Here is a 56,619-nt window from a genome sequence, read left to right as displayed (position 1 = left end):
GGCGGCCAGCCCGGCGCCGCCCTGCGGAAACAGCACCCGCGCCAGCTCCGGCGCGATCCCGCAGTCGCGCGCCCCGGCCAGCAGCGCGCGTTCGTTCATTCCGTCGAAGGGCACATGGGTCAGCGCCGCGTCCAGCAGCCGGTTGCGCTCGTCCTGCATCATCTTGCCTCCGTCAGGGTGGACATCCGCGGGACGTTGCGCTAAAGGGGCGCGTCCTGCAATCAAGTTCAACTCTAGCCTAGGAAGGTGGTGACAACCACATGCAGGTAAGCGTTCGCGACAACAACGTCGAACAGGCGCTTCGTGCCCTGAAGAAGAAACTTCAGCGCGAAGGGGTCTTTCGCGAAATGAAGCTGAAGCAACATTTCGAGAAGCCGTCGGTCAAGAAGGCCCGTGAAAAGGCCGAGGCCGTGCGCCGCGCCCGGAAACTGGCCCGGAAAAAGGCCCAGCGTGAGGGCGCGCTGTAAGGCGTCAGCGAACCGGATGGTTCAAGAAAATCCCCGTGGCCGATGGCTGCGGGGGTTTTCGATTCGGGGGCACTTCGGGCGGATCAGACCGAGCGCATCAGCCCGCCGTCGACGCGGATGTTCTGGCCGGTGATATAGCCCGCGCCCTCGGACAGCAGGAACGCGACCGTCGCCGCGATCTCGTCGGCGCGACCATAGCGCCCCATCGGGACCGATTTGCGACGCTCGTCCGTTTCCGGCAGGCTGTCGATCCAGCCGGGCAGCACGTTGTTGATGCGGATGTTCTGCGCCGCATAGGCGTCGGCATAGATCTTGGCGAAACTGGCCAGCCCCGCCCGGAACACCGCCGAGGTCGGGAACATCGCCGAGGGCTCGAACGCCCAGGCGGTCGAGATGTTGACGACCGCGCCGCCGCCCTGCGCCTGCATGATCGGGGTCACCAGCCGCAGCGGCCGGACCACATTCAGGAAATAGACCTCCATCCCGCGATGCCAGTCCTCGTCGGAAATCTCGAGGATCTGCGCCCGCGGCCCGTGCCCGGCCGAGTTCACCAGCGCGTCGATGCGCCCCCAGCGCGCCATCGCCGCGTCGACCAGCCGGCGCAGGTCCTCCTCGGACTGGTTCGAGCCGGTGACGCCGACCCCGCCCAGCTCGCCCGCCAGCGCCTCGCCCTTGCCCGAGGACGACAGCACCCCGATGTGCCAGCCGTCCTGCGCCAGCTTGCGCGCCACCGCCGCCCCCTGCCCCGAACCGCCGGCCGTGACCAGCGCGACTTTCGCCGTGGACATCTGCGCCCCCCTTTTTCTTCATGGACGAGGCAGCGTCTCATGCCGTGGGCGGGGCGGCAAGGCGCCCTCAGACCGGCAGCGCCGTGGTCTGCATCACCGTGCGCAGCGCAAAGGAGGAATGCATCTGCGCCACCCCGGGCAGGCGCGACAGGTGCTGGCGGTGGATGCGGGCGAAATCGTCGGTATCCTCGGCCATGATCTTCAGCAGGTAATCCGCGGTCCCCGCCATCAGGTGGCATTCCAGCACATCGGGAATGGCGCGCACGGCCTTTTCGAACACGTCCAGCAGCTCGTCGGCCTGGCCCGACAGGGTGATTTCCACGAACACCGTGGTGGTCCGGCCCAGCCGCCGCGGGTCCAGCAGCGCCACGTAGCCGGCGATGAATCCCGCCTCTTCCAGCCGCTGCACGCGGCGGTGGCAGGCGCTGGCCGACAGGTTCACCCGCGCGGCCAGGTCGGCGTTGGAGATCCGCCCCTCGCGTTGCAGCACTGAAAGGATCCGGCGGTCGGTCGGGTCGAGTTGCTCTGTCACATGCGGCCTTGCGGTAGGGGTCGGCGCCGACGATAGCCCGGCCCGATGCCGCCCGCCAAGCCGCAACCGCGGGTGGGGGCATCGGAAAACCGACGCCCCGCAAGCGCCGCCCCGGCGGTCAGGCGCGGTTGCGCTGGTCCGCCAGCAGGTCGCGGATCTCGGCCAGCAGCGCCTCTTGCGAGGGGCCGGCGGCGGATTCCTCGGCCTTCTGGGTTTGGATCGCGGCCGCCTTGATCCGGTTCACCATCTTGACCAGCAGGAACACCACAAAAGCGATGATGAAGAAATTGATCACCGCCGACAGGAACGAGCCCCAGGCGAACACATTCGCCCCCGCGTCGCGCGCCGCGTTCAGCGAGGTGCCCGGCGCGACCTCGACCCCGTTCAGCACCAGGTAGTTGCCGGAAAAATCGGTGCCGCCGGTGATGATGCCGATGATCGGATTGATGATGTCGCCCACCATCGAGGTGACGATGGCGGTGAACGCCGCCCCGACGATGATGCCGACGGCCATGTCCATGACATTGCCCTTGGCGATGAAATCGCGAAACTCCTTGATCATGAACCTGTCCCCTTTGAGCGCCCGCAGGCCGATGCCTTCGGGCTAGCACGAGGACTGGAAACCACGCAATTGCGATGAAAGGACAAGCCACCATGGCCGACACGCTGGACGATTTCCCGATCACCCGCCGCTGGCGGCCCCGGCGCGCAGGCGTGATCCAGCTTTACACGCTGAACACGCCGAACGGGATCAAGGCCTCGATCATGCTGGAAGAGCTGGGGCTGGACTATGATGCGCACCGCATCAGCATCAACGACCCCCAGGACCAGATGACGCCCGAGTTCCTGTCCCTGAACCCCAACAACAAGATCCCGGCGATGATCGACCCCGACGGGCCGGACGGCAAGCCGATGGGGCTGTGGGAAACGGGCGCGATGCTGATCTATCTGGCCGACAAGACCGGGCGGCTGCTGCCCGCGGGCGGGGCCGCGCGCTATCAGACGCTGCAATGGCTGATGTTCCAGATGGGCGGCGTCGGGCCGATGTTCGGACAGCTGGGCTTCTTCCACCGCTACCGCGGCGCCGAGATCGAGGACAAGCGCCCGCGCGACCGCTATGTGGCCGAGGCGCGGCGCCTGCTGGGCGTGCTCGACCGCCAGCTGGACGGGCGCGACTGGATCACAGGCGACTATTCCATCGCCGACATCGCCACCGCGCCCTGGGTCGATAACCTGCTGCGCAACTATGACGCCGGCGAGCTGGTCGGCTATGCGGATTTCCCCGTGGTCGACGCCTGGGTGCGGCGGTTCATGGCCCGCCCGGCGGTGCAGCGGGGCATGGTGGTGGGCGCGGCCTGACCGCCCCCCTTCCTTTGCACAGGTTGCGGCCGGGGGCCGGCGCCGTTATGAACCGCCCTCAGCCGCTGCCATCCCGGAGCCCCCATGACGCCTGTCGAACTGGATACCGCCCGGAAATCGGCGGTGCTTGCGAATCTGCCGCAGCCCTTGCAGGAAAAGATGCTGGAAGGCTCGCAGATCCAGACCGTCGAGACCGGCCAGACGCTGTTTTTACAGGACGAACCGGCGGATGCGCTGTTCATCGTGCTGGAGGGCTGGATCAAGCTTTACCGGATCGCCGCCAGCGGGGCCGAGGCGGTGGTCAGCGTGGTGACCCGCGGCCGCAGCTTTGGCGAGGCGGTGGCGCTGCGCGGCCTGTCCTATCCGGTCGCGGCCGAGGCGATCACCCCCAGCCGCCTGCTGCGGCTGGACGCGGCCCGCATCCGCCACCACCTGCAAAGCGACCCGGTGATGGCGACCTCGATGCTGGCGGCGACCTTTGTGCATCTGCAACAGCTGGTCGAGCAGATCGAGGGGCTCAAGGCGCGCTCGGGCGTGCAGCGGGTGGCCGAGTTCCTGCTGGACCTTGCCCCCTGCGCCGAGGGCGAATGCTCGGTCGCCCTGCCCTACAACAAGGCGCTGATTGCCGGCCGTCTGGGAATGAAGCCGGAAACCCTGTCGCGCGCCTTTGCCCGGCTGCGCGAACACGGGGTGCGCATCGACGCCGCCCGCGCCCATATCGAGGACATGGACCGGCTGCGCCAGCTGACCGCCGAGGACCCGGCCAAGGCCTGGCTGCGCTAAGCCGCCTGCGCCCGGGCCAGAACGCCCTCAGCCCGCCTGCCCCAGCGCGTAAAGCACCAGCGCCGCCAGCGCGAATGCCCCCAGCCCGGCGCCAAAGCCGCGGCGCGCGCCCGGAACGTCGGCCAGCCCCAGATAGCGGTTCAGGATGATCCGCGCCTTGAGCCAGGCGAACCCCAGGATCACCGCCCCCGCCACCGTGCCCGCCCAGGCCGGCGATTGCGGCCGCAGGATCGCCACCGCCGTCGCCGCCAGCGACAGCGCCATCAGCGCCACCCAGGCCCGCACCAGCGGATCGGACCACGACAGACGTTTCACAGCAGATAGATCACGGGGAACAGGATCACCCATACCAGGTCCACCATATGCCAGAATTGCGCCGAGGCCTCGACCGCATCGGCATTGGCGCGGATCGAGACGATGGAAAGGATCACCATCCCCGCCAGCACATGCGCAGCGTGGAACAGGGTCAGCAGCCAGTAGAAGGTAAAGAAGACATGCGCCTCGAGCCCCAGCCCGCGGCGGGCAGCATCGGCGTATTCCACCCCCTTGAGCAGCAGGAACACGCCCCCCAGCAGGATCGCCACCGCCAGCAGCCGGCGCACCGCGCGCCGGGCGCCCGCGGTGCCGGTTTCCGCCGCCCGCGCGGCCAGCGCCGCGGCAAAGCCGGAACTGACCAGCACCATGGTGTTGATCCCGGCCGACAGCCGGTGCAGCTGCGCCTGCGAATCCGCGAACCCCTGCGGGTCGCCCAGCCGCAGCACCAGAAAGATCAGCAGCGCCGCGCCGAACACCGCCAGCTCGCTGACGATCAGCACCCACATGATCAGCTCGCCCGGCAGGCCGCCCGGGTTGCGGCGGATATCCGTGGCCTCGGTCATGCGCCGACCAGCTGCCGGTAGATCTGCGGCAGCGCCTCTGGCAGGCGGTCGGGATGCGGGATCAGCGCGTGCCCGCCCTGCCCGAAGATGCGCGGGAACCACGACTTGCCGTCGCGGTCGACGGTGATGCCAAAGACCGAATGCCCGGCCCGACGCGCCTCGCGCACGGCCATGGCGCTGTCCTCAATGCCGTGGCGGCCCTCGTAGTGGTCAAGGTCATTGGGCTTGCCGTCGGTGATAACCAGCAGCAGCCGGCGCCGCCGCGCCTGCGCGGCCAGCGTGGCGCTGGCGTGGCGGATGCCCGCCCCCAGCCGCGTGTAGAAGGCCGGGCGCAGCGCCGCGATCCGGGCCTCGACCGCGGTCCCCATCGGCTCGTCGAAACGCTTGCAGGTATGGACGAACACCCGGTCGCGGCGCAGCGAGCAGAACGCCTGGATCCCCACCTGATCGCCGCAGGCATCCAGCCCCCAGGCCAGCGCCGCCAGGGCCTCGCGCTCGATGTCGATGACCGCGCGGCCGGTGACGGCGCTTTCGGTCGACCGCGAGACGTCCAGCAGGATCGACACCGCCAGGTCGCGGTTCTGCGGACGCGACTGTTTCCAGATCCGGTCCGAGCCCTCGCCCGACACGATCAGCCCCACCCGCGACTGCACGGTGGCGTCCAGGTCCAGCTCTTCGCCGTCGCGGTGGCCGGTGGTGACGACCCGCCCGGGGCGCATCGCCTCGAACTGCCGGCGCACGGCGCGGATACGGCGGCGCGCGGCCTCGTCAAAGGGCGCGGGGGCGTCGGCGGGGGTCTCGGGTTCGCTGTCCAGCACCCGCGCGTGCGAGGGCAGATAGCGCCCCGACCGCGCCTCCCACTCGGGATAGGTGAAGACGCCGGAAATCGCCTCGCGGTCCACGTCCTCGGGGGCAAGGTCCAGATGCAGCTTCAGCCGCGTGGCGGGGGCCTTGCTGATCTGGCCTAGCCCCAGCTCGTCCTGGTCGTCCAGAGCCTTGCGGGCGCTGTCGTCGTCGTCATCCTCGACCCGGCGGTTGAGGTTGAGGAACTCGGCCCAGCTCAGGATCGCCTCGAACTTGTTGATGATCAGGCTGTCCTTGCGGTTGGCGTCGTCAGCCTTGCGTCGCCGGGCGCGGATGGTCTTTTCGCCGGCCTCGGTCGAGGGCTCCTCGCCCGCTTCGTCGGCCTCGCGCGTGGCCACCCGTTCGGACGAAACGCTGGCGTCGCCCGCGGCCACCCACAGCGTCACCGGCCGGATCGGCTGGTAAAGCCGCGTGGCGGTGAACCCCGACAGATCGCCCGCATCGATCGCGGCCAGCATCCCGGCCGCGCGTTCGTCCAGCGGCGCCGGATCGCCCAGCAGATGCCGGGCCACCGCCTCGACCGCGGCCTCGTCCGGGGGCAGCTTGGGCAACGGCCGCGCCGCCAGCAACAGCGCGCGCAGCTCGTCATAAAGCGGCATCAGCCCCGGCGCCGATTCGGCCACCCACGCCACGGTGGCGCGGGCCGAGCCCAGCCAGGCCAGGTCGCGCCGCAGCGGGTCGTCGCCCACATCCGCCGGCAGCACCAGATGCGCGGCATGCGCCGCCAGCCACAGATACAGCGCCCCGTTGGCCTCGGCCGCGGGCAGGATCGCCAGCGAGGCCGGCAGCCGCAGGATGCCGCCGTCGAACTCGGCCTGCGGCACCGCCTCGGCCTCGGTCCCCAGCCGGCGCAGCCAGCTCAGCCGGTGCCGGCTGACCCGGTCGGCGGTCGGGCGCATCTCGATCGAATGATCGCCGCCCAGGCCCCGGAACAGCACCGCCAGCCGCCCCGCCACCTCGGACAGCGCCACCCGCGCGTCCTCATGCTCGGGGATCGCCTCGAAACCGCTGGCCCAGCCGTGCCACAGCTTGCCGATGGTCTCTTCCGGCTCCCACGGCTCGATCTCGCGCCAGTCCACCCGCGCGGCCATGATGGCACCTTTCTTCATCATCCAAATATCCCGGGGGTCCGGGGGCTGGCCCCCGGTCCCAGGGGTTCAGCCCAGAACCGCCACCACCAGGTCGGCCAGCCCGCGCTTGATGTCGGCGTCGTCGGTCAGCGGCTCGATCATCGCCGCGGCGATGGCGCGGTCCAGGTCCATGCCGCCGGCGATCAGCGTCGCCGCATAGACCACCAGCCGGGTCGAGACGCCCTCTTCCAGGTCCTGCCCCTTCAGGGCCCGCAGCTTGCCGGCCAGCCGCACCAGCATCGCGGCGCGACGTTCGTCGATGCCGCTTTCCTCGATCACGATGGTCTTTTCCTGCTCGGGCGGCGGAAAATCGAACTCCATCGCCAAGAAGCGCTGGCGGGTCGAGGGTTTCAGCGTCTTGAGGATGTTCTGGTAGCCGGGGTTGTAGGACGCCACCAGCATGAAGCCGGGCGCGGCCTCCAGCTCTTCGCCGGTGCGGTCGATGGGCAGGATGCGGCGGTCATCGGTCAGCGGGTGCAGCACCACGGTGACGTCCTTGCGCGCCTCGACCACCTCGTCGAGATAGCAGATCGCGCCCTCGCGCACCGCCCGGGTCAGCGGCCCGTCCACCCAGACGGTCTCTCCGCCCTTGAGCAGATAGCGCCCGATCAGGTCCGAGGCCGACAGGTCGTCGTGGCAGGCCACGGTGTAGAGCTTGCGTCCCAGCCGCGCCGCCATATGGGTGACGAAGCGGGTCTTGCCGCAGCCGGTCGGGCCTTTCAGCAGCACCGGCAGGTCGTTGCGGGCCGCGGCCTCGAACACCTCGATCTCGTCGCGCTGCGGAAGATAGAAGGGGGCTGCCGCCCCCTCCTTCGTTGTCGTTGCATGAGCGTTCATCGTCTTACTCCGCCGGCTCGATATGGCCGTCCTTGTGGGCCTGAACCGGGCCGGGGGTAAAGACCTCGCGCCGCACCACCGCGATCGAGTAGATGAACAGCAGCGCCCCAAGCACCACGGCCACACCCGACCCGAAGCGCATCCAGTAGAAGATGGCCAGCTGGTCCTGCACGTCCATATAGGCCTCGCCGTTCACCCGCTGCAGGTGGGTCTGCACCGTTCCCGCGAACGTGAGCGTGAAGGTCATGAACAGCATCCCGCCCGACATCAGCCAGAAGGACGCCATGTTCAGCACCTGGTTATAGGGGTCGCGGTTGCGCATGATTGGCATCGCATAGGTGATGATCGCCAGCACCAGGCAGACATAGGCGCCGTAGAAGGCCAGGTGGCCGTGGGCGGCGGTGATCTGCGTGCCGTGGGTGTAGTAGTTCACCCCGTGCAGCGTGTGCAGGAAGCCCCAGATCCCGGCGCCGAAGAACGCCAGCACGGTGCAGCCCAGCGACCACAGCAGCGCGGCCTTGTTCGGGTGGTCGCGGCGGCCCTTCCAGACCATCACGAAGGCGAAGGCCATCATCGCGAAGAAGGGCACGATCTCGAAGCTCGAGAAGATCGAGCCGACCCACTGCCAGTACGCCGGCAGGCCGATCCAGTAGTAGTGGTGCCCGGTCCCCAGGATCCCCGAGAACAGCGCGGTGGCGACGATGACATACAGCCACTTTTCCACCACCTCGCGGTCGACGCCGGTCAGCTTCAGCATCAGGAAGGCCAGGATGGCGGCCATCACCAGTTCCCAGACGCCTTCCACCCACAGGTGGACGACCCACCACCAGTACTGCTTGTCCAGCACCAGGTTCGCGGGGTTGTAGAAGGCGAACAGGAACAGCAGCGCCAGACCCCAGAGCCCCAGCAGCAGCACGTTCGAGATCGCGGTCTTGCGCCCCTTCAGCACCGTCAGCGTGACGTTGTAGAGGAAGATCAGCGCCGCGACGACGATGCCCACCTTGACCCATTTGGGCTGTTCCAGGAACTCGCGCCCCTCCTTGCCCAGCAGCCAGTTGCCGTTGAACAGGTCGAACAGATAGGTCACGACCACCCCGGCCGTGCCCAGCACCAGGATCGCCAGCTGCAGATAGGCCAGCGTGGGCGAATGGATGTCACGCTCGGCTTCCTCGGGGACGAGGTAATAGGCCGAGCCGAAGAACCCCAGCAGCAGCCAGACGATCAGGCTGTTGCTGTGCAGCATCCGCACCACGCTGAACGGCAGCGAGTCGGACAGGAAATTGGGCTGCACATAGATATAGCCCATGATCAGGCCCATCGTGACCTGCACGGCAAACAGCGCCATCGCGACCGAAAAATACGCGAGGGCTATGTTCTGAGTACGATATTTCATGTTTTTCGTCCCTCGCTCAGCCCGCGTCGTTCGGCGGCCAGTCCTGGGTGTTGATCGTGCTGGTCCAGACCAGGAAATCGCTCAGCTGGCGAAACTCCTCGTCGGTCAGCGGGAAGTTCGGCATCTGGCGCCGTCCCTCGATGTCGGTGGGCATCGCCTGCATCCAGGTCTTGAGCGCATCTGCCGCGCCCTCGGGGTCGTCCTGCACGCCCCAGCGCACCATGACGTTGCCCAGTTCGGGCGCAAAATACGCCCCTTCGCCCAGCAGCGAATGGCAGTTGATGCAGGTATGCCGTTCCCAGATGTGTTTCCCGGCCGCCACGCTGTCGGTCAGCGTGGCTTTGTTGGTGGACACATTCACGGCATAGATGTGGCTGTGCACCGTCATTGCCACGAATATGGCAATAAAGAACAATGACCCGCCATAAAAGACGTTGCGGGCCATGCTCTTGGTCATGACGTCGCTCATGGCGGCGGTCCCTTCGAGCAATTTCGACTGTGTGTCACGATAACGATAACGTGGCCCCGGACCTTGCCCAAAGTCAACCGAAACGCGATTCCACATTTATTCTGTCGGAAATCCGGGTCCTGCGTGCCAAATCTGCATCCCGGCCGCGATTCCGCCCCCGCCCGGCACGGCGGCGTCAGCCCGCCAGTACCTCGAGCCGGGCGCCCGGGAAGCGCGCCAGCGCCCGGTCGATCGCCGGCCGGTCCAGCAGCACCGCGGCGGTGGACAGCGCATCGGCCAGCGCGGCGCTGTCGGCGCTGATCGAAACCAGCACCCAGTGCGGCGCCTCCCCTCCGGGGCCAAGGATATGCGGTCGCTGTGCCGGCCCGATTCGGGTACCGAGCGCCGCCGAGGTCGCCAATGCCCGCTCGCGCAGGGCCAACTCGCGCACCGGCTGGCCGCCGGGGGCCTCGATCCGCACCTGCCAGTCGCGCGCGCCCAGCGCCCGGATCTCGCCCGCGTCGATCAGCACCTCGCGCAGGCCGTGGCTGCGGGCGACCTCGGCCAGACGGTCGGCGGCGGCGCCCTGGGCGATGCCGTTCAGGGTCAGCGCCATGCCCGGGCGGGACAGGCGGATTTTCTGCGGGGTGATCTGCACGCCCCCCCACCCGACCAGCGCGCGGGCGGCGGTCTCGTCCTCGCCCCGCCGCCGGGCGTCCCACAGCGGCTGCACGGTGGGGTCAAAGGCGCCGCCGGTGGCGTCATGCACGCGCCCCGCCAGCTCCAGCAGCGCCACCATCCCGGGCGAGGGCTGCGCCAGCCGCCCGACGGCGTTCAGCCGCGTCAGCTCGGAACCGGTATAAAGCGAGAACTGCCGCTCGATACTGCGCAGCGCCCGCTCGGCTTCGGCAAAGAAGGCGCGGGCGGTGCGGGCATCGCCGCCCGCGACGGTCAGCTGCACATCCGCGCCCAGCGCCACGCCGCGCCAGACATGGCGGTCGGACGCCGCCCGGGCCGCGGCCCCCGGCAGCACCGCCGCCAGCGCGGCCAGCGCCAGAAACCGGCGCCGCGGCAGGCGGGGGGCGGTCATCGCGCCCCGCCTCGGGCGCGCGGCGTGGTCCAGACCGGCCACAGCGCCACCAGGAACAGCGCGAACGCCAGCACCCACAGCGCCCCCGCGCCCACGGTGCCGACAAAGTGGAACATCTCGGGCCAGGTCGAGGCCGCCCAGCGCAGGCCCGCCGCCACCGGCAGCAGCACATAGCCCCAGATCAGCGGCGCCGAGGCACGGATCGGGCGGCCAGAGTGGCCCAGGCTCGCCCGGCTCATGATCGACAGGGTCATGCCGCCGACGGCGCCGACGCCCAGCAGGTGCAGCCCGGCGATTTCCGAGCCCAGCCCCAGCAGCGACAGCCCCCAGCCCAGCAGGCCCAGCCCCAGGAACAGGTAGCTGGCGTGCATGGTCCAGACGATCGGGTCGCGCAGCGTGTCCAGCGGCCGCCAGCCCGACAGCCGCAGCAGCGCCGCCAGACCGGCGACCACCGCCACGGCGCCGGTCAGCGCCGCGGGGACATCGGCGGTGGCCAGCAGCGCGGTCAGCAGCGCCAGCACGATGCCCGCCATGTCGATGCGGGGCCGCGACACCGGCACCGCCGCGCCCGGGTTCACGCGCAGCAGCGCGTTGCGGGTGAAGGCGGGGGTGACGCGGCCGCCGAGGATGGCGATCATCGCGCAGACCGTCAGCAGCCCGCCGCGGATCCCCTGCGCTTCGGTCCCGGCCAGCCCCATCCAGTCCAGATGCACCAGCAGGTTGGCGACCCAGGCCAGCGTCAGCAGCCCCAGGAACATCAGGTTCTGCGGCTTGGGCCGGACCAGCAGCTGCGCCAGCATGGTGGCGGCCAGCACCGGCAGGAACGCCAGGTCGACCAGCGCCACCAGCCACCCCGGCAGCACCATCGCGAACCACACCGCCACGCGGCCCGCCAGCCACAGCCCGGCCAGCAGAGTGATCACCCGGGCCGAGGCCGGGCGGGCGCCGGTCCAGTTCGGCACCGCGGTCAGGAAGAACCCGGCGATCGCCGCAAAGGCAAAGCCGAACACCATCTCATGCGCGTGCCAGGCGATCGGGGCGGGGGCAAAGGGCAGATCGGCCAGCCCGCCGGCCCAGACCAGCCACACCCCCAGCGCCACCACGGCGTAGATCCCCGCCGCCATGAAGAACACGCGCCAGCCCTCTTGCAGGATGATCGAGCGGCCAGAGGTGGTTTTTTCGTTGAGCACGGCAGTCATGTCCTCTCCTGTTGCGAGCGGAACGAGGGGGGTTGCAGCGGCCCCGGCACCCCGGCCGCGGCAGCATGGGCCGAAGCCGGCACCTGTGTCGGCGTCAGCGGCGGCGGGGCGGGCGGGGATGCGGGCGCAGGCGGGATCGGCGGCGCGGTGAAGCCGCCGCCCATGCCGCCGCCCGGCCCCGCCCCGGCGCCGCGGGCGCGGCGCTTGAGCACGGGGCAGGTGTTTTCGTCGTTCATGATCACCTGGCAGCGCAGGCACAGCACGCATTCATTGGCGTTGATGCGGCCCAGCGGGTCGATGGCGCCGACGGTGCATTTCGTCTCGCACAGCCGGCACTCGCGGCCGCATTGCGGGCGGCGCTTGAGCCAGTCGAAGATCTTGAGCTTGGCCGGCAGCGCCAGCCCCGCCCCCAGCGGGCACAGATAGCGGCAGAAGAAGCGTTCAATGAACAGCCCGGCGCCCAGGAGCACCAGCACATACAGCACGAACGGCCAGGCCCGCATGAAGCGCATGGAGATGGCGGTCTTGAACGGCTCGACCTCGGCCAGGATCAGCGCCTGTTCCATCGAATAGAAGGACAGCGCCACCAGCCCGACGAACAGCGAATACTTGATGACCCACAGCCGTTCATGCAGCGCCTGCGGGACGGCGATCTGGCGCACGCCCAGCCGCTGCGCGGCCTGGTTGGTCAGTTCCTGAAGCGCGCCGAACGGGCACAGCCAGCCGCAGAACACCCCGCGACCCCAGAACAGCATCCCCAGCGCCACCGCCGACCACAGCACGAAGATCAGCGGCGCGACCAGGAAGGTTTCCCAGCGGAACCCCGACAGCACCGCGTGGATGAAGGCGATCACCTGCACCACCGACAGCTGCGCGCCCAGCCCCCAGCCCAGCACCACCAGCGTCGTGGCCAGATAGCCCAGCCGCAGCCACAGCCACAGCCGCTTGCGGCGCACGATCCATTCCTGCGCGAACAGGATCAGCCCCAGCACCGCCAGCATCACCCCGACGACCACGATCTGCGGCTGCTTGTCCTGCCACGCCTGCAGCCACAGCGGCTCTTCGGGCGGCGGCGGCGCGACGCGGAACGGCTCGGGCAGCGCGGCCTCGGTGCTGACGGGCAGGACCAGCAGCTCGCCCTCGCGCCCGGCGCGGGCGGTCAGCACGGTGACGCGGAACGGGCGGGTCAGGTCCAGCCCGCCCGCCTCGGGGTCCGCGTTGATGCGAAAGACGCTGGTTTCCTTGAGCTCGGGCGCGCCCTCGATCGAAAGCCCCGAAATCTGGGTGTAATCCTCGGCCATCGGCACCAGCGTCACCGGGCCTTGCGCGATCTCGATCCGCTCGAACCGGCCCGAGCGCCGCCATTCCGTGCCGCGATGCGATTGCAGCCCGCGCGACATCACCGCCAGCAGCGCCTGATCCGGGCCCAGCGCGCCGGCGAGTTCCGTCAGCCGCTGCGCGCCCAGCAGGTTCTGCCCCACGGTGGGGGTGTCGATGATCCCGGTCCACAGCTCCAGCCAGGGCGCGTCCGAGGGGGTGACGGGCTGGCGCGCGCCCGCCAGCGCCTTGGCGGCGTCGGCCATGCTCACCCGCACATGCGACAGCGCCCCCATGGATTCCAGCGCCGCCCAGTCGGCGGGGGCATAGGCCACGCGGTCGATCACCCCGCCGCCGGTCTGCGCCGCCGCCAGGATGCGGGCGCTGCGCAGGATGCCGTCGCGGATCACCCCGGTCGAGACGGTGGCCCGCGCGATCACATCGGGCAGCCCCTCGGCGCGGGTGGCGGCCTGCGCGGTGTCGTAGCCGGCGAAACCGTCGACATAGGCGGCGATGTCGGCGTCCGAGATGCCCAGCGTCAGCACCGGCTCGTTATGGCGCATCAGCTGCGCGCCGGCGATGGTCCCGTCGGGGGCGACGGCGACCAGCACCTCGAGCGGCAGCCCGGAATAGCCGGTCGAGCTCGCCAGCTCCCAGGTCGAGCCGATCAACCCCAGCGTGCGCCCCTCGGCCTCGACCCGCCACGAGGGCGCGGGGGTATCCTGCCGGGTGACGATGACCTGGCCGTCCTGCGGCGCCCCGAACAGCCGCGCCGCCAGCGCCGCGTCGGGCACCGCCGGGGCCACGGTTTCGGCCCCGATTCCCAGCCCCAGCCGGGTTTCCGCCGGGGTTTCGGCGACCGCCGGCATCCCCAGGGACAGCGCCGCCAGCGACAGCGCCAGCAGCCGCGCCAGCGCCGGGGCGGCGGCGGCGGCAAGGGCGCGGCGCAAGGGGACAGGCAGTTGCATGGAGGCTCCGTCATGGTTGCAGACAACGCCGATCGTGCCATGGTAAGCGAGGCGTCATCCGAAATCAGCCTGCCGCCGGCCGGCAGCCCCCACCTTAACTGAAGTCAAGGACACCGCACACGCGATCGTTATAATTCTTTTCGCCTCACCAGCTAAACGGAGAGACTTCATGAAGTTCCCAGCGCATACTGCCAGGTCATCGCTCCTGGCATCTGCGGCACTGGCCCTGCTGTTCGCCACGGGTTTCGCGGCGGCACAGACGGCCGAGACCGCACCTGCCGAATCAGAAGCCGCGGCTGCCGATTCGGATCCGAACGCGGTCAGCGGCCCCAAGGCCGGCCCCGACACCGAGGTCCAGGAGCTGCCCCGCTCGCCGGGCGCAGGCATGACCACCGCCGAACAGGCCGAAGCGGAAAGCAAGGTCGAGGATCACACCTCGAAGCCGCAGGACCAGTATGAGCCGGCGCTGACCACGCTGGCCCAGGAATCGATCCCGGTTCCCGGCGCCCCCGAGGGCATCCCCGCGATGACCCAGGCCGAGTTCGACGAGGCCAACAAGATCTATTTCGAACGCTGCGCCGGCTGCCACGGCGTGCTGCGCAACGGCGCGACCGGCAAGGCACTGACGCCGGACCTGACCCGCGATCTCGGCTTCGACTATCTGCACAGCTTCATCACCTACGGCTCTCCGGCCGGGATGCCGAACTGGGGCACCTCGGGCGAACTGTCCGAAGAGCAGGTGACGCTGATGGCGAACTACCTGCTGCAGGACCCGGCGGCTCCGCCCGAATGGGGGATGCCGGAAATGCGCAACTCCTGGCAGGTGATCGTGCCGCCGGAAGAGCGCCCGACCGAAAAGATGAACGATTGGGACATCGAGAACCTGTTCTCGGTCACGCTGCGCGACGCGGGGCAGATCGCCCTGATCGACGGCGGCACCTATGAGATCAAGAAGGTCATCGACACCGGCTACGCCGTCCACATCAGCCGCCTGTCGGCCTCGGGCCGCTATCTGCTGGTGATCGGCCGCGACGCCAAGGTCGACATGATCGACCTGTGGATGGAAGACCCGTCGGTCGTCGCCACCATCAAGATCGGCATGGAAGCCCGTTCGGTCGAGACCTCGAAGATGGAGGGCTGGGAGGACAAATACGCCATCGCCGGCGGATACTGGCCGCCCCAGTACGTGATCATGGACGGCGCCACGCTCGAGCCGCTCAAGATCGTCTCGACCCGCGGCAACATCTACGACGAACAGACCTACCACCCGGAACCCCGCGTGGCCGCCATCCTGTCGTCGCACTACCGCCCCGAGTTCCTGGTCAACATCAAGGAAACCGGCAAGATCCAGCTGGTCGACTATACCGACCTGAAGAACCTCAAGATCACCGAGATCGAGGCCGAGCGCTTCCTGCACGACGGCGGGCTGGATTCGACCAAGCGCTACTTCATCACCGCGGCCAACGCCCGCGGCAAGCTGGTCGTGATCGACACCAAGGAAGGCAAGCTGGCGGCGATCACCGAGACCGGGGGCGAGACCCCGCACCCGGGCCGCGGCGCGAACTTCGAACACCCGACCTTCGGGCCGGTGTGGGCGACCTCGCACCTGGGCGACGATTCGGTGGCGCTGATCGGGACCGACCCGGAAGGGCACCCGAACAACGCGTGGAAGATCGTGGACAGCTTCCCGGCGCTGGGCGGCGGTTCGCTGTTCGTCAAGACCTTCCCTGGCTCGAACCACCTGTATGTCGACGCGACGCTGAACCCCGAAACCGACATCTCCGGCTCGGTCGCGGTGTTCAAGATCGACCAGATGACGGGCGACGGCTCCGACCCCGAATTCACCACGCTCAACATCGCGGAAATGGCCGAGATCACCGAAGGCCAGCCGCGGGTCGTGCAGGGCGAATACAACAAGGACGGCACCGAAATCTGGTTCTCGGTCTGGAACGGCAAGGACCAGGAATCGGCGATCGTCGTCATCGACGACAAGACGCTTGAGCTGAAGCAGGTCATCAAGGACGAGCGCCTTGTCACCCCGACCGGCAAGTTCAACGTCTACAACACGCAGAACGACGTCTACTGATCGTCGGAATGCGAAATCGGGCGCGCGGGCAACCGCCTGCGCGCCCAACCATCCCCAGCAGGCACGGCAAGGGAAAACGGACATGGCAGGCAAGGTATATCTGATTGGCGCAGGGCCCGGGGACCCCGATCTGCTGACCGTCCGCGCGCTGAGGCTGCTGCAATCCGCCGAGCTGGTCGTCCATGACCGCCTGGTCAGTCCCGAAATCATGGCGCTGGTCCCCGCGACCGCGCGCTGCATCCCGGTCGGCAAGGCCGCCGGGTTCCATTCGGTCCCGCAGGACCGCATCAACGAGATTCTGGTCGAGCTGGCGCGCGAGGGCCACAGCGTGATCCGCCTGAAGGGCGGCGATCCGCTGATCTTCGGCCGCGGCTCGGAAGAGGCCGAGGCGCTGGCCGCCGCCGGCATCCCCTACAGCTACATCCCCGGCATCACCGCGGCGCAGGGCGCCTCGGCCTCGACCGGGGTGCCGCTGACCCATCGCGGGCTGGCGACCGGCGTGCGCTATGTCACCGGCCACCGCGCCAAGGACGCGACGCTGGACCTGCATTGGGAAAGCCTCGCCGACCCCGACACCACGCTGGTGGTCTACATGGGCGCGGGCAACATGGCGGAAATCGCCGCGCGGCTGATCGCAGCCGGGATGCCGGTCGACCTGCCGGTGCTGGCGGTGTCCCACGCCACCACCCCGCGCGAGACGCGGCTGCTGTCGGACCTGACCCAGATCGGCGCCGATCTGGCCCGCGCGCCCATGGAGGCGCCGGTGCTATTCATGATCGGCCGCGTCGCCGGGCTTTACGAAACCGCGGCACTGCCGCTGCCCCGCGAATTGCGCAGCGCGCATCTGCGCGTGGTCAGCAATGGCTGACACCGGCCTGATCGCCGCCGCCTGCGTGGTGGTGATGTCGGTCGGGCTGGCGGCCACATTTGCGCCGTCCTACAGGTCCCCGCCGGCGCCGTCGCCGGCTGTCGACACCGGGGCCTCGGCCGCGGCCGCCACCCCTGCCCCCGCACCGCCGGTCAGCCCGGCCCGGCAGGCAGAGCTGGAGCACATGGTGATCCAGGACTGCGGCTCGTGCCACGGGCTGACGATGAAGGGGGGGCTTGGCAAACCGATCACGCCCGGCGATCTTGCGGGCTTCGACCCCGAGGGGCTGGCTGCGATCATCCTCGACGGGGTGCCGGGCACGGCGATGCCGCCGTGGCGGCCGCTGATCTCGGAACCCGAGGCGCTGTGGATCGCGGAATATCTGATGAAGGAAAAGACCGAATGATCCGCACGACGCTGACCGCCTTGGCCCTGATCGCGCCCGCCGCCGCGCTGGCGCAGGACGGCAGCACCCTGCGCGGCACCGGCGATCTGGGCGTGGTGATCGAACGCGCCACCGGCTCGGTACTGGTGGTGGACCAGTCGGACCGCGCCGCGCTGTGCCGGGTCGAGGGCTTAGGGGATCTGTCCCATGCCTCGCTGACCTTTTCCCCGGACGAGCGTTACGCCTATGTGTTCGGCCGCGATGGCGGGCTGTCCAAGGTCGATATCCTCGCCTGCACGCTGGAAAACCGCATCATCCAGGCCGGCAACTCCATCGGCGGCGCGATTTCCGACGACGGGCGGCTGATCGCGGTGTCGAACTATGAGCCGGGGGGCGTCAACGTCTTCGACGCTGACACGCTGGCGCCGGTGGCGGAAATCCCGATGGGCTCGAAAACCGTGGGGCTGGCCGATGTGCCCGGGTCCCGCTTCATCGTCGCCACCTGGGACGATGGCGAGGCGTGGCTGCTAGACCATTCCGCCGACCCGGCGAACCCGCAGATCACCCGCATCCCGGACGTGGGCGCGAACCCCTATGACGCGCTGCTGACCTCGGACGGGCGGACCTATATCGTGGGGCTGTTCGGGGAAAAGGGGCTGACCACCATCGACCTGTGGGCCGACCCGCCCGCGGTGCGCCGCATCCTGCCCGATTACGGCAAGAACGAACCCGACCTGCCGGTCTACAAGATGCCGCATCTGCAGGGCTGGACGCTGGCCGGCGCGACCTATGCGCTGCCGGCGGTGGGGCTGCATCAGGTGCTGTGGGCCGACGCGGCCTCGGGGCAGGAAATCGGCCGCACCGATGTGGCCGGGCAGCCGGTGTTCGTCACCGCCCGGCCGGACGGGCGCGAGCTGTGGGTGAACTTTGCGCCGCCCGACAACGGCAAGGTGCAGGTGATCGACAGCATGACGCATGAGGTCAAGCAGACGCTGGAGCCGGGCCGCGGCGTCCTGCACATGGAGTTCACCCCCCGGGGGCGCGAGGTCTGGATGTCGGCCCGCGACGACGACCGCGTGGTGATCTACGACAGCCGCACTTACGAGAAACTGGGCGAGATCGAGGCCAAGGCGCCGTCCGGCATCTTCTTCACCGCCCGCGCGCATCGGACCGGGCTATGACGGAACTGGCGCCCGACTGTCTGGACACGCGGCTGCTGGACGAGTTCCAGCGCGACCTGCCGCTGGCCTCGCGCCCCTTCGCCGTCATGGCCGAGCGGCTGGGCACGACGGAAGCCGACGTGCTTTCACGGCTGGCGCGCTTGCAGGACTGCGGCCGGATCAGCCGCGTGGGCGCGACCTGCCGGCCGAACACCGCCGGAGCCTCGACCCTTGCCGCGCTGGCGATCCCCGAGGACTGGATCGAGGAGGTCGCGGCGATCGTCGGCGCCGAGCCGGGCGTGAACCATTCCTATCTGCGCGAGGATCGCTGGAACCTGTGGTTCGTCGCCACCGCGCCCTCGGACGCCGAACTGGCGCAGTCGCTGGCGCGGATCGAGGCATCCTCGGGCCTGCCGGTGCTGTCGCTGCCGCTGGTGCGGCCGTTCAACATCGACCTGGGGTTCCGGCTGCGCGGGCCGCGGGTGGCGCTGGGGCTGGACCGCGACGCCGACATGAGCACGCTGCGCGATGACGACCGCCCGATCATGCAGGCGCTGTCGGACGGGCTGGACCTGGTGGCGCAGCCGTTTGCCGCGCTGGCCCAGCAGCTGGGCCGCAGCGAATCCGACATCATCGCCCGCATCAAGGCGCTGGCGGATGCCCGCATCCTGACCCGCGTCGGCGTCATCGTGCGCCACCGCGCGCTGGGCTGGGCCGCCAATGCGATGGTGGTCTGGCAACTGCCCGACGACGCCATCGAGGCCGCAGGCCGCGCGCTGGCGCAGGTGCCGGGCGTCACCCTGTGCTATCAGCGCCGCATCCAGCCCGGGATCTGGGACTGGCCGCTGTTCTGCATGATCCACGCCCGCTCGCGCACCGAGGCGCTGGCGGTGCTGGAGCATGCCCGCGCCCTGCCGGAACTGGCCGGAGTACCGCACAAGACCCTGTTTTCCACCAGATGTTTCAAGCAGCGCGGCGCGCTGATCGAGGCCGCATGACACGACCATCTCGCCAGATCCTGCCGCAGGATGCGCTGGACGACACCGACCGCGCTATCCTGAACGCGTTGCAGGACGGGTTCCCGCTGACCCCCCGCCCCTATGACGACGCAGCCGAACCGCTGGGGATCGCGGGCAGCGAGCTGATCTCGCGGCTGACCCGGATGCGCCAGATCGGCGCGATCACCCGCTTTGGCCCGTTCTTCGACGCGGCCGCGATGGGCGGCGCCTTTTGCCTGTGCGCGATGGAGGTGCCCGAGGACCGCTTTGACGAAGTGCTGGCCCAGGTCAACGCCCACCCCGAGGTCGCGCATAACTATGAACGCACCCACGCGCTGAACATGTGGTTCGTGCTGGCCACCGACCGGCCCGAGGGGATCGAGCGGACCGCGAAGACCATCGAGAAAGAGACGGGGCTGAAAGTGATGCTGTTTCCCAAGCTCGAGGAATATTTCATCGGTTTCCGGGTGCAGGCATGACCGCGGCGCTGGACCCCACCGACCGCCGCATCGTCAAGGCGACCCAGGCCGGGCTGCCCCTGACCCCCGCCCCTTATGCCGCCGTGGCCGAGGCGCTGGCCCTGACCGAGGCCGAGGTGATCGCGCGCCTGGCCTCGATGCAGGAACGCGGCATCGTCCGCCGCATCGCCGTCGCCCCCAACCATTACGCGCTGGGCATGACCGCCAACGGGATGAGCGTCTGGGACGTCGCCGACGACCGCATCAGCGAGCTGGGCGCGCAGGTGGGCGCGCTGCCCTTCGTCACCCATTGCTACCAGCGGCCGCGCGCCCTGCCCGGCTGGCCCTATAACCTGTTCGCGATGCTGCACGGCGGCAGCCGCGCCGAGGTCGAGGCCAAGCGCGACGAAGTGGCCGCGCTGCTTGGCACCGCCTGCCGCAGCCACGATATCCTGTATTCCACGCGTATCCTGAAAAAGACCGGGTTGCGCCTGCGCGACGAATGAAAGGGGGCAAGGATGTTCCGCCTGACCCAATACATGCACCAGCTGGTCGAGCCCACCCCGGTCCGCCGCCGCGGCACGCCCGGCTCGGTCAAGCCGGTGGTGATCTGGAACCTGACCCGCACCTGCAACCTCAAGTGCCGCCACTGCTATACGGTCAGCTCGGACCACGTGTTTCCGGGCGAGCTGACCCATGAACAGGCGCTGGGAGTGCTGGACGACCTGTCGCAGTTCCGCATCCCGGCGCTAATCCTGTCGGGGGGCGAGCCGCTGAGCCGCTTTGATTTCTGGGAGCTGGCCGAGCGCGCGCGGGCACTGGATTTCCGGCATCTGTCGCTGTCCACCAACGGCACCAGGCTGGGTGAGCCCGGCGTGGCCGACCGGGTGGCGGCGCTGGGCTTCGACTACGTCGGCATCAGCCTGGACGGGATCGGGGCCACCAACGACTGGTTCCGCGGCGTCGAGGGCGCCTTCGACAACGCGCTGGCGGGCGTGCGCGCCTGCAAGGCCCGCGGCGTCAAGGTCGGCCTGCGCTTCACCATCACCAAGGACAACGGCGACCAGCTGCCGCTGATGCTGGATCTGTGCGAATCCGAAGGGGTGGACAAGTTCTACCTGTCGCATCTGGTCTATGCCGGCCGCGGCGACAAGCACCGGGGCGAGGATCAGGAACACGCCCACACCCGCCGCGCCATGGACCTGCTGATCGAACGCGGCTGGGACGCGGTGTCGAACGGCCGCCCGCTGGAGATCGTGACCGGCAACAACGACGCGGACGCGGTGTGGTTCATGCGCTGGGCCGAACGCAATTTCGAGCCCGCCGCGGTGGCCCATATGCGCGAGCATCTGGTGGCTTGGGGCGGCAACTCCTCGGGGCTGGGGGTGGCCAACATCGACCCGCAGGGCAAGGTCCACCCCGACACCTACTGGTCGGACTACACCGTCGGCAGCGTCAAGGAAAAGCCGTTCAGCCAGTGGTGGACCGGCGACGATCCCATGCTGGCGACGCTGCGCACAAGGCCGCGCCCGCTCAAGGGCCGCTGCGGCGCCTGCGCGTTTCAGGATGTCTGCGGCGGCAACACCCGCATCCGCGCGCTGCAACTGACCGGCGACCCCTGGGCCGAAGACCCGGCCTGCTATCTGTCCAATGCCGAGATCGGGGTCGAGGGCGACCTTGAGCGGCTGACCGTCACCCCGTTCCGTGGAAAGAGCCATGACCCCGCGCATCGTTTCTTCTGAAAGACGCCTCCGGCGGGGGTATTTGGGCCAGAAAGAAGTCCTGTGGGCAGCAGCCCTTGCGCTGGCGCCGCTGGCGGCCACCGCCGACCCGGCAGCGGATTACGCCGAGCATTGCGCCTCGTGCCACGCCGAGGACCGGCTGGGCGGAACCGGCCCGGCGCTGATCCCCGAGACACTTGGCCGGGTGAAGGGGCTGGACGAGGTGATCGCCCATGGCCGCCCCGCCACCCAGATGGAGGGTTTCGTCGACCGGCTGTCCGAGCCGCAGATCGCCGCACTGGTCGAGTTCATCAAGGCGCCGCTGGCCGAGACGCCATCGTGGACCGTGGCCGATATCGAGGCCAGCCGCGAGATGGAGGCGGACTATACCCCGGCCGAGGCGCCCGTCTTCGACGCCGACCCGATGAACATCACCCTGGTGGTCGAGACCGGCGACCATCATGTCAGCGTGCTCGACGGCGACACGCTGGACGTGGTCGACCGCTTTCCCACGCCCTATGCAGTGCATGGCGGGCCGAAGTTCTCGCCCGACGGGCGCTATGTCTTCATCATGTCGCGCGACGGCTGGGTGCAGAAATACGATATCTGGTCGCTGCGCGAGGTCGGGCAGGTGCGCGCCGGGCTCAACAGCCGCAACATCGCCATGAGCCATGACGGCAAATGGCTGGCGGTCGCCAACTACCTGCCGCACACGCTGACTATCCTCTCGACCGAGGACCTGACCCCGGTGAAGGTGCTGGAGGTCAAGGCCCGCGACGGCAGCGAATCCCGCGTCTCGGCCGTCTATCAGGCGCCGCAGCGGCGGTCCTTCATCCTGGCGCTGAAGGACGCCCCGGAAATCTGGGAAGTCGCGACCGACCCCGAGGCCGGGCCGTTCCACGACGGTTTCGTCCACAGCCACGAAAAGGGGATGGAGGAATCGGTCGGCGCGCAGAAGGGCCTGTTCGCCCGCCGCCGCATCGTCATCGAAGAGCCGCTGGACGATTTCTTCTTCGACCCCGACTATCGCCACCTGATCGGCACCAACCGCGAGGGCACCAAGGGCGTGGTCGTCAACCTCGACGTCGGCCGCGAGATCGCCGAACTGCCGCTGCCGGGAATGCCGCATCTGGGATCGGGCATCACTTGGGACCGCAACGGCCACAAGGTCATGGCCACCCCGCACCTGAACGAGGGCGTGCTGTCGGTGATCGACATGACCGACTGGTCGCTGGTCAAGGCGATCAAGACCAACGGCCCCGGTTTCTTCCTGCGCAGCCACGAGACCAGCCCCCATGTCTGGGCCGACGTGTTCTTCGGCCCGCATAGGGACGAGGTGCATATCATCGACAAGCAGACGCTGGAAATCGTCAAGACGCTGAACCCGGCGCCGGGCAAGACCGTGGCCCATACCGAGTTCACCCGCGACGGCAAATACGCGCTGGTGTCGATCTGGGAAGACGACGGCGCGGTGGTCGTCTATGATGCCGCCACGCTCGAGGAGGTCAGGCGCCTGCCGATGCGCAAGCCTTCGGGGAAATACAATGTCTGGAACAAGATCACCTTCTCGGACGGGACCAGCCACTGAGGCGGCCCGACCGCAGCCGCGCAGCCGCCTGCGGCTGGCGCTGATCCTTGCGCCCTTCGTCTGGGGGGCGGTGGCGATCAACCTGTTCATGCTGGCGCTGATCGGGCGGGCGCTCGGCTGGCCCAGCCTGTCGCCGGTGGCGACAATCCTGGTGGCATTGCCGCTGACGCTGCCGGCGACCTGGCTGGCCACGCGCTGGATCGGCGGGCTGATCGACGAGGCCGAGCGCGACAGCTGACCGCTGCCGCCCTCACGCCCTCACGCCTCACGCTCTCACGCCTCACGCCTCACGCCTCACGCCTCACGCCTCACGCCTCACGCCTCACGCCTCCCGCCTCACGCCTCACGCCTCACGCCTCACGCCGAAACGGCCATGCATCGCCGCTACCCGGCAACCCCGAAGCGACAGCGGCTTTCTTCCTTGCAGAAATATCCTCCGGGGGGCGCGGGGGGGGCGGAAAGCCCCCCGGCTCCGGCCGTGCAACCGGCGCGGCGGCTTATGCCCTGGGCCGGCGCACCAGCGGCCGGGCCAGCGACTGCGCGGTATAGACCAGGATCGCGATCCCCACCGCGCCCATCGCCGCCACGCCGAGCAGCGCGATCACGTCGATCGGCCCGCCGATGTCGCGCAGCCCCGAGCGGGTGATCCACAGCACGAACGCGACCGCCGCCACCGCGCCGAAGGGCATCGAGATCTGCGCCCACAGGAACTTGTGCATCGACATCGCGCGGTCGCGGACCAGCACATACAGATAGGCCGCGGTCACCAGCAGCGCCGCGGCGACCATTGCCCAGAACAGCCCGCGGCCGAACATTTCCTCGAACACCGCGATCAGCGTGCCCAGCGTCATCTCTTGCATGGCGCGTTCCTCCTCAGGCCTTGCCGCGCAGCATGGCGTTATAGGTGGCCTTCAGCGCCACCTCCTTCATCAGCCAGCTGATCCACAGCTCTTCCAGCGGCGCGATCAGGCCGGGAAACGAGGGGACCAGGTTGTTGTCATAGTCGAACTCGACCAGCATCGCGCGTCCTACGCGGGTGATCATCGGGCACGAGGTGTAGCCGCCATAGACCGCCGTCCCCTCGCGCCCCTGGATCGCGGCGACCAGATGGTCCTCGACCACCGGCACCTGCCATTTCACGCTGGCGGCGGTCTTGCCCTTGGGCACGCCGGCGATGTCGCCCAGCGCGAAGATCTCGGGGTAGCGCAGGTGGCGCAGGGTCTTCATGTCGCATTCGACCCAGCCCTGATCGGTCCATTTGTCGGCCCAGCTCAGCCCGGAATCGCGGATCACCTGCGGGGCGCGCTGCGGCGGGATGACGTGCAGGTAGTCGTAGGGCAACTCGACCGTGGATTTCGTGACCTCGCCGGTCGCGGCATCGGTGGCCGCGGTCTCGAACCGGGCGATGCGGCGGCCCGGCTCGATCCCCTTCAACGTGTGGCCGTAATGGGTGGCGATGCCGCGCTCGCCGAACAGCATCCGCACCTTTTCCGACACGATCGGCACGGAAAACAGCACCGGCTGCGGGCAGACGTAATGCGCCTCGTACCTTCCCGCGGCGCCGTTGCGGCTGGCGATGTCGTCGATCAGAAAAGTGTGTTTCAGCGGCGCGCCGGCGCATTTCATCTCGGTCGCCGGGCGGGTGAAGATGCCCACCCCACCCTGTTCGGTGAACTGCGAGGCCGCCTGCCAGGTCCGCTGCGCGTAGTCCGGCCCGGCGTAAAGCGCGCCAAGCCCGTCCTTGCCGACCAGATCCAGCGAGAACCCCTCGATCGCGTCATGGTCCAGCACCAGCCCCGGCGCGACGATCAGGAAATCGTAGTCCAGCCGCTGCCCGCCCGCGGTGGTGACGGTCTTCGCCTCGGGGTCGATCTCCGCGGCCTGGTCGGTCACCAGCGAGATGCCGCGCGGCAGCCAGTCGGCGGTGCGCGACACCACATAGCCTGGCGGCTTCAGCCCCGCCGCCACCAGCGACAGCCCGGGCTGGTAAAGATGTTCGGCCCGCGCATCGACCACGGTGATCTGCGCCCCGTCCAGCCGCTGCATCAGCCGGTTGGCGAATGCAGTCCCCGCCGCGCCCGCGCCGATGATCACGATCCGGGCGCTGGTCTGGACCCTGGCGGCCTGCGCCGGGGCGGCGCCCAGCCCGGCCGCGGCGGCACCGGCCAGCGCCATGCCCAGCACCCCGCGGCGCGAGGTCATCAGTTCCACCCTTCGGCTCATCGCGCCATTCCTCCCTGCATTCATGTCGCCTGTCCCGGACGGCAGGGATTCCCCGTCGCCGATGCATTGAGCATACATATCACTTACTTTCGATGTTATGAAGATACAGGATTGCGGCCATTTGTCCCACAGGGCCGGATTTTCACAACAAATCCTTGTCGTTAGCACAGCCGCCAGCGCCGTGCCGGCCGCGCCAGCCCCGGCGAATTGACACTGCTCAAATACGCGGGTCCGCCGGTCTGCTAAGTCCCGGCCGGAAACAGCCGGATTGCCAGCCATGAACATTCTTCGCCTGATCGTCCTTCTTTGTGCCTGGCTGGCGATAACCGGCCCGGCCCATGCCGAATCGGTGCTGGCGCAGTTCCTGCCCGAGCAATCCGCGGGGGAGCTGGTCGAGGGCGCCGACGGCTTCGGCCCGATCCGCGACGACCTGCCGGTCGCGCCGGTACTGCGCGGCGGCGAACGGGTGGCCTGGGCCTTCATCACCACGGATTTCGTCGGCACCACCGGCTATTCCGGCAAGCCGATCCACACGATGGTCGCCGTCGACGACGAGGCCAAGATCGCCGGCGTGCAGCTGGTGCACCACTCGGAACCCATCGTGCTGATCGGCATCCCCGAGGCGAAGGTGCAGGCCATGGTCGAGGGCTATCGCGGGCTGGACCTGATCGCCGAGGCCAAGGCCGGCGGCACCGGCCATGACGTCGAGATCATCTCGGGCGCCACGGTGACGGTGATGGTGATCGACGATTCCATCGTCCGCTCGGGGCTCAAGGTGGCGCGGACGCTGGGGCTGGGCGGGCTGGCCGCGCCGGTGGCGCAGGCCGGTCCCAGCTTCGAGATCAACCCCGAGGCCCCCGCCCCGTCGAGTTGGACCGAGATGGAGGGCGACGGCACCCTGCGCCGGATGGTGATCGAGGTGGGCCAGGTCAACGAGGCCTTCGCCACCAACGCCGACCCCCGCGCCGTCCGCCGCGCCCTGACCGAACCGCCGGAAACCACCTTCATCGAGATGCAGGTGGCGCTGGCCTCGGTCCCCTCGGTCGGGCAGGCGCTGCTGGGCGAGGCGCAGAACACCAACCTGCAAAGCTGGCTGAAACCCGGCGAACAGGCGATCGCGGTGGTCGGTCGCGGGCTCTACAGCTTCAAGGGTTCGGGCTATGTGCGCGGCGGCATCTTCGACCGGATCGTGCTGATCCAGGACGACGTGTCGGTGCGCTTCCACGACCGCGACCACCGGCGGATCAACGGGCTGGCCCCCGAGGACGCGCCGGATTTCCCGGAAATGGACCTGTTCAAGATCCCGGCCGAGTCGGGCTTCGACCCCGGCAAGCCGTTCCGCATCCAGCTGCTGGTGCACCGCGATGTCGGGCCGGTGGAAAAGGTCTTCACCACCTTCGACCTGGGCTATCAGCTGCCGCAGCAATACCTGCGCGCCGTCGCACCCCCGCCCGCCCCGCCCGAGGCCGTGGCCGCGGCGGATGCCGCAGCCGCCATCGCCGAGCCCTCGGAAAGCCGGGCCCAGGCCGAGCTGTGGAAGCGGATCTGGCTGGATTCCGAGGTCAAGATCGCCATTCTCGGTGCGATGCTGGCCGTGCTGACGCTGGTGTTCTTCTTCCAGCATTTCGCGGTCAGGAACGAGCGGCGCTTCTACATCTTCCGCATGGCCTATCTGACGGTCACGCTGGTGGTGCTGGGCTGGATGTTCAACGCGCAGCTGTCGGTGGTGAACATCATGGCGCTGACCGGCAGCCTGGTGTCGGGCTTCAGCTGGCAGGCGTTCCTGCTGGATCCGCTGACCTTCATCCTGTGGTTCGCGGTGGCGGCGGCGCTGCTGTTCTGGGGCCGCGGCGCCTATTGCGGCTGGCTGTGCCCGTTCGGCGCGCTGCAGGAGCTGACCAACCAGATCGCCCGCAAGCTGCGCATCCCGCAATGGACCCTGCCCTGGGGGCTGCACGAGCGGCTGTGGCCGATCAAGTACATGATCTTCCTGGGGCTGTTCGGGGTGTCGCTGGCCTCGATCGAGCAGGCCGAACGCCTGGCCGAGGTCGAGCCGTTCAAGACCGCGATCATCCTGAACTTCGTCCGCGCCTGGCCCTTCGTCGCCTATGCGGTGGCGCTGCTGGTGGCGGGGCTGTTCGTCGAACGCTTCTACTGCCGCTACCTGTGCCCGCTGGGCGCGGGGCTGGCAATCCCGGCGCGGCTGCGGATGTTCGACTGGCTCAAGCGCTATCGCGAATGCGGCAACCCCTGCCAGACCTGCGCCAATGAATGCCCGGTGCAGTCGATCCACCCGACCGGAGAGATCAACCCCAACGAGTGCATCAACTGCCTGCACTGCCAGGTGCTCTACCAGTCCGAAACGAAATGCCCGGTGGTGATCCGGCGGCTCAAGCGGCGTGAATCCGTCGCCGCCAGCCCCGCGCCGCGGCTGGGGCCGGTCCCTGCGGGCCATCCCAACGCAACCCCCCGACTCAAGACCTGAAACAGAGGAGGTCGAACATGGAAACCAACGACAAGAAGGGCGTCAGTCGCCGCGCGCTGCTGGGCGCTACCGCCGGCGGCGCCGCCGTCGCGGGCGCTTTCGGCGGCAGGCTGGCGCTGGGGCCGGCCGCGCTGGGGCTGGGCACGGCCGCGGCCGTGACCGGCGGCACCGCCGGTGCGGCGGGCGCTGCGGAAATCAACGTCGCCCCCGGGCAGCTCGACCAGTACTACGGCTTCTGGTCCTCGGGGCAGACCGGCGAGGTGCGCATCCTCGGCATCCCCTCGATGCGCGAGCTGATGCGGATCCCGGTGTTCAACCGCTGCTCGGCCACCGGCTGGGGCCAGACCAACGAGTCGCTGCGCATCTTCGAACGCGGGATGACCGAAAAGACCAGAAAACACCTGGCCGCCAACGGCAAGCGCATCCATGACAACGGCGACCTGCACCACCTGCACATGTCCTATACCGAGGGCAAATACGACGGCCGCTACCTGTTCATGCAGGACAAGGCCAACACCCGCGTCGCCCGCGTGCGTTGCGACGTGATGAAATGCGATTCCATCCTGGAAATCCCGAACGCCAAGGCCATCCACGGGATGCGCCCGCAGAAATGGCCGCGCAGCAACTACCTGTTCTGCAACGGCGAGGACGAGGCGCCGCTGATCAACGACGGCACCACGATGAACGACATCTCGACCTATGTGAACGTGTTCAGCGCAGTGAACGCCGACGAGATGCAGGTCGCGTGGCAGGTGCTGGTATCGGGCAACCTCGACAACACCGACTGCGACTATGAAGGGAAATGGGCGTTCTCGACCTCGTACAACTCGGAAATGGGGATGAACCTCGCCGAGATGAGCGAGTCCGAGATGGACCACGTCGTCATCTTCAACATCGCCGAGATCGAAAAGGCGATCGAGGCCGGCCAGTACGAGGAAATCAACGGCTGCAAGGTGCTGGACGGCCGCAAGGAAGCCAACAGCCAGTTCACCCGCTACATCCCCATCGCCAACAACCCCCATGGTTGCAACATGGCGCCGGACAAGAAACACTTGGTGCTGAACGGCAAGCTGTCGCCCACCGTCACGGTGCTCGACGTGACCAAGCTGGACGCAATCTTCTACGAAGGCGCCGAGCTGCGCAGCGCTGTGGTGGCGGAACCGGAACTGGGGCTGGGCCCGCTGCACACCGCCTTTGACGGGCGCGGCAACGCCTATACCTCGACCTTCATCGACAGCCAAGTCGTCAAGTGGAACATCGAGGAAGCCGTGCGCGCCTATGCCGGCGAGGACGTGGACCCGATCAAGCAAAAGCTGGACGTGCACTACCAGCCCGGCCACCTGAAGACCACGATGGGCGAGACGCTGGACGCGCAGAACGACTGGCTGGTCGTGCTGTGCAAGTTCTCGAAGGACCGCTTCCTGAACGTCGGCCCGCTGAAGCCGGAAAACGATCAGCTGATCGACATTTCCGGCGACCAGATGGTGCTGGTCCACGACGGCCCCACCTTTGCCGAGCCGCATGATGCCATTGCCGTCGATCCGGCGATTCTGTCGGGCATCATCAAGTCGGTGTGGGACCGCAACGACCCGATGTGGGCCGAGACCCGCAAGCAGGCCGAGGCGGACGGCGTCGACATTGACGAATGGGCCGACACGATCATCCGTGACGGCAACAAGGTGCGGGTCTATATGTCCAGCGTCGCCCCCAGCTTCTCGCTGGAAAGCTTCACCGTGACCGAGGGCGACGAGGTGACGGTGATCGTCACCAACCTGGACGAGATCGACGACCTGACCCACGGTTTCACCATCGGCAACCACGGCGTCGCCATGGAGACGTCGCCGCAGCAGACCTCGTCGGTTACCTTCACCGCTGCGAGCCCCGGCGTCTACTGGTACTATTGCCAGTGGTTCTGCCACGCGCTGCACATGGAAATGCGCGGCCGAATGCTGGTCGAGCCGAAGGCGGCCTGATCCGATGCGCTGGCTGTCCCTGATCCTTGCCCTGGCCCTTGCCCCGGCCGCCACCCTGGCGGCCGAGCATGAGGTCGCGCCGGGTGCGGGCAGCCTTGCGCGCGCCATCGCCGGGGCTGCCCCCGGCGATGTGCTGAAACTGGCGGGCGGGGTCCATGCGGGCCCCGTCACCATCGACCGCCCCCTGACCATCACCGGCAGCCGCGACGCCGTCGTGGACGGCCAGGGCCAGGGCACCGTCATCACCATCGAGGCGCCCGACGTGCGGCTGGAAGGGTTTTCCGTCACCGGCTCGGGGATGGTGAACCAGGACCTCGATTCGGGGATCAAGATCCGCAAGGGCGCCGACCGGGCGCAGGTGCTGCGGCTGGCCCTGACCGGCAACATGCACGGCGTCGACGTCCACGGCGGCCACGACGCGCAGGTGATCGGCAACCAGATCACCGGCACGCAGGTGCTGCACATGAACGAGCGCGGCAACGGCGTCTATGTCTGGAACAGCCCCGGCACGGTGGTCGAGGGCAATACCATTCGCTATGGCCGCGACGGCATCTTCTCCAACACCAGCGCCGACAGTTTCTATCGCAACAACCTGTTCCTGGACCTGCGCTTCGCGGTGCATTTCATGTACACCCGCAACACCGAGGTGTCGGGCAACATCTCGGTCGGGAACCACCTGGGCTATGCGATCATGTTCTCGGACCGGCCGGTGATCCGCAACAACCTCAGCTTGGGCGACCGCGAACACGGCATCATGCTGAACTATGCCAACAGCGGCGATGTCAGCGGCAACCTGGTCCGCGGCGGCGCCCGCAAGTGCCTGTTCATCTACAACGCCCACAAGAACCTGATCTACGACAACCGCTTCCAGGACTGCGGCATCGGCATCCACTTCACCGCCGGGTCCGAGCGCAACGTGCTGACCGGCAACGCCTTTCTGGGCAACCGCGAGCAGGTAAAATACGTCGGCACCCGCCACATGGAGTGGAGCCTCGAGGGCCGCGGCAACTACTGGTCCGACCACCCCGCCTTCGATCTGAACGGCGACGGCATCGCCGACGGCAGCTATCGCCCCAACGACCTGATGGACCATATCCTGTGGTCGCAGCCCGCCGCGGCGCTGCTGACCGGGTCCCCCGCCGTCCAGCTGATCCGCTGGAGCCAGAGCAACTTTCCCGCCACCCTGCCCGGCGGCGTGCGCGATTCCGCGCCGCTGATGCAGCCGCTGGCCATTCCCGTCCCCGATGACATAGCCGCCATGGAGGCCGCCGTCGCCGGGCGCTGGGACAAAGGTAACTTCGATGACTTCGACGCTGAAAATCTCACATCTCACTAAACGCTACGAATCGGTCGAGGCGCTGCGGGATGTGTCGCTGACGCTGGAACCGGGGATGCGCATGGCGCTGCTGGGCCACAACGGCGCCGGCAAGTCGACGATGATGAAGATCATCCTGGGGCTGGTCCCCTTTGACGGGGGCGAGGTCTCGGTCTGCGGCGGCGCCCCCGGCTCGGCCGCGGCGCGGGCGCAGGTGGCCTATCTGCCCGAAAACGCCGCCTTCCACCCGGCCCTGACCGGCGAGGAACAGATCCGCCATTACCTGGCGCTGCGCGGCGAGGATGCCGGGCGCGCGGGCGAGCTGCTGGAACGGGTCGGGCTGGGCCACGCCAAGCGCCGCCGCATCGGCACCTATTCCAAGGGGATGCGTCAGCGCGTCGGGCTGGCGCAGACGCTGATCGGGCGGCCGCGGCTCCTGGTGCTGGACGAGCCCACCTCGGGGCTGGACCCGGTGTCGCGGCGCGATTTCTACGCGCTGCTGGACGGGCTGGCGGCCGAGGGCGCCTCGATCCTGCTCTCCAGCCACGCGCTGACCGAGGTCGAGGCCCGCACCGACCGCATCCTGATCCTGGCGCGTGGCCGGCTGGTGGCCGAGGGCACCCTACCCAGCCTGCGCCACGAAGCCGCGCTGCCGGTGACGCTGCTGGTCACCCCCGCCGCCGGCGCGGCCGAGCCGCTGGCCGCCGCCCTGCCCGGGGCCGAGCCCACCGCCGACGGGCGCCTGCGGCTGGATTGCACGCAGGCCGACAAGCTGCCGCTGCTGGCGCGGATCACCGCGCAGGGCGAGCGCGTGGCCGATCTGGACGTGATCCCGCCCAGCCTGGAAGACATCTACACCCATTTCGGTCACGGAGAGGCGGCATGAACCGCATTCTTGCCACCGCGGCGTCCGAGTTCCGCATCGCCTTCCGCAACCGCTGGGTGCTCATCGCCACCGCGCTGATGGTGCTGTTCTCGCTGGTGCTGGCCGCCGCCGGGGCCGCGCCCACCGGCGATGTCGGCGTGGACCGGCTGTCGATCACCGTCGCCTCGCTGACCTCGCTGGCGGTCTATCTGGTGCCGCTGCTGGCGCTGCTGATGAGCTTTGACGCCATCGCCGGCGAGGTCGAGCGCGGCACCCTGCCCTTGCTGCTGACCTATCCGGTGTCGCGGCTGCAGATCCTGCTGGGCAAGCTTCTGGCGCATCTAGCGATCCTCGCGCTGGCGCTGGTGCTGGGCTACGGCGCCGCCGGCGTCATGGCCTTTGTCACCGATCCCGCCTCGATCACCGCGCTGCCGTCGCTGTGGCGGCTGATCTGGACCTCGGTCCTGCTGGGCGCGGCCTTCCTGGGGCTGGGTTATACGCTGTCGTCGCTGTCGCGGCGGCCCTCGGGGGCGGCGGGGCTGGCGATGGGGCTGTGGTTGCTGTTCGTGGTGCTTTACGATCTGGGCCTGCTGGCGCTGGTGGTGACCGACAGCGGCGGCGCGCTGACCACCCATGTGCTGCCGGTGGCGCTGCTGGCCAACCCGGCCGATGCGTTCCGCCTGTTCAACCTGTCCGCAGCCAGCGCCGTGGCCGAGGCCGGCGGCATCGGCGGCGCCGCAAGCGCCATCGCGCTGTGGAAATCCGCGGCCTCGCTGGTGCTGTGGCCGGTGGCGGCGCTGCTGCTGGCCTGGGCCGCTTTCCGCAAGGTGACGCCATGAAGCTGCTGCCGCTTGCCCTGCTGCTGGCCGCCCTGACGCTTTCCGCCTGCAAGGAGGAGGTGGCGCAGGACATCGGCCCGCAAGAGTTCACCGCCGAATCGCTGGGGCATTACTGCCAGATGAACCTGCTGGAACACCCCGGCCCCAAGGCGCAGGTGGTGCTGGAAGGGATGCCGACGCTGTTCTTCAGCCAGGTCCGCGACGCCATCGCCTATACCCGCGCGCCCGAACAGATGGCCCCGATCCTGGCGGTCTATGTCAACGACATGGGCGCGCCCGGCGCCACCTGGGACGTGCCCGGAGAGGGCAACTGGATCGACGCCAAGACCGCGTTCTATGTCGTGGGCTCGGGCCGCGAAGGCGGCATGGGCGCCCCTGAAACGGTGCCGTTTTCCACGCGCGAGGCCGCGCAAGGCTTTGCCGATGCCGAGGGCGGCACCGTGCTGCAGCTGGACGCGATCCGCGACGACATGGTGCTGGCCCCCGTCGACATGGGCGACGAGGACGAAGACGATTACCTGCGGCGCCTGCGCGCCCTTTCCCAACCCGCCGGAGGTTGAACATGCTGACCCGCCGCCGCCTGCTGACGATTTCCGCCGCGCTGGCCCTGACCCCCGCGGCCCTGCGCGCGGGCACCCCGCCGCCCGCCGCGCGGCTGTGGTCCGGGCAGGCGCTGGGCGCGCGCGCCTCGATCCGGCTGGCCCATCCCGACGCCGAGGCGATTTCGGGGCGGGTGCTGGCCGAGATCGACCGGCTCGAGGATATCCTCAGCCTCTATCGCCCGGACAGCGCGCTGGCGCGGCTGAACCGCGACGGGCAGCTGGACGCCCCGCCCTTCGAGCTGCTGGAATGCCTGTCGCTGGCCGGTGCCGTGCATGGCGCGAGCGGCGGGCGTTTCGACCCCACGGTGCAGCCGCTGTGGGCGCTGTGGGCCGAAGCCGCCGCGGCCGGACACCAGCCCGCCCCTGCCGAGATCGCGGCGCGGCGCGCCGTGGTCGGGTGGGAGGGGGTGACGCTCGACAGCGACCGCATCAGCCTGCGCCCCGGTGCCGCGCTGACCCTGAACGGCATCGGACAGGGCTATGTCGCCGACCGCGTGGCGGCGCTGCTGACCGCCGAGGGGCTGAGCGAGATCCTGATCGACACCGGCGAGTTCCGCGCCCTTGGCGGCCAGCCCGGCGGCGGCCCCTGGCAGATCACCCTGGCCGCCGGCGGCCAGCTGGGGCTGTCGGGGCGGGCGCTGGCAAGCTCGTCCCCGCTGGGCACCACCTTCGACCAGGCGGGGCGCAACGGGCATATCCTCGAGCCCGCCACCGGCCGCCCCAGCGCTGCGGCGTGGCGCGAGATCGCGATCTCGGCCCCCTCGGCCGCGCTCGCCGATGCGCTGAGCACCGCCGCCTGCATGATCCCCGACCGCGAGGAAATCGCGGCGATGGTCGCGCAATTCCCCGGCGCGCGGGTCGAGGCTGCGGTCTGAGAGCCGGGGCCTAGCCCCCCACCGGCTCGAAGGCGCCGAAGCGGCCTGCGGCAAACACCAGCGGGTGATCGTCCGGTCCGGCGATGGTCACCTGCGCCACCCGCCCGACCAGGATCGAGTGGTCGCCGCCGTCATGCACCGCATGGGCGTGGCAGTCGAACCGCGCCGCCACCCCCGGGATCTCTGGCGTGCCCAGCAGGGTCCGGCCCAGCGCGATGCCCTGGAACCCTGCCCCGCCGCGGGTGAAGCGCAGGCAGATGTCCAGCTGCTCGGCGCCCAGCACATGGATGGACCACGCCGGCGCCTGCGCAAAGATCTCGTGCCGCCCCGAGGCCCGCGCCGGGCACCACAGGACCAGCGGCGGGTCCAGCGACACGCTGGTGAAGCTGTTCACCGTCATCCCCTGCGGCCCGTCCGGGCCCTCGGCGGTGACGATGGTGACGCCGGTCGCGAACCGGCCCAGCGCCTCGCGGAACAGGCGGGCGGCCTCGGTGTCGGGGCGAAAGCTGATGGCGTCGGCCAGCCGGTCCAGCGTCTCGGGGGTCAGTCTCGTCATTCGGCGGTCCCTTCATTCCGGCCGGGCGGCAGCACCACCAGCGCGCCCAGGATTTCCGCGTGCAGCGCCGGCGCCGCCACGATCAGCCCGTCGCCCAGCGGCGGCGCCTGGTTGAAGCGGAAGCCCTGCCCGCGCCGGTCGCTCACCACGCAGCCCGCGCATTCCGCGATCAGCGAGGCCGCCGCCACATCCCATTCCCACACCGGCCGCATCGACAGCACCGCGTCGAACTGCGCGTCCGCTACCATGCAGAACCGCGAGGCGAGCGAGGGGCGGAAGCCCCGCTTGACCGCAGGCACCACGCCGCCGCGCCAGAACCCCGGGTCCAGCGAGGATTTTGCGGTCAGCACCCGGGCGCCTGCCAGCGGCACGGCGGCGGCGTGAACGGGTTCGTCGTTGCGGGTGGCCGGGCCGCCCGCGGCGGCGGCATAGGTGACGCCGCGCGCCGGCTGGTGGACCACCCCGGCGATGGGACGGCCGTTTTCCACCACCGCCACGGCGACGGCGAAACCGTCCTGCCCCTCGATAAAGGCGCGGGTGCCGTCGATCGGGTCGATGATGAACACGCGGGCGGCGGTGGCGCGGGCGGGGTCCTCGGGGCTTTCCTCGGACAGCCAGCCGTAGTCCGGGCGGGCGGCGCGCAGCACCCGCTCAAGCTCGGTGTTCACGGCTAGGTCGGCCTCGGACACCGGCCCCGCGCCTTGCGGCTTTTCCCAGTGCCGGAAGCGGCCGCGCCAATGGGCCACCGCGATTTCGCCGGCGTCCACGGCCGCCTGCCGGATCAGGGCAAGGTCACTCTCCGGCAACGGTCATGCCCTCGACAAGCAGGCTGGGCACCCGCAGGCTGCGCCAGTCGGGCAGATCGTTGGCGGCGACCATCAGCATCAGCATCTCGCGCAGGTTCCCGGCAATGGTGCATTCGTTGACCGGATAGGCGATCTGGCCGTTTTCCACCCAGAACCCGGCGGCGCCGCGCGAATAATCGCCGGTGGTGGCGTTGATCGAGGCGCCCAGCATCGAGGTCACCACCAGCCCGCGCCCCATCTCGCGGATCAGTTCCTCGGGCGTGGCCTCACCTGCGGTCAGCGTCACGTTGCTGGTCCCCGGCGAGGGCGGCGACGAGGTGCCGCGCACGGCGCTGGCGGTCGAGGCCATGCCCAGCTTGCGCGCGGTGGCCAGGTCCAGCGTCCAGCCCTGCAATTCGGCCGCCTCGACGATCAGCCGCGGCGCGGTGCGCAGCCCCTCGCCGTCGAAGGGGCGCGAGGCGGAATGGCGGGGGCGGCGCGGGTCCTCGGTCAGGTTCATGCCCGCGGGCAGCACCTGCTGGCCCAGGTCGTTGCGCAGCCAGCTGGACCCGCGCGCCACCGCGCTGCCGTTCACCGCCCCCAGCAGGTGCGAAATCAGCGTGCCCGCGACGCGTTCGTCGTAAAGGATCGGAAAGGCGCCGGTCGGCGGCTTGCGCGCGCCCTGCCGCGCCACGGTGCGTTCGCCGGCCAGCCGCCCGATTTCTTCGGGGGTGGGCAGGTCCTCGGCCCAGACCCGCGATTCGCCGGCCCAGTCGCGTTCCATCCCCAGCCCCTCGCCGGTGATGGCGACGGCGGAAATCCCGTGGCTGCTGCGCCCGTAGCCGGCCGAAAACCCGTTGCTGGCCGCCAGCCAGATGCGGCGCTGCACCGCCGAGGCGCTGGCCGATTCGGCCATGCTGACCCCCTTGACCGCCAGCGCCGCCGCCTCGGCCCGCAGCGCAAGTTCCAGCAGCGCGGGCGGCTCGGGCAGCGGCTGCCCGTCGTCCAGCTGCAAGGGACCCGCGTCGGTATCGCCGTCGCTGGCCAGCTGGTCGGGATGGGCCAGCCCGACGTGATCGTCCACCGGCGCCTCGCGTGCCATGGCGACGGCGCGTTCCGCCATCTCGGCAAGGGTCCGGTCCGAGGTGTCGCTGGCCGAGACGCAGGCCTGTCGCCCGCCCAGGATCACGCGCAGGCCGATGTCGATCCCCTCGGCGCGTTCGGCGTGTTCCAGCGCCCCCTGCCGCACCTCGACCGACAGCGCGGTCCCCGAGGTGGCGATGGCGTCGGCCTCGTCCGCGCCGGCGGCGCGCGCGGCCGCGATCAGCGCATCGGTCAACCGGGCAAGATCAGAGGCAGAATCGGATCTGGTCATGAGAGGGCGCCTTCCTTCCGAAGCGAAAGGGCCGGACACGCGCCCGGCCCCCGCAATTTTCGCCATGATGGCGCGGTGTTATTTCACCTGCTGCCCGTTGGCAAAGATTTCGCCGCCTTCGCGGAACTCGAACTCGCTGACCAGCGCGTCGCCACCCTCGGGGGCGGGGCGGGCGAACATCGCCAGCATCATGCGATAGCCGGCCACCTCGTCGCTGTTCAGCACGCCCAGTTGCACCAGCCGGTCGATCAGCCCGTTCACCCCCTCGATACGGGCGTTCAGCGTGCCCACCGGCTGGGTCATGTCGCCGCTCTCGGGGACCCGCAGCTCGCCCGAGCTGTCGAAGCTGGCCCCGACCGCCGACAGCGCGATCTTGTTCAGCGAGATCTCGGTCGGCTCGAAGGGGTTGGGCGTGGCGGCGTCATCGCCGGTCGCGTCCATGCCGTCGCTGCCCGCCGCATCGTCGCCCGCGGCCTCGGCCGCCCGGGCCAGCGCCGGGTCGAACAGGTCCATGGTCAGCCGCATCAGCCCGGTGACGTCGATATCCAGGCTGGCGGGGTCGCGGGGCAGCACCTTCTGGGGGTCGAACATGTCCCAGATGCCGTCGGCCAGCGACAGCCCGCCGATCGAATAGGCCAGCTTGAAGGGCGCCGGCTCGTCCGATTTCAGCACCGGCATCTGCACGTCAAAGGTGGTCTCGGCCATGGAATAGCTGATCGGCGCGGGCAGCCCGGTCACGGTGAACTCGGCCGCGGTCGAATCGATGGCGCCCTGATATTTCAGCCCGTCGGCGCCAAAGCCGAAGGAGACGTCGGTCCCCTCGACCGTATAATGCCCGGCAACGTTTTCGGGCTGGCCCTCGACGTCGGTGCCGGCCACGTCCAGTTCGAACCTTCCCGCACCGGCGGCAAGGCTGCCGCTGACATCCAGCCCGGCGCGCAGGGCCGCCGCCATGTCCGTGCCCGGGTCGGCATCCAGCGGCATCACCCCGGTCGAGGCGCCGCGCAGGTCGTTCACCACCCCCGACAGCTTGACGCGGGTCGGCCCCTCGCTGCCTTCGCTGCCGTCATCGCCGGTGCCGGCATCGTCGAGGTCGGCCAGGTCGGCCTCCAGATTCAGCCGCTCGGCCGCCATCTCGACGTCGAAGCGCATCGCGTCGGTGCGGGTCACGTTCTGGCGGCTCGTCAGGTTGGCGATGGTCAGCGTCACCGGCAGGTCGCGGGTGGTGGCGCCGGTCTGCATGGTCTGCAACGCCAGGCTCACCTCGCCCATGCGGCTGTCGTGGGTCATGTCCTCGGCCGAGCCGCTGGTGACGATCTCGCTGTCGCGCAGGGTCAGCGCGCCGGTCAGGGTGACGTCCTCGCCATCCTCGGCAAAGCGGACGCTCATCGGGATGGTGTCCGCCAGCGTGGTGCGCACCCGCCCGTCGCCGGTGGCCAGCAGCGAGATCTCGGGGGCGACGAAGCGCAGGTCCAGCTCGTCGCCGGGGGCGGCATAGGTGATCGCGACATCGCGCAGGATCAGCGTATCGCCGGCTTCCTCGCGCGTGCCCTCGGTGACGTTGTATCCGTTCGCCTGGTAATATTCGATCCAGTTCTGCCACACTTCCGCGGGCGACACGTCGCCGAATGCAGGCACCGTCAGCGCAAGGACGGCAAGGGTCGAGGTGGCGGTCCGCAAAAACATGAATCCTATCCTTTGGAATGTGTGGCGTTGCGACGCGCGGCGAACATCGCATAATCCGGCGCCGTGACCAAGGGAGGCAGTCTTGATTCAAACACACGGCCCGCAGGATGGGTTCACCACAATCACGCTGGACCGCGCGGACAAGGCCAATGCGCTGACCGCAGCGATGATCGCCGATCTGACCCAGGCGTTCCGCGCCGCCGTCGCGCAGGGCGCACGCGCGATCATGCTGACCGGGCGCGGGCGGGTGTTTTCGGCCGGCGCGGACCTGGGGGCGGCGCGGGCCGGGCTGGCGACCTCGCCCCTGTGGGAGGAGCTGTCGGCCACCATCGCCGAGGCCCCGGCGCTGACCATCGCGGCGCTGAACGGCACCGCGGCGGGGGGTGCGCTGGGGATGGTGCTGGCCTGCGACCTGCGCATCGCGGTGCCGGGGGCGAAGATCTTCTACCCGGTGATGAAGCTGGGGTTCCTGCCGCAGCCCTCGGACCCGGCGCGGCTGCGGGCGCTGGTCGGCCCGTCGCGGGCGGCGATGATCCTGATGGCCGGGCAGCGGATCGAGGCGGAGACCGCGCTGTCCTGGGGGCTGCTCGACCGCATCGTCCCCGAGGACGGGCTGGAGGCCGCGGCCCGCGAGCTGGCGGCGGATGCGCTGGCGGCGTCCTGCACGCATGTCGCGGGGATCAAGCGGCTGATCGGGGGGCGTTGAGCGCGCTGCGGTTCTTTGGGGGGCGGGTTGCGTCGTCCCCTGCCCATGCGGGCGCGGCGCAGATGGCGCGGCCGCATGGGTGTTTGGGCCAGAAAGAAGTCCCTGCCGGGTTTTAAGCGGGTGGCGCGTTGCGGCGCCCGCGCCGGACTACATCGCCGGCGGGGGGTTGGCGCGGGTCAGCACGAACGCGGCCGCCACCGCCAGGATCGACAGCTGGATCGTCCAGTAGAAGGGCGGCAGGATGAACCAGCTGATGCTGAGCCCGACCACCATGCTGGCCACCGCGATCAGCTTGACCCGCGGGTCGATGGCGCGGTGTTCCTGCCATTCGCGGATCTGCGGGCCAAGGATGCGGTGGCGCATCAGCATGTTGTGGAAGCGCGGCGACGAGCGGTTGAAGCTGAAGGCCGCCAGCAGCGCAAAGGGCACGGTGGGCAGCACCGGCAGCACCATCCCGGCAAAGGCCAGGATGACGCCCAGAACTCCGACCGTGCCCCAGAAGATCCGCATCAGTAGCGGTAATGCTCCGACTTGAAGGGGCCCGCGACGGGAACCCCGATGTAATCCGCCTGCTCTGGCCGCAGCTCGGTCAGCCGCACCCCGATCTTGTCGAGATGCAGCCGCGCCACTTTCTCGTCCAGCGCCTTGGGCAGGATATAGACGCCCGGGCGGTATTCGTCACCCTTGGTCCACAGCTCGATCTGCGCCAGTACCTGATTTGTGAAGCTGGCCGACATCACGAAGCTGGGGTGGCCGGTGGCGTTGCCGAGATTCAGCAGCCGGCCCTGGCTCAGCAGGATGATGCGGTTGCCCGAGGGCATCTCGATCAGGTCCACCTGGTCCTTGATGTTGGTCCATTTGTGGTTCTTGAGCGCGGCGACCTGGATCTCGTTGTCGAAATGGCCGATGTTGCCGACGATCGCCATGTCCTTCATCTCGCGCATGTGCTCGATGCGGATCACGTCGCGGTTGCCGGTGGTGGTGACGAAGATGTCGGCGGTGGCGGCGACGTCTTCCAGCCGCACCACCTCGAACCCGTCCATCGCCGCCTGCAGCGCGCAGATCGGGTCGATTTCGGTGACTTTCACCCGTGCGCCCGCGCCTTGCAGCGACGCGGCCGAGCCCTTGCCGACGTCGCCGTAGCCGCAGACCACCGCCACCTTGCCGGCCAGCATCACATCGGTGGCGCGGCGGATGCCGTCGACCAGCGATTCCTTGCAGCCGTATTTGTTGTCGAACTTGGACTTGGTGACGGAATCGTTGACGTTGATCGCCGGGAACGGCAGCTGCCCCTGCTTGTGCAGCTCGTAAAGCCGATGCACGCCGGTGGTGGTTTCCTCGGACACGCCGCGGATGGCGTCGCGCTGGCGGGCGAACCAGCCGGGAGTTTCGGCCATGCGCTTGCGGATCTGGGCGAACAGCGCCTCTTCCTCTTCGCTGGTGGGGGTGGCGATCAGGGCGGTCTCGCCGGCCTCGACGCGGGTGCCCAGCAGCACATACATGGTGGCGTCGCCGCCGTCGTCGAGGATCATGTTCGCCGTGCCTTCCGCGAACTGGAAGATGCGGTCGGTATAGGACCAGTATTCCTCCAGCGTTTCGCCCTTGATGGCGAACACCGGCACCCCCGATTCCGCGATGGCGGCGGCCGCATGGTCCTGGGTCGAATAGATGTTGCACGACGCCCAGCGCACATCCGCGCCCAGCGCCACCAGCGTCTCGATCAGCACGCCGGTCTGGATGGTCATGTGCAGGCTGCCGGCGATGCGCGCCCCTGCCAGCGGCTTTGCCGCGCCGTATTCCTCGCGCAGCGCCATCAGCCCCGGCATCTCGGTTTCCGCGATGTCCAGCTCCTTGCGGCCGAACGCGGCCAGCGACAGATCGCGGACGATGTGATCTTGGGGGGCAGCCTGGCTCATCTGGACCTCGCACAATGGAACTGCGGCGGCATTGTCACAGACGGGCTGCGAAAGCAACGCGGCTGCGCTCAGCCCAGCCCCACCCTGGCGTAAAGCGCGCCCGGGTCCACCCCGTCGCGATAGCCGATCCCCGAGGCGATGACGCATTGCGTGGCGTCGGCCCGTTCCAGCAGCACCGTCCAGGTGCCCATGGTGTCCGAGCCCCACAGCTGCGTGCCGTCGGCGCGGCGGGCGACCATCGCCTCCTCGAACTCGGCGCTCAGCGCGGATTGCACCACCGGCGCGGCGTCGCACCAGGGCTTGTCGCCAGCGGGGTCGGTCTCGACCGGCAGGTGGCGGGCCAGCTGGACCACCTCGGGGCCGCTCATCCCGGCGACGGCGGTCCAGCCGCGCACCAGCGCGGTCTCGGCCGGGGCGGCCAGCAGCGCCGCGCGGGCTTCCGGGACCGGCAGCACCGCCGCCGGCAGCGCTGCGGCGGCGGCGATCAGGGCGAGGGCGGGGCGCAGCAGGGGGCGCATGGGACAGGTCCTTCCTTGGGCGGTGCGGCCAGGGGGCGCAGGATCGCGCCCGGCAGCCGCATGGCTTGCAATGGGTTACCGGGAAAACGCCTCGCCCGCCGCAGGGTTCCGCCCCGCCCCGGCGCCGCGCCCTGACAGCCGCGTGAGGCGGCGGCGCTGCGGTCCCCCGGTCACAGCCGCGCGCTATCGCCAAAAGTTAACCCGGCCGAGGGTGGAAATCCTTGCGCCACCCTGCAACACTCGCGCAAAACCCCGGCGCGCGGCGGCGGCACGGAAGACCAAAGGGGGGCAGGAGATGGCCGGTTTCGTGAACAGGGCGGTCGCGGCCGCGACGGCGGGCATCCTGCTGGCCGGCCCCGCCTTGGCGCAGACCACGGGCAGCGGCTCCTCGGCCTCGTCGCCGTTCTCGGGGCTGTTTTCCGGGGCGGACCCGGTGGAAAATTCCCCCGTCGACCTGCAATTCCGCGTCAGCAACGGCGATGCCGGTCTGGAGCGGCGGCTGAGGAACGCCTCGCGCATCACCGGGGCGCTGGCCGAGGGGCGCTATACCGCGCAGGACGTGCTGGCGGCGGCGCGGGCGGATTATTCGCGGCTGCTGGGGCTGCTCTACGACGAAGGCTATTACGATTCGGTCATCGACATAAGGCTGGACGGGGTCGAGGCGGCGGGGATCGCGCCGCTGGACGCGCCGCAGATCGTGCGGCAGGTGGTGGTCACCGTGAACCCGGGCAACGCCTTTCGCTATTCGCGCGCCGATATCGCCCCGATTGCCCCCGATACCGAGCTGCCCGAGGATTACCGCGTGGGCGAGATCGCCCGCACCTCGGACATGCGCAATGCGGCCCGGCGCGGGGTGGACGGCTGGCGCGAGCACGGCCACGCCAAGGCCGATGTCGCCGCGACCGAGATCATCGCCGACCATGCGGCGCGGCGCATCGACAGCCGCATCGCGCTGACCCCCGGCCCGATGGTCCGCTTTGGCCAGCTGCACGCCACCGGCAACCAGCGGCTGAGCACGCGGCGGCTTTACAAGATCGCCGGCTTCCCCGAGGGCCAGCGCTTCGACCCCGAAAAGATCGAGACCGTCCGCCGCCGCCTGCGCCGCTCGGGCGTGTTCTCGGCGATCACCCTGGAAGAGGCCGAGGCGCTTGGCCTCGGCAACACGCTGGACGTGAACCTGACCGTGGTCGAACAGAAGCTGCGCCGCGCCGGCGCCGGGTTCGAGATCAGCAGCAACGACGGCGCCATGATCTCGGGCTACTGGATGCACCGCAACCTGCTGGGCGGGGGCGAGCGGCTGCGGGTGGATACCGAGCTGAAGGACATCGGCTCGGGCACGTCAGAGCGCGACTTCAAGGCCGGCGTGCGCATCGACCGCCCGGCGACGCTGAACCCCGACATCACCGCCTCGGTCGAGGCGCGGGGGGAAAGGCTGCGCGAAGAGGATTACGACCTGGACCTGGGGGTGTTCGGCTTTGGCCTGACCTGGCTGCCCAGCGAGCGGCTGACCGGGGAAACCAAGCTGGAATACCGCCGCTCGCGCGTGCGCGACGACAGCGGCACCACCAACTTTGAAATCCTCGCGCTGCCGACCACTGTGACCTGGGACCGCCGCGACGTGCCGACCAACGCCAAGCGCGGCTTCTGGCTGTCGGGGACGGCGACCCCGTTCACCGGGCTGGACGACACCGGCTCCGGCCTGCGGGTGGTGACCGAGGGCCGCGGCTATCGCAGCTTTGGCGAGGACGAGCGGGTGACGCTGGCCGCCCGCGCCCGCGTCGGCACCATCTGGGGTCCCGAGATCGAGGAAACCCCGCGCGACTATCTGTTCTGGTCGGGGGGCGGCGGCTCGGTCCGCGGGCAGCCGTTCGAATCGCTGGGGGTGCGCGCCATCGCCGGCGGCCCCGAGGGCACGATCCGCACCGGCGGGATGAGCGTGGCCAACGTGACCGGAGAGGTCCGCTTTCAGGTCCGCCCCCGCATCGGGGTGGTGGCCTTTGCCGACGCCGGCCGGGTCTGGGCCGACAGCGGCTTTGGCGGCGACACCGACTGGCACGCGGGCGCCGGGCTGGGGGTGCGCTACGACACCCCGGTCGGACCGCTGCGGCTGGACGTGGCCGGGCCGGTCGGCGGCGACACCGGCGAAGGGGTGCAGCTTTACCTTGGTCTGGGGCAGGCGTTCTGATGCGTAAGCTGTTTGCCGCCGCCGCGCTGGCGCTGTTCCTGCCAGTCGCCCCCCTGCCGCTGGCCGCGCAGGATGCCGCGCCGCCGCCCCCTGCCGCCGAGCAGCCCGCCGATCAGGACATCGCTGCTGCCGCCGCCGAAATCTCGGCCGAGGTCGAGGACGACCGCGGCTTCATCACCCGTTTCCTGGAACGCAACCTGTCGGGCGCCGGGCGGCAGGTGGTGATCCGCGGCTTTCAGGGGGCGCTGTCCTCGCGCGCGACCTTCGAAGAACTGACCATCGCCGACGACAAGGGCGTCTGGATTACCCTGCGCAACGGCGCGATCCAGTGGGACCGCTCGGCGCTGTTCGCCCGCCGCATCCAGATCCGCGAGCTGTCGGCCAGCGAGATCCTGCTGCCGCGCCTGCCGGGGGATCAGGGCGACGACAGCCCCACCCCCGAGGTGCGCGAATTCGCGCTGCCCACCCTACCAGTCGCGGTCGACATCGCCAGCATCGCTGCCGAGCGCGTCGAGATCGGCGAGGCGGTGATCGGCGAGGCCGCAGCCGTGCGGCTGGACGGCGCCATGAACCTGGCCGGGGGCGAAGGCACCGCCAAGCTTTCGGTCGAGCGGCTGGACGGCAAGCGCGGCCTGTTCACCGTCGATACGGGCTATTCCAACGCCACCACCAATCTGGACCTGGACCTGACGCTGGACGAGGACCGCGACGGGCTGTTCGCCAATCTGGTCGGGCTGTACGGCCGCCCCTCGGTGCGCGCGGAAATCCAGGGCAGCGGCCCCTTGCGCGATTTCGCGGCCCGGTTCCGGCTGGCCACCGACGGGCAGGACCGGGTGACCGGCCTGGCCTCGGCCCATGCCGAGCCGGGCGAGGACGGCGCCCCCGGCACCGGCTTCCGGCTGGAGCTCAGCGGCGACGTGGCCAGCCTGCTGCCGCCGGACAACCGCGCCTTTTTCGGGCCGGAATCGCTGCTGCTGGCGCAGGGCTGGCGCGGCGAGGACGGGCGGCTGTCGCTGCCGGCGCTGATGATCGACACCCAGGCGCTGAAGCTGACCGGCTCGGCCCGGATCAGCGACGAGGGCGCGCCGCAATCGCTGGTGCTGCTGATGACGCTGGGCGCGGACGCCGGCGCCACCACGCTGCCCGTGCGCCTGCCGCTGCAGGGCGACCCCGAGGTCCGCTCGGGCAGCCTGCAGATCAGCTATGACGCGGAAAAGGGCGACGAATGGACCCTGCGCGGCCGCATCGAGGAGCTGGCGACCGGCGGCAACCGCATCGGCGCGCTGCTGCTGGACGGCGGCGGCAGCGTGGAACTGGCGGGCGACGAGCTGCGCGAGGTGCTGGGCCGCATCAGCTTCGGCGCCGAGGGGCTGGCGCTGGCCGACCCCGGGCTGCAGGCCGCGCTGGGGCAGGGCATCCACGGCGACACCGGCTTTGAGTTCGCCCCGGGCAATGCGCTTGAGCTTGCCGGTTTCAGCCTGTCGGGCCGCGATTTCGGGCTGTTCGGCGACATCCGCGCCGACGGGCTGCGGTCCGGGATCACCATCTCGGGGGCGCTGGATGCGGCCTATGAGGATGCCTCGCATCTGTCCACCCTGGCCGGGCGGCCGCTGAGCGGGCAGATTTCGGCCGAGATTTCCGGGCTGTATACGGTGCTGTCGCGCGGCTTCGACGCCGAGCTGACCGTGAACGGGCTGGACGTGACCGTCGATCAGGAACAGCTGGACCGGCTGCTGGCAGACGAAACCACCATCACCGCCAGCGCCCGCCGCGACGAAACCGGAATCGAGCTGCGCGAGCTGTCGGTCGATGCGCAGCGGCTGGTGGCGCAGGCGCACGGGACGATCAGCTCCACCGCCACCGACCTGCGGGCCTCGCTGCGGCTGGCCAGCCTGACCGACGCCGACCCCGCCATGGCCGGCTCGCTGACCGCCGAGGCCGCGGTGACCGGCGCCCCCGGCGCCCGCCGGGTGACGCTGACCGGCGAGGCGGCGGATCTGGTGCTGGGCATCGCCGAACTGGACCGTGCCCTGCAGGGCCGCACCGACCTGGACGTTGCCGCGCAGGAACGCGAGGACGGCTTCGTGGTCGAGCGTTTCCGGCTGGGCAACCCGCAGCTCACCGCCGAGGGCCAGGGCAGTTTCGGCACCGAGCTTGACGCCGCGTTCACGCTGGACATCCCCAGCCTGACCGCGCTGCGCCCCGAGTTTTCCGGCGCCCTGCACGCTACCGCCCGCGCCACCGGGCAGGCGGGAGAGCGCCGCATCGAGGTCACGGGCAGCGGCGAGGATCTGCGGCTGGGCCAGCAGGATCTGGACGGCGCGCTGACCGGCACCACCGATTTCCGCCTTGCCGCCCTGCAAAGGGGCGATGTGATCACAATCGACGAGTTGCGGCTGACCAACGCGCAGATGGCGGCGAATGTCGCCGGGGTCTGGGGCGACAACGTCGCCGACCTTGCCGGCCATGCCGAGATCCGCTCGCTCGCCGCCTTCGGGCGCGGCTGGCGCGGGGCGCTGGAACTGGACGGCAGCCTGCGCGACGACGGCACGGGGCAGCGGCTGTTCCAGCTGGACGGCACCGGCCAGGATCTGTCGCTGGGGCAGGACGCCGTGGACGGCGCGCTGGCGGGCGAGACGCGGCTGTCGGTGCGGGGCAGCCAACGCGGCGAGGTCATCACCATCGAGCGCGCGGTGCTGGACAACGCCAGCGCCTCGGCCGATGTCGCGGGCACCATCGGCAACGGCCAGACCAATATCTCCGGCAAGCTGGACCTGCGCGACCTGTCGGCCTTTGGCATGGGCTGGCGCGGGTCCTTTGCCGCGACCGGCAGCTTTGCCGACGATGGCACCGGGGTGCGGCGACTGGCGGTGGACGGGCTGGGCCGGGACCTGTCGCTGGGACAGGCGCAGGCCGACGCGGCCCTGGCGGGCGAGACCCGGCTGACCCTGCGCGGGTCCGAGCGTGCCGGCGTGCTGACGCTGGAGCAGGCGGTGCTGGACAACCCCAGGCTGCACGCCACCGCGCAGGGGACGCTGGGCGGCGGCGGCACCGATGTGACGGCCGATCTGCGCGCCGACAGCCTGGCCTTCCTGGGCAACGGCATCGGCGGCTCGGTCACCGCCACGGGGCGGCTGACCGACACGCAAGGGGGGCGGCGGATCACCGCCAACGGGCAGGCCGACGGTCTGCGCGTCGGCAATCCTCAGGCCGACCTGCTGCTGGCCGGGACCACGATCTTTGACCTGGCGGCGGTGCTGCCCGCGCGCGGGCCGGTCGCGATCGAGCGGCTGAATGCCCGCAACGGCCAGCTGAGCATCCGCGCCGAGGGTTCGGCCCAGGCGCTGAACCTGGACGCCTCGCTGGCCAATCTGGCGCTGCTGGTGCCGGGGCTGCCGGGCGCGGCCACGGTGACCGGCAGCGTGCGGCAGGGGGCCGGCGGCTATGCGCTGGACCTGGCGGCGACCGCGCCGGGCGGCACCCGCGCCACCATCGCGGGCACGGCGGCGGCGGACCTGTCCACCGCCGATATCCGCGTGGCCGGGGTCAGCGACGCGGCGCTGGTCAACCCGATGCTGCGCACCCGCTCGGTCGAGGGGCCGGTGAATTTCGACCTGCGGCTGAACGGGCGCCCGGCGCTGGAAAACCTGTCGGGGCAGGTGCGGCTGCCGGGGGCGCGGCTGGCCGACCCCAACCTGGGGCTGCGGGTGGAAAACCTGACCGGCACCGCCGATATCGCCGGGGGCGTGGTGTCCATCGACGCGACCGCGGCGGTGGCGGCGGGGGGCACGCTGCGGGTGACCGGCCCGGTGGACCTGCGCGGGGGGGCGATTTCGCTGGACCTGCGCGCGGTGCTGCAGCGGGTGGTGCTGCGCGACCCCAATCTTTACGAAACCATCGTGGACGGCGCGGTCTCGATCACCGGCAATCCCGCCGACGGGCCGCTGGTCACGGGCGAGGTCAACCTGGGCCCGACCGAGTTCCGCATCCCGACCAGCAGCCTGGGCGGGCACCCGATCCCCGACATGGTGCATCTGAACGACGGCGCCGAGGTGCGGGCGACGCGGGCCAAGGCCGGGCTGTTGCCCTTTGCCAGCGCCGACGCCCGCATCGCCGGGATGGTGGCCCCCGCCGCCACCCCGCCCGCCAACCCGGCGCGGCTGGACCTGACCATCAACGCGCCGAACCAGGTCTTCGTCCGCGGCCGCGGCGTCGATGCCGAGCTGGGCGGCCAGATCCGCCTGACCGGCACCGCCCGCAACATGGTCCCCATCGGCCAGCTGGAACTGATCCGCGGCCGCGTCGACCTGCTGGGCCGCCGCTTCACCCTGACCGAGGGGCTGATCGAGCTGCAGGGCTCGATGGTGCCGGTGCTGCGGCTGGTGGCCGAAACCACACGCGACGCGATCACCACCCGCATCATCATCGACGGCGACCTGCGCGACCCGGAAATCCGCTTTGAATCCGTTCCCGGGATGCCCGAGGAAGAGGTGCTGTCGCAGCTGCTGTTCGGGCGCGGCCTGGACAGCATCTCGGCCCTGCAGGCGGCGCAGCTGGCCAATGCGGTGGCGGTGCTGGCCGGCCGCGGCGGCGAGGGGCTGGTCGGCAACCTGCGCAACGCCGCCGGTCTGGACGACCTCGACCTGACCACCGACGAGGACGGGCAGATCTCGGTCCGGGCCGGGCGCTACCTGTCGCGCAACCTCTACACCGACGTCGAGGTCGACGCCGAGGGCAAGTCGCGCATCAACCTGAACCTTGACGTGAACGACGCGGTGACCGCCCGCGGCTCGGTCAGCAGCGAGGGCGAAAGCACCATCGGCATCTTCTACGAACGCGACTATTGAAAAACCCCGCCCCGGCGGCAGCCGGGACGGGGGGTGAGGGAGGCCGAGAGGGAAGCAGCCGCCCCCGCCGGGCGGTTCAGAAATCCATCTTCACGCCCAGGGTCACGGTCCGCCCGGGGGCGTAGATAGGCTGCACGCCGCGCGGGTCGAACTGGACGTAGCTGGACCGCTCGTAATAGGTCTCGTCCAGCAGGTTATCGACATTCAGGTGAACCGCGATGTTCTGGTAGTTCTGCGGTCGCCATTCGCCATACACATTGACCACAGTATAGGAGTCGTGCTCCTCGAACCCGGCTGCCCGCATCTCGGCAGTGGACAGCTTTCCCGCCCACTCGAGCGTGGCCCCGACCTTGAGATTGTACTGCGGGATCTCCTGGTCGACGAACAGCGTCGCCAGCTTACCCACCGGCACCACGGTCCCGCCCTGCGGCAGGATGCCGTTGCCGTCATAGCTCACGTCCGCCTTGGTGAAGCTGGCGCCGACACGCCCGGTCCCCCAGCTGTAGTTCCCTTGCAGGGTAAAGCCTTTGCTGCGGTATTCCTCGGCATTTTCCAGCCGGTAGTCGCCCGGCGTCGGGCTGGTCGGGCGGGCTGTGTCATAGATGCCCAGCCCCCGCAGCCTGGTGTCGAAGAAGGTCAGGTTCCCGGTCCAGTCGCCTTGGTTGACGTTCAGCCCGACCTTGGCGTTGGTAGCCGTGGCCGGCTCGAAATCGGGATCCACGCCGAAATCGGCCTCGCGCGCGTGCAGCAGCCCGTATTCGCCGATGCTGTAGCCCAGCCAGGTCCGCGACGCGCCGCCGAAGACCTCATATCCTTCAGCGAACTCATAGGCCACGGTGCCGTTCACGCTAGCGCCGCTGTCGGTGTGGCGCGCGCCGTTCCAGTCAGTGAAACGGTGGTGGTCCAGCCGCAGGCCGGTGGACAGGTCGATGCCGTTGTCGAACTCGAAACGACCCTGGACGAAGGCGCCGATCTGCATGGTCTCGATCGACCACAGCCGGCGGTTGGTGGCACCGTAATTGTCGATGTCATAATCGTCATAGGCCCAGTCCAGTCCGGCGGTGATCTTGCCCTGGCCCATGGTGTAGGTGTTCTTCAGCACCCCGCCGACGGAATGCGAATCCAGGATCATGTCGCCGTTGAAGCCCGTGGCATAGTCGTTACGCCAGTATTCGTTGCGGGCGAAATACAGCATCGCTTCGGGATCCCAGATATCGGTGGGCGCGGTCGAGCTGTATCTCAGCGACACGGTGCTGCGCGTCACTTTCAGCGGATAGACATTGCGATCGACCGGCCGCTCGGGGCTGGTCGGATACAGGTCCATGTTCATCTTGATGACGCGATCGGCGTCGTCCTTGCTGTATTCATAGGCCAGCTCGACGCGATGGCTGTCGACCTCGTAGCCCAGCTTGGCCACGGCGCCCTGGGTCGCCGGCTCGCTGCCCAGAACCTCGTAGCCGTCGCCGTTCTCGTAGTTCTTGCCGTTGGCGGCGTGGAGCATCACGAACCAGTCGAAGCCGGCATGGATCCCGTAACCGGCAAGTGAGCCCGCAACGCCGCGCCCGTTCGAGCCATAGGAGAGGCCCGCCCGGCCGCCCTGGGTGCGGCCATCGGTCAGCATGTCGCGCGCGCCGACGGTTTCATAGCGCAACGCCCCGGCCGCCGCGGCGAAACCGGCATCGGCAGCGGCGGCCCCTGCCTCGACCTCGACCGACCTCAGGAACGCCGGGTCAATCACGTTCGAGCCGGTATGGTGCCAGCTGGTGACGCCCTGCGGCACCCCGTCCACGGTCACGGCGAGGTTCGACTGTTCCATCCCGAACACGTGGATGCGCTTGGACGGGCCGGCGCCGCCCGAAACGGTGACCGCCGATTCGCGGGCGAACAGCTCGGACGGATCGGCGGGTTGCAGCGCCTCGATGTCCTCGCGGGTGACGACCACGCCGCCGGTGGCCTCGATGTTTTCCTCGCCGTCGGCGACCAGCGTGATCGGGGCCAGGACGATCGGCGCGCCGGTGGGGGGCTCTTGCGCGAGCGCCGCGCTTTGGACCAGCGCCAGGGTCGAGACCCCCGCCAGCGGCAACAGTCGGTGAATCAGCATGACTTCCCTCGTCGTTGTGATGGAAGGCGTGGCTGGAAACCCGTAGCTGCGTATTCCTGATTGATTGTGTCAGATACAGATGCAACGGACGCGACGCAAGAAATTCCTGCAAGCGCGGAACCCGGCTGATTTCCGCCGGTTAGGGCTGCGTGCGGCGGCGTTTCGTTGCCGTCCGGCGCCGGACCCAGCGGCAATCTTGCGGCCATGGGGGGCATTCACTAATGGTCGCGGGCGGTTGTGAAATTGCAGGCAGGATTCGGGTGAAGCGGCGTTATTTCCTGGGCAGCATGACAGCGGCGTTTGCGGGCGCCGCCCTGTCGCCGCAACTGGCGGCGGCGCAGGATGCGGCGCTGGACGCCGCACCCGCCCCGGCCCCCGACCCCTTCGGCTTCGAAGAGGTGGCGCGGATCGCCGGCGACCTGGCGCGCGCGCCTTATGTCGAGCCGCCCTCGACCCTGGCCGCGCCCTTTGCCGATCTGGGCTATGACGCCTATCGCGGCATCCGCTTTCGCCGCGACGCCGACCCCTGGGCCGGGATCCCCGGCTTTGGCCTGGACCTGCTGCCGCCGGGGATGCTGTTCACCCGTCCGGTGCGCATCAACCTTGTGGACAAGGGCGTGGCGCGGCCGCTGCCCTTCGACCCCTCGGTCTTCGACTTCGACGCCAACAGCTTTCCGCCCGACGCCGCGCAGATGCCGGCCGGCGACATGGGCTGGTCGGGGTTCCGGCTGCGTTCGGCGCTGAACCGGCCGGGCTATCTGGACGAACTCGCGGTGTTTCAGGGCGCCAGCTATTTCCGCGTGCTGGGGCGGGGCAACCGCTACGGGCTGTCGGGGCGCGGGCTGGCCCTTGGCACCGCCAGCCCCGAGGGCGAGGAGTTTCCCGCCTTTGACGAGTTCTGGATCCACACCCCCGACACCGATGCGGGCACCGTCACCGTGCACGCGCTGCTCAACAGCCGCTCGGTCGCCGGCGCGTTCGAGTTCGTGATCCAGGGCGGCACCGACACGCTGGTCGCCACCCGCGCCGCGCTGATTCCGCGCCGGGACCTGACCGAGGTGGGGATCGCGCCGCTGACCTCGATGTTCTGGTTCGGGCCGGGCGACCGCGGCAATTTCGACGACTATCGCCCGGCGGTCCACGACAGCGACGGGCTGCAGATGCTGACCGGCACCGGGCAGCAGCTGTGGCGGGTGCTGGCCAACCCGGCGACGCTGCAGATGTCGGCCTTTGCCGACCGCGATCCGCATGGGTTCGGGCTGATGCAGCGCGGCCGCGACTTTGCGCTCTACCAGGACGCCGAGGCGCGGTACGAGCTGCGCCCCTCGGCCTGGATCGAGCCACTGGGCGGCTGGGGCGAAGGCTCGGTGGTGCTGGTCGAGATCCCGCTGCATTCCGAGTTCCACGACAACATCGTGTCCTTCTGGCGCCCCGCGCAGCCGCTGGCCGCCGGGGTGCGCCATGATTTCGCCTATGTGCAGCATTTCGGCGCCGCCCCGGGCGAAGGTCCGCCGGTGGCGCGGGTGGTGCAGACCCGCTCGGGCCGGGCGATCAACGCCGAAGGGGCGCGCAGCTTCATCATCGACTTCGAACTGGCGGCGTTCGAGGGGCAGCCCGATCCGGTGGCGGTGGTCAGCGCCTCGGCTGGCACGGTGGAGCATCCCTATGTGATCCGCCTGCCCGAACAGGGGCTGATGCGGCTGGCCTTCGAGTTCCGCCCCGAGCGTGCCAACCTGGCCGAGCTGAGCGCCCGGCTCGAGGTCGACGACTACGCGGTCAGCGAAAGCTGGCTGTTCCGCTGGACGAGGGAATGACGCGGTGGCGCGCCTGCCGCCCGACAGACCGGCCGCGCCGGCCGGCCGGGCCAGCCCGGCGGCGCCGGGGCAGGACGAGTCCGGCCCGGATGGCGCCGCAAGCCGCGCGGGGGCGATGATGTCCGCCATGCCGCTCAACCCGGCGCCCCTGCCGGGGGCGCCGCTGCCGACGATGCTGCCGCCGGTGCCGCCGGAATCGCCGCTGCCGATGCCAGTGCAGGATTTCCGCGCCCTGCCCCCGCCCGAGGCCGGCCCCGCCGGCACCATCGGCCGCGCCCCCCCGCGCCCCGAGGTGCTGGCCGCCCGCACCATCGTCTTTGGCGGCACCGCGCTGATCTCGGCCATCGGCTGCTGGCAGATGCTGGTGGTCTTCGGCAGCGAGATCCAGCCGCTGCAATGGCTGCTGCTGGTCCTGTTCACCCTGACCTTCGGCTGGATCGGCTTCAGCTTCTGCTCGCTTCTGTCCGGGCTGGTGGCGCGGCCGCCGGTCACGCCCGCGGACCCCGGCGCCGCTCGCATCGCCATCGTGATGCCGGTCTATCACGAGGACCCGGCCGACAGCCTCGCGCTGCTTGGGGCCCTGGCCGACGAGTTGGCGGCCGAAGGCATGGCTGGCCGCGCCGAGATCTTCGTGCTGTCCGACAGCCACGACCCCGAGGTGTTCGCCGCCGAGACGCTGGCGGTGGCGACGCTGCGCGAGACCTGCCCGCTGCCGGTCTGGTATCGCCGCCGCCCGCTCAACACCGGCCGCAAGCCCGGCAATATCGCTGATTTCATCCGCCGCTGGGGCGGGCGCTACGACCAGATGGTGGTGCTGGACGCCGACAGCGTGGTCAGCGGCCGCATGGTCGCGGAAATGAGCGCGCGGATGTCGGCCGATCCGGCGCTGGCGCTGATCCAGACCATCCCGATGCTGGTCGGCGGGCAGACGCTGTTTTCGCGGGTGATCCAGTTCGCCGGCCGCGTCTATGGCCCGCCCATCGCCCGCGGCGTCGCCGCCTGGTCGGGCGACAACGGCAATTTCTGGGGCCATAACGCGATGATCCGCGTGGATGCGTTCGCCGCCTGCTGCGGCCTGCCCGATCTGCCCGGCGCGCCCCCGTTCGGCGGCTCGGTCCTGTCGCATGATTTCGTCGAGGCCGCGCTGCTGCGCCGCGCCGGGTGGAAGGTGCGGCTGGACTGGGACCTGCGCGCCAGCTACGAGGGCAGCCCCCCCACCCTGCTGGACATGGCGCTGCGCGAGCGCCGCTGGGCGCAGGGCAACCTGCAGCACCTGCGGCTGCTGGGCGCGCGCGGCTTTACCGCCGTCAGCCGGGTGCATTTCATCGTCGGCATCCTCGGGTTCCTGATGAGCCCGATCTGGCTGGCCATGATCCTGGTCGGGCTGGCGCTGACCGCCAACGTGATCCTGTCGCGGCCGGAGTATTTCCCACACAGCTACCAGCTGTTCCCCGACTGGCCGACCTTCGATTCCCGGCGGATGATCTGGATCTTTGCCGCCTCGATGACGCTGCTGCTGCTGCCCAAGCTGGTCGCGGTGATCCGGGCCTGGAGCAGGCCGCTCGCCTCGAACGCCGGCGGCCGCTCACGCGTGCTGGCCAGCGCGCTGTTTGAAACCGTGATGTCGGCGTTGATCGCCCCGGTGCAGATGCTGATCCAGACCCGCCAGATCGCCGAGATCCTGCAGGGGCGCAACTCGGGTTGGGAAAGCCAGGTGCGCAAGGGGGTGATGCCACCCTGGGGGCTGGTGCTGCGCCGCCATGCCATCCACGTCCTGTCGGGGCTGGCCACGCTGGTGGTGGTGGCGATGCTGTCGCCGGGGTTGGGGATCTGGCTGTCGCCGATCCTGGCCGGGCTGATCCTGTCGCCCGCGATCTCGCGCTGGACGGCCTCGCCGGTGTTCGGCCGCTGGGCGCGGATGGCCGGGCTGCTGGTCACGCCCGAGGAACGCAACCCGCCCGAGGTGATGGCCGCCGCCGTCGCCCATGCGCGGCGGCTGCGCCAGGCCGAGGGCTCGACCGCGCTGCTGGGCCGCGACCCGCAGGCGATGGCGCGCCATGTCGCAATGCTGCCGCCGGTCCCCGAACTGCCGCCGGCCGAGCGGCTGCCCGCGATCTCGGCCGCCGCCAAGATCGCCGCGGCGGATTCGCAGGCGCAGGCGCTTGGCTTTCTTGACCGCAGCGAACGCGCGGCGCTGCTGTCGGACCCGGAACTGCTGCAACGCTGGGCGGCCCTGCCGGCATGAAGCGGGTTCTGGCGCTGGATATGCTGCGCGGCTACGCGCTGGTCTGCATCATGCTGGACCACATGCCGCTGGGCTATCTGCGGCAGGTGACGCTGACCAATTTCGCGCTTTACGACGCGGCCGAGCTGTTCGTGCTGCTGTCGGGGTTCCTGGTCGGGCTGGTCTGGATCAAGGTCGAGGCCGAATCCGGCCTGCGCACCGCGCAGTGGCGGTTTGTCCGCCGCGCCGGGCAGGTGTGGCTGGCGCTGGTGCTGGGCGGCATCCTGCTGGCGCTGGTGTCGCGCGGGCTGCTCGAGGCCGGGCTGCCGCACAAGGCGATCTGGAACCGCTATGCCGAATGGGTGATCGAGGCGCCGCTGAACTATGCCGCGGTGCTGGCGGTGATGTGGCTGCAGCCCAACCTGCTGGATGTGCTGGCGCTTTACGTGGTGCTGCTGGCCTCGGCGCCGGTGCTGGTGCCGCTGCTGCTGCGCTGGCCCTGGGCGTTTGCCGCCGGATCGCTGGCGCTGTGGTGGGTGGCAGTGCCGCTGAACGCCATGCTGCCCAACCACCGGGTGCAGGGCGGGCTGCTGTTCAACCCCTTCGGCTGGCAGCTGCTGTTCTACAGCGGCGTGGCGATGGGGGCGTTCCGCCACCGCTTCATGCCGGTGCTGCGCCGCCATTCCGGCTGGCTGACCGCGGTGTCCGCGGTAATCACCCTGTGGTCGCTGGCCATGGTGGCGCTGTGGCGGCTGGGCCCCGAGGGCAAGCAGCTGGCCGACACGATGTGGGAGATGGTCGGGCGGGTCGACAAATGGTCGCTGGCCGGGGCCCGCTTTGTGGCGATCATGGCGGCGAGCTGGCTGGTGGCAGTGCCGCTGGCGGGCATCTTCGCCTGGATGGCGGCAAGCCCGCCCGGGCGGGCGCTGGCCCGGATCGGCCGCGGCGGGCTGCTGGCCTTTGTCGCCTGCGTGATGCTGTCGGTGCTGGGCGATGCGGTGGCGGGTGCACTGCCCCGGACCATTCCCGCGCGGCTGGCAGTCGATCTGTGGACGATCGCGATCCTGTGGCTGTGCGCGGACCTGTGGCTGACGCTGCGCGAACGCCGCGCGCGCCGGGCAAGGCCCGGGCCCCCGGGGAGGCGGGACTCGATGTCGCGGGGGTCCGCCTCCTAACGCCCCAGGCCGCGAGGGCCCGCATCCTCCGGATCAGCGCCTAGGCTGCGGACTCATAATTCCGCATCCAGAGCCTTGAGCATGCCATGAGGACGGCGGCGAGGTAGTTTTGCGCTGTCTTTTCATATCTGGTGGCGATCTTTCGGAACTGCTTGAGCTTGGAGAAGAACCTCTCCACGAGGTTGCGCTGGCGGTAGAGGACCGGATCGACCTGCCGCTGCACCTTGCGGTCGCGTT

50 protein-coding genes (1 of these 50 only partly in view) are annotated in these 56,619 nt (G+C 69.6%); 26 read left to right on the top strand and 24 right to left on the bottom strand.

Translation table 11 applies throughout. The features are described from left to right. Positions 1 to 159, bottom strand: the beginning of a protein-coding gene (locus BUB57_RS12175) for a COQ9 family protein (RefSeq protein ID WP_073067565.1). It extends 498 nt beyond the left edge of the window; 159 of the gene's 657 nt are visible here — the first part of the coding sequence; it begins with the start codon at positions 157 to 159; its stop codon lies beyond the left edge, outside the window. A gap of 101 nt (positions 160 to 260) precedes the next feature. On the opposite strand from BUB57_RS12175, the gene rpsU reads away from it, so the two are divergent. Next, entirely contained in the window at positions 261 to 467 is a 207-nt protein-coding gene (rpsU, locus tag BUB57_RS12170) for a 30S ribosomal protein S21 (RefSeq protein WP_011748553.1), read from the top strand. An 83-nt stretch (positions 468 to 550) separates the two neighbouring features. Here the strand turns inward: rpsU and BUB57_RS12165 are convergent, their stop codons facing one another. From BUB57_RS12165 to mscL, 3 genes are all read right to left on the bottom strand, one after another. Beyond that, positions 551 to 1,255, bottom strand: a complete 705-nt coding sequence (locus BUB57_RS12165) for an SDR family oxidoreductase (protein WP_073067385.1) — start codon at positions 1,253 to 1,255, stop codon at positions 551 to 553. A 67-nt stretch (positions 1,256 to 1,322) separates the two neighbouring features. Next, positions 1,323 to 1,787 carry an Lrp/AsnC family transcriptional regulator gene (locus BUB57_RS12160; RefSeq protein ID WP_073067382.1) on the bottom strand — a complete coding sequence of 155 codons (465 nt, stop codon included), beginning with the start codon at positions 1,785 to 1,787 and terminating at the stop codon, positions 1,323 to 1,325. A gap of 118 nt (positions 1,788 to 1,905) precedes the next feature. Next, positions 1,906 to 2,349 carry a large conductance mechanosensitive channel protein MscL gene (mscL, locus tag BUB57_RS12155; RefSeq protein WP_073067380.1) on the bottom strand — a complete coding sequence of 148 codons (444 nt, stop codon included), beginning with the start codon at positions 2,347 to 2,349 and terminating at the stop codon, positions 1,906 to 1,908. 92 nt (positions 2,350 to 2,441) lie between these two features. Between mscL and BUB57_RS12150 the strand changes: the two genes are divergently transcribed. Together BUB57_RS12150 and BUB57_RS12145 are read left to right on the top strand one after the other, a co-directional pair. Next, positions 2,442 to 3,146 carry a glutathione binding-like protein gene (locus tag BUB57_RS12150; RefSeq protein ID WP_073067378.1) on the top strand — a complete coding sequence of 235 codons (705 nt, stop codon included), beginning with the start codon at positions 2,442 to 2,444 and terminating at the stop codon, positions 3,144 to 3,146. Positions 3,147 to 3,230: 84 nt separating this feature from the next. Beyond that, positions 3,231 to 3,929 carry a Crp/Fnr family transcriptional regulator gene (locus BUB57_RS12145; protein ID WP_073067375.1) on the top strand — a complete coding sequence of 233 codons (699 nt, stop codon included), beginning with the start codon at positions 3,231 to 3,233 and terminating at the stop codon, positions 3,927 to 3,929. A gap of 27 nt (positions 3,930 to 3,956) precedes the next feature. On the opposite strand, the gene BUB57_RS12140 is transcribed toward BUB57_RS12145, so the two are convergent. From BUB57_RS12140 to BUB57_RS12100, 9 genes are all read right to left on the bottom strand, one after another. Continuing rightward, complete coding sequence (locus tag BUB57_RS12140) at positions 3,957 to 4,244, bottom strand: hypothetical protein (RefSeq protein WP_073067373.1); 288 nt, start codon at positions 4,242 to 4,244, stop codon at positions 3,957 to 3,959. Then, positions 4,241 to 4,807: a cytochrome c oxidase subunit 3 gene (locus BUB57_RS12135; protein WP_073067371.1), complete on the bottom strand. Its 567-nt coding sequence runs from the start codon at positions 4,805 to 4,807 to the stop codon at positions 4,241 to 4,243. The genes BUB57_RS12140 and BUB57_RS12135 overlap by 4 nt, the downstream gene beginning before the upstream one ends. Then, the gene (locus BUB57_RS12130; protein ID WP_234952068.1) at positions 4,804 to 6,783 is read right to left on the bottom strand and encodes a nitric oxide reductase activation protein NorD; all 1,980 of its coding nucleotides are present in this window, start codon (positions 6,781 to 6,783) and stop codon (positions 4,804 to 4,806) included. The genes BUB57_RS12135 and BUB57_RS12130 overlap by 4 nt, the downstream gene beginning before the upstream one ends. Positions 6,784 to 6,828: 45 nt before the next feature. Next, positions 6,829 to 7,638 carry a CbbQ/NirQ/NorQ/GpvN family protein gene (locus BUB57_RS12125; protein WP_073067369.1) on the bottom strand — a complete coding sequence of 270 codons (810 nt, stop codon included), beginning with the start codon at positions 7,636 to 7,638 and terminating at the stop codon, positions 6,829 to 6,831. Between the two features lie 4 nt (positions 7,639 to 7,642). Continuing rightward, on the bottom strand, positions 7,643 to 9,031 hold the full coding sequence (locus tag BUB57_RS12120) for a cbb3-type cytochrome c oxidase subunit I (protein WP_073067367.1): 1,389 nt from the start codon (positions 9,029 to 9,031) through the stop codon (positions 7,643 to 7,645). A 16-nt stretch (positions 9,032 to 9,047) separates the two neighbouring features. Beyond that, on the bottom strand, positions 9,048 to 9,500 hold the full coding sequence (locus BUB57_RS12115) for a c-type cytochrome (protein WP_073067364.1): 453 nt from the start codon (positions 9,498 to 9,500) through the stop codon (positions 9,048 to 9,050). Positions 9,501 to 9,675: 175 nt separating this feature from the next. Next, positions 9,676 to 10,569: an FAD:protein FMN transferase gene (locus BUB57_RS12110; protein WP_073067561.1), complete on the bottom strand. Its 894-nt coding sequence runs from the start codon at positions 10,567 to 10,569 to the stop codon at positions 9,676 to 9,678. Next, positions 10,566 to 11,768 carry an NnrS family protein gene (locus BUB57_RS12105; protein WP_073067362.1) on the bottom strand — a complete coding sequence of 401 codons (1,203 nt, stop codon included), beginning with the start codon at positions 11,766 to 11,768 and terminating at the stop codon, positions 10,566 to 10,568. Before BUB57_RS12105 ends, BUB57_RS12110 begins: the two co-directional genes overlap by 4 nt. Continuing rightward, on the bottom strand, positions 11,765 to 14,053 hold the full coding sequence (locus BUB57_RS12100; RefSeq protein ID WP_234952067.1) for a NosR/NirI family protein: 2,289 nt from the start codon (positions 14,051 to 14,053) through the stop codon (positions 11,765 to 11,767). The genes BUB57_RS12105 and BUB57_RS12100 overlap by 4 nt, the downstream gene beginning before the upstream one ends. 385 nt (positions 14,054 to 14,438) lie before the next feature. On the opposite strand from BUB57_RS12100, the gene BUB57_RS12095 reads away from it, so the two are divergent. The 10 genes from BUB57_RS12095 (at position 14,439) to BUB57_RS12050 (ending at position 23,555) form a co-directional block, all read left to right on the top strand. Continuing rightward, positions 14,439 to 16,139, top strand: coding sequence for a nitrite reductase (locus BUB57_RS12095; protein ID WP_073067559.1), 1,701 nt, complete (start codon positions 14,439 to 14,441; stop codon positions 16,137 to 16,139). A gap of 82 nt (positions 16,140 to 16,221) precedes the next feature. After that, on the top strand, positions 16,222 to 17,007 hold the full coding sequence (gene cobA, locus BUB57_RS12090; RefSeq protein WP_073067358.1) for a uroporphyrinogen-III C-methyltransferase: 786 nt from the start codon (positions 16,222 to 16,224) through the stop codon (positions 17,005 to 17,007). Beyond that, positions 17,000 to 17,413: a c-type cytochrome gene (locus BUB57_RS17315; protein ID WP_327082966.1), complete on the top strand. Its 414-nt coding sequence runs from the start codon at positions 17,000 to 17,002 to the stop codon at positions 17,411 to 17,413. The genes cobA and BUB57_RS17315 overlap by 8 nt, the downstream gene beginning before the upstream one ends. Next, positions 17,410 to 18,573: a cytochrome D1 domain-containing protein gene (locus BUB57_RS12080; RefSeq protein ID WP_073067357.1), complete on the top strand. Its 1,164-nt coding sequence runs from the start codon at positions 17,410 to 17,412 to the stop codon at positions 18,571 to 18,573. Before BUB57_RS17315 ends, BUB57_RS12080 begins: the two co-directional genes overlap by 4 nt. Continuing rightward, the gene (gene ahbB, locus BUB57_RS12075) at positions 18,570 to 19,550 is read left to right on the top strand and encodes a siroheme decarboxylase subunit beta (RefSeq protein WP_073067355.1); all 981 of its coding nucleotides are present in this window, start codon (positions 18,570 to 18,572) and stop codon (positions 19,548 to 19,550) included. Before BUB57_RS12080 ends, ahbB (BUB57_RS12075) begins: the two co-directional genes overlap by 4 nt. After that, positions 19,547 to 20,029, top strand: a complete 483-nt coding sequence (locus BUB57_RS12070) for an Lrp/AsnC family transcriptional regulator (protein WP_073067354.1) — start codon at positions 19,547 to 19,549, stop codon at positions 20,027 to 20,029. The genes ahbB (BUB57_RS12075) and BUB57_RS12070 overlap by 4 nt, the downstream gene beginning before the upstream one ends. Further along, complete coding sequence (ahbB, locus tag BUB57_RS12065; protein ID WP_073067347.1) at positions 20,026 to 20,514, top strand: siroheme decarboxylase subunit beta; 489 nt, start codon at positions 20,026 to 20,028, stop codon at positions 20,512 to 20,514. The genes BUB57_RS12070 and ahbB (BUB57_RS12065) overlap by 4 nt, the downstream gene beginning before the upstream one ends. A gap of 12 nt (positions 20,515 to 20,526) precedes the next feature. Further along, a complete protein-coding gene (gene nirJ, locus BUB57_RS12060; protein WP_073067345.1) occupies positions 20,527 to 21,750 on the top strand; it encodes a heme d1 biosynthesis radical SAM protein NirJ in 1,224 nt (407 codons plus the stop codon). 22 nt (positions 21,751 to 21,772) lie between these two features. Continuing rightward, a complete protein-coding gene (locus BUB57_RS12055; protein ID WP_234952066.1) occupies positions 21,773 to 23,317 on the top strand; it encodes a nitrite reductase in 1,545 nt (514 codons plus the stop codon). Beyond that, complete coding sequence (locus BUB57_RS12050; RefSeq protein ID WP_073067343.1) at positions 23,274 to 23,555, top strand: hypothetical protein; 282 nt, start codon at positions 23,274 to 23,276, stop codon at positions 23,553 to 23,555. Before BUB57_RS12055 ends, BUB57_RS12050 begins: the two co-directional genes overlap by 44 nt. Before the next feature lie 259 nt (positions 23,556 to 23,814). Here the strand turns inward: BUB57_RS12050 and BUB57_RS12045 are convergent, their stop codons facing one another. Together BUB57_RS12045 and BUB57_RS12040 are read right to left on the bottom strand one after the other, a co-directional pair. After that, entirely contained in the window at positions 23,815 to 24,177 is a 363-nt protein-coding gene (locus BUB57_RS12045; RefSeq protein ID WP_073067341.1) for a DUF5368 domain-containing protein, read from the bottom strand. Between the two features lie 13 nt (positions 24,178 to 24,190). After that, positions 24,191 to 25,540, bottom strand: coding sequence for an NAD(P)/FAD-dependent oxidoreductase (locus tag BUB57_RS12040; RefSeq protein WP_073067339.1), 1,350 nt, complete (start codon positions 25,538 to 25,540; stop codon positions 24,191 to 24,193). 277 nt (positions 25,541 to 25,817) lie between these two features. Between BUB57_RS12040 and BUB57_RS12035 the strand changes: the two genes are divergently transcribed. From BUB57_RS12035 to BUB57_RS12005, 7 genes are read left to right on the top strand one after another with little or no spacing between them, the layout of a single operon-like run. Then, positions 25,818 to 28,025, top strand: coding sequence for a NosR/NirI family protein (locus tag BUB57_RS12035; RefSeq protein ID WP_073067337.1), 2,208 nt, complete (start codon positions 25,818 to 25,820; stop codon positions 28,023 to 28,025). Between the two features lie 17 nt (positions 28,026 to 28,042). Next, positions 28,043 to 29,998: a TAT-dependent nitrous-oxide reductase gene (nosZ, locus tag BUB57_RS12030; RefSeq protein ID WP_073067335.1), complete on the top strand. Its 1,956-nt coding sequence runs from the start codon at positions 28,043 to 28,045 to the stop codon at positions 29,996 to 29,998. A gap of 4 nt (positions 29,999 to 30,002) precedes the next feature. After that, a complete protein-coding gene (locus BUB57_RS12025; protein ID WP_073067333.1) occupies positions 30,003 to 31,334 on the top strand; it encodes a nitrous oxide reductase family maturation protein NosD in 1,332 nt (443 codons plus the stop codon). After that, positions 31,300 to 32,199, top strand: coding sequence for an ABC transporter ATP-binding protein (locus tag BUB57_RS12020; RefSeq protein WP_073067331.1), 900 nt, complete (start codon positions 31,300 to 31,302; stop codon positions 32,197 to 32,199). The genes BUB57_RS12025 and BUB57_RS12020 overlap by 35 nt, the downstream gene beginning before the upstream one ends. Then, on the top strand, positions 32,196 to 33,017 hold the full coding sequence (locus BUB57_RS12015; RefSeq protein ID WP_073067328.1) for an ABC transporter permease: 822 nt from the start codon (positions 32,196 to 32,198) through the stop codon (positions 33,015 to 33,017). The genes BUB57_RS12020 and BUB57_RS12015 overlap by 4 nt, the downstream gene beginning before the upstream one ends. Beyond that, positions 33,014 to 33,577: a nitrous oxide reductase accessory protein NosL gene (locus BUB57_RS12010; protein ID WP_073067326.1), complete on the top strand. Its 564-nt coding sequence runs from the start codon at positions 33,014 to 33,016 to the stop codon at positions 33,575 to 33,577. Before BUB57_RS12015 ends, BUB57_RS12010 begins: the two co-directional genes overlap by 4 nt. Positions 33,578 to 33,579: 2 nt before the next feature. Next, positions 33,580 to 34,494, top strand: coding sequence for an FAD:protein FMN transferase (locus tag BUB57_RS12005; protein WP_200796452.1), 915 nt, complete (start codon positions 33,580 to 33,582; stop codon positions 34,492 to 34,494). A gap of 10 nt (positions 34,495 to 34,504) precedes the next feature. Here BUB57_RS12005 and BUB57_RS12000 read toward each other — a convergent pair whose 3' ends face one another. From BUB57_RS12000 to BUB57_RS11985, 4 genes are all read right to left on the bottom strand, one after another. After that, entirely contained in the window at positions 34,505 to 35,050 is a 546-nt protein-coding gene (locus BUB57_RS12000) for a flavin reductase FerA (protein WP_073067324.1), read from the bottom strand. After that, on the bottom strand, positions 35,047 to 35,856 hold the full coding sequence (locus BUB57_RS11995; protein WP_073067322.1) for a 3'(2'),5'-bisphosphate nucleotidase CysQ: 810 nt from the start codon (positions 35,854 to 35,856) through the stop codon (positions 35,047 to 35,049). Before BUB57_RS11995 ends, BUB57_RS12000 begins: the two co-directional genes overlap by 4 nt. Then, a complete protein-coding gene (locus tag BUB57_RS11990; RefSeq protein ID WP_073067320.1) occupies positions 35,843 to 37,210 on the bottom strand; it encodes a TldD/PmbA family protein in 1,368 nt (455 codons plus the stop codon). Before BUB57_RS11990 ends, BUB57_RS11995 begins: the two co-directional genes overlap by 14 nt. A 78-nt stretch (positions 37,211 to 37,288) precedes the next feature. After that, positions 37,289 to 38,896 carry a DUF2125 domain-containing protein gene (locus BUB57_RS11985; protein ID WP_073067318.1) on the bottom strand — a complete coding sequence of 536 codons (1,608 nt, stop codon included), beginning with the start codon at positions 38,894 to 38,896 and terminating at the stop codon, positions 37,289 to 37,291. A gap of 85 nt (positions 38,897 to 38,981) precedes the next feature. Between BUB57_RS11985 and BUB57_RS11980 the strand changes: the two genes are divergently transcribed. Next, the gene (locus tag BUB57_RS11980) at positions 38,982 to 39,602 is read left to right on the top strand and encodes an enoyl-CoA hydratase/isomerase family protein (protein WP_073067553.1); all 621 of its coding nucleotides are present in this window, start codon (positions 38,982 to 38,984) and stop codon (positions 39,600 to 39,602) included. A 147-nt stretch (positions 39,603 to 39,749) separates the two neighbouring features. Here BUB57_RS11980 and BUB57_RS11975 read toward each other — a convergent pair whose 3' ends face one another. The 3 genes from BUB57_RS11975 to BUB57_RS11965 form a co-directional block, all read right to left on the bottom strand. After that, positions 39,750 to 40,112 carry a YbaN family protein gene (locus BUB57_RS11975; protein WP_073067316.1) on the bottom strand — a complete coding sequence of 121 codons (363 nt, stop codon included), beginning with the start codon at positions 40,110 to 40,112 and terminating at the stop codon, positions 39,750 to 39,752. Then, the gene (ahcY, locus tag BUB57_RS11970) at positions 40,112 to 41,518 is read right to left on the bottom strand and encodes an adenosylhomocysteinase (protein ID WP_073067314.1); all 1,407 of its coding nucleotides are present in this window, start codon (positions 41,516 to 41,518) and stop codon (positions 40,112 to 40,114) included. Before ahcY ends, BUB57_RS11975 begins: the two co-directional genes overlap by 1 nt. 68 nt (positions 41,519 to 41,586) lie before the next feature. Beyond that, positions 41,587 to 42,036: a hypothetical protein gene (locus tag BUB57_RS11965; protein WP_084732118.1), complete on the bottom strand. Its 450-nt coding sequence runs from the start codon at positions 42,034 to 42,036 to the stop codon at positions 41,587 to 41,589. 295 nt (positions 42,037 to 42,331) lie between these two features. Between BUB57_RS11965 and BUB57_RS11960 the strand changes: the two genes are divergently transcribed. Together BUB57_RS11960 and BUB57_RS17265 are read left to right on the top strand one after the other, a co-directional pair. Then, a complete protein-coding gene (locus BUB57_RS11960; protein ID WP_073067312.1) occupies positions 42,332 to 44,221 on the top strand; it encodes an autotransporter assembly complex protein TamA in 1,890 nt (629 codons plus the stop codon). After that, positions 44,221 to 49,068, top strand: a complete 4,848-nt coding sequence (locus BUB57_RS17265) for a translocation/assembly module TamB domain-containing protein (protein WP_073067310.1) — start codon at positions 44,221 to 44,223, stop codon at positions 49,066 to 49,068. Before BUB57_RS11960 ends, BUB57_RS17265 begins: the two co-directional genes overlap by 1 nt. 76 nt (positions 49,069 to 49,144) lie before the next feature. On the opposite strand, the gene BUB57_RS11950 is transcribed toward BUB57_RS17265, so the two are convergent. Then, on the bottom strand, positions 49,145 to 51,169 hold the full coding sequence (locus BUB57_RS11950; protein WP_073067308.1) for a TonB-dependent receptor domain-containing protein: 2,025 nt from the start codon (positions 51,167 to 51,169) through the stop codon (positions 49,145 to 49,147). 260 nt (positions 51,170 to 51,429) lie between these two features. On the opposite strand from BUB57_RS11950, the gene BUB57_RS11945 reads away from it, so the two are divergent. The 3 genes from BUB57_RS11945 to opgC are packed head-to-tail and all read left to right on the top strand — an operon-like array spanning position 51,430 to position 56,382. Further along, a complete protein-coding gene (locus BUB57_RS11945; protein ID WP_073067306.1) occupies positions 51,430 to 52,983 on the top strand; it encodes an OpgD/OpgG family glucan biosynthesis protein in 1,554 nt (517 codons plus the stop codon). 4 nt (positions 52,984 to 52,987) lie between these two features. Then, entirely contained in the window at positions 52,988 to 55,228 is a 2,241-nt protein-coding gene (gene mdoH, locus BUB57_RS11940; RefSeq protein ID WP_234952065.1) for a glucans biosynthesis glucosyltransferase MdoH, read from the top strand. Then, the gene (opgC, locus tag BUB57_RS11935; RefSeq protein ID WP_073067304.1) at positions 55,225 to 56,382 is read left to right on the top strand and encodes an OpgC domain-containing protein; all 1,158 of its coding nucleotides are present in this window, start codon (positions 55,225 to 55,227) and stop codon (positions 56,380 to 56,382) included. The genes mdoH and opgC overlap by 4 nt, the downstream gene beginning before the upstream one ends. Positions 56,383 to 56,422: 40 nt before the next feature. Here the strand turns inward: opgC and BUB57_RS11930 are convergent. After that, on the bottom strand, positions 56,423 to 56,619 hold a 197-nt coding region (locus BUB57_RS11930), incomplete at its 5' end, for a transposase (RefSeq protein WP_143159717.1).

The sequence above is a fragment of the Paracoccus solventivorans genome (assembly GCF_900142875.1).
Classification (GTDB): Bacteria; Pseudomonadota; Alphaproteobacteria; order Rhodobacterales; family Rhodobacteraceae; genus Paracoccus; species Paracoccus solventivorans.
This window is presented reverse-complemented; position numbering and strand designations above follow the sequence as displayed.

What these genes read in the sequence shown, in the direction of transcription:
- BUB57_RS12010 (WP_073067326.1), top strand. Translation starts at nt 33,014, where the DNA reads ATGAAGCTGCTGCCGCTTGCCCTGCTGCTGGCCGCCCTGACGCTTTCC.
- nirJ (WP_073067345.1), top strand. Translation starts at nt 20,527, where the DNA reads ATGTTCCGCCTGACCCAATACATGCACCAGCTGGTCGAGCCCACCCCG.
- cobA (WP_073067358.1), top strand. Translation starts at nt 16,222, where the DNA reads ATGGCAGGCAAGGTATATCTGATTGGCGCAGGGCCCGGGGACCCCGAT.
- BUB57_RS12150 (WP_073067378.1), top strand. Translation starts at nt 2,442, where the DNA reads ATGGCCGACACGCTGGACGATTTCCCGATCACCCGCCGCTGGCGGCCC.
- rpsU (WP_011748553.1), top strand. Translation starts at nt 261, where the DNA reads ATGCAGGTAAGCGTTCGCGACAACAACGTCGAACAGGCGCTTCGTGCC.
- BUB57_RS12100 (WP_234952067.1), bottom strand. Translation starts at nt 14,053, where the DNA reads ATGCAACTGCCTGTCCCCTTGCGCCGCGCCCTTGCCGCCGCCGCCGCC.
- BUB57_RS11975 (WP_073067316.1), bottom strand. Translation starts at nt 40,112, where the DNA reads ATGCGGATCTTCTGGGGCACGGTCGGAGTTCTGGGCGTCATCCTGGCC.
- BUB57_RS12165 (WP_073067385.1), bottom strand. Translation starts at nt 1,255, where the DNA reads ATGTCCACGGCGAAAGTCGCGCTGGTCACGGCCGGCGGTTCGGGGCAG.
- nosZ (WP_073067335.1), top strand. Translation starts at nt 28,043, where the DNA reads ATGGAAACCAACGACAAGAAGGGCGTCAGTCGCCGCGCGCTGCTGGGC.
- BUB57_RS12045 (WP_073067341.1), bottom strand. Translation starts at nt 24,177, where the DNA reads ATGCAAGAGATGACGCTGGGCACGCTGATCGCGGTGTTCGAGGAAATG.
- BUB57_RS12105 (WP_073067362.1), bottom strand. Translation starts at nt 11,768, where the DNA reads ATGACTGCCGTGCTCAACGAAAAAACCACCTCTGGCCGCTCGATCATC.
- BUB57_RS12050 (WP_073067343.1), top strand. Translation starts at nt 23,274, where the DNA reads ATGTCTGGAACAAGATCACCTTCTCGGACGGGACCAGCCACTGAGGCG.
- BUB57_RS12000 (WP_073067324.1), bottom strand. Translation starts at nt 35,050, where the DNA reads ATGACGAGACTGACCCCCGAGACGCTGGACCGGCTGGCCGACGCCATC.
- opgC (WP_073067304.1), top strand. Translation starts at nt 55,225, where the DNA reads ATGAAGCGGGTTCTGGCGCTGGATATGCTGCGCGGCTACGCGCTGGTC.
- BUB57_RS11950 (WP_073067308.1), bottom strand. Translation starts at nt 51,169, where the DNA reads ATGCTGATTCACCGACTGTTGCCGCTGGCGGGGGTCTCGACCCTGGCG.
- BUB57_RS12035 (WP_073067337.1), top strand. Translation starts at nt 25,818, where the DNA reads ATGAACATTCTTCGCCTGATCGTCCTTCTTTGTGCCTGGCTGGCGATA.
- BUB57_RS12015 (WP_073067328.1), top strand. Translation starts at nt 32,196, where the DNA reads ATGAACCGCATTCTTGCCACCGCGGCGTCCGAGTTCCGCATCGCCTTC.
- BUB57_RS12025 (WP_073067333.1), top strand. Translation starts at nt 30,003, where the DNA reads ATGCGCTGGCTGTCCCTGATCCTTGCCCTGGCCCTTGCCCCGGCCGCC.
- BUB57_RS11965 (WP_084732118.1), bottom strand. Translation starts at nt 42,036, where the DNA reads ATGCGCCCCCTGCTGCGCCCCGCCCTCGCCCTGATCGCCGCCGCCGCA.
- BUB57_RS11985 (WP_073067318.1), bottom strand. Translation starts at nt 38,896, where the DNA reads ATGTTTTTGCGGACCGCCACCTCGACCCTTGCCGTCCTTGCGCTGACG.
- BUB57_RS12020 (WP_073067331.1), top strand. Translation starts at nt 31,300, where the DNA reads ATGACTTCGACGCTGAAAATCTCACATCTCACTAAACGCTACGAATCG.
- BUB57_RS12095 (WP_073067559.1), top strand. Translation starts at nt 14,439, where the DNA reads ATGACCACCGCCGAACAGGCCGAAGCGGAAAGCAAGGTCGAGGATCAC.
- BUB57_RS12080 (WP_073067357.1), top strand. Translation starts at nt 17,410, where the DNA reads ATGATCCGCACGACGCTGACCGCCTTGGCCCTGATCGCGCCCGCCGCC.
- BUB57_RS11960 (WP_073067312.1), top strand. Translation starts at nt 42,332, where the DNA reads ATGGCCGGTTTCGTGAACAGGGCGGTCGCGGCCGCGACGGCGGGCATC.
- BUB57_RS12135 (WP_073067371.1), bottom strand. Translation starts at nt 4,807, where the DNA reads ATGACCGAGGCCACGGATATCCGCCGCAACCCGGGCGGCCTGCCGGGC.
- BUB57_RS12070 (WP_073067354.1), top strand. Translation starts at nt 19,547, where the DNA reads ATGACACGACCATCTCGCCAGATCCTGCCGCAGGATGCGCTGGACGAC.
- BUB57_RS12130 (WP_234952068.1), bottom strand. Translation starts at nt 6,783, where the DNA reads ATGATGAAGAAAGGTGCCATCATGGCCGCGCGGGTGGACTGGCGCGAG.
- BUB57_RS12040 (WP_073067339.1), bottom strand. Translation starts at nt 25,540, where the DNA reads ATGAGCCGAAGGGTGGAACTGATGACCTCGCGCCGCGGGGTGCTGGGC.
- BUB57_RS17265 (WP_073067310.1), top strand. Translation starts at nt 44,221, where the DNA reads ATGCGTAAGCTGTTTGCCGCCGCCGCGCTGGCGCTGTTCCTGCCAGTC.
- BUB57_RS12145 (WP_073067375.1), top strand. Translation starts at nt 3,231, where the DNA reads ATGACGCCTGTCGAACTGGATACCGCCCGGAAATCGGCGGTGCTTGCG.
- ahcY (WP_073067314.1), bottom strand. Translation starts at nt 41,518, where the DNA reads ATGAGCCAGGCTGCCCCCCAAGATCACATCGTCCGCGATCTGTCGCTG.
- BUB57_RS11990 (WP_073067320.1), bottom strand. Translation starts at nt 37,210, where the DNA reads ATGACCAGATCCGATTCTGCCTCTGATCTTGCCCGGTTGACCGATGCG.
- BUB57_RS12120 (WP_073067367.1), bottom strand. Translation starts at nt 9,031, where the DNA reads ATGAAATATCGTACTCAGAACATAGCCCTCGCGTATTTTTCGGTCGCG.
- mscL (WP_073067380.1), bottom strand. Translation starts at nt 2,349, where the DNA reads ATGATCAAGGAGTTTCGCGATTTCATCGCCAAGGGCAATGTCATGGAC.
- BUB57_RS12005 (WP_200796452.1), top strand. Translation starts at nt 33,580, where the DNA reads ATGCTGACCCGCCGCCGCCTGCTGACGATTTCCGCCGCGCTGGCCCTG.
- BUB57_RS17315 (WP_327082966.1), top strand. Translation starts at nt 17,000, where the DNA reads ATGGCTGACACCGGCCTGATCGCCGCCGCCTGCGTGGTGGTGATGTCG.
- BUB57_RS12115 (WP_073067364.1), bottom strand. Translation starts at nt 9,500, where the DNA reads ATGAGCGACGTCATGACCAAGAGCATGGCCCGCAACGTCTTTTATGGC.
- ahbB (WP_073067347.1), top strand. Translation starts at nt 20,026, where the DNA reads ATGACCGCGGCGCTGGACCCCACCGACCGCCGCATCGTCAAGGCGACC.
- BUB57_RS12110 (WP_073067561.1), bottom strand. Translation starts at nt 10,569, where the DNA reads ATGACCGCCCCCCGCCTGCCGCGGCGCCGGTTTCTGGCGCTGGCCGCG.
- ahbB (WP_073067355.1), top strand. Translation starts at nt 18,570, where the DNA reads ATGACGGAACTGGCGCCCGACTGTCTGGACACGCGGCTGCTGGACGAG.
- BUB57_RS12125 (WP_073067369.1), bottom strand. Translation starts at nt 7,638, where the DNA reads ATGAACGCTCATGCAACGACAACGAAGGAGGGGGCGGCAGCCCCCTTC.